The following is a 56,048-nucleotide window of genomic DNA, read 5'->3' on the forward strand; positions in this document are numbered from 1 at the left end:
GCGGAGGCGGGCGGCGAGGTCCCGCGCCACGCCGGCGATGGACAGGGCATCGGGGCGGTTGCCCTCGATCTCCAGGTTGAACACCACGTCGGGCTCGATGCCGAGGGCGTCGATCAGGGGTGTGCCAGGGTCGGCGCTCAACCGTGGGCCCAGCCCTTCGCCGCCCGGGCCATCGTCGTCGGGCCTCGACCCCAGCACGAGGATGCCGGCGGCGTCCTCGCTGAGCCCGAGCTCGCTTCCCGAGCACAGCATCCCGTTGGACTCGACACCTTTCATCTTCCGGCGACTGACGGCCATCCCTCCCGGCAGCACGGTGCCCACCGTGGCCAGCGGCACGAGGTCGCCAACCGAGAAGTTGGTCGCGCCGCAGACCACCTCGAGCGATCGCCCGTCGCCGGCGTCGACCGTGACCAGCCGGATGTGGTCGGCCGAGGGAATCGGATCGATGGCGAGCACCCGTGCGACCACCACTCCGTCCAGGCCCTCGCCGACGCGCTCGATGTCCTCGACCACCAGGCCCAGGTCGTCGAGGGTCTCGCCCACGTCGGCAGGATCTGCCTCGATGGGCGCGAAGTCACGGAGCCAGGACAGCGGAACACGCATGGTGAGCTTTCAGAACTGGGTGAGGAACCTGATGTCGTTGTCGAGCAGGACCCGCATGTCGGCGATGCCGTGGCGCATCTGGGCGCAGCGGTCGATGCCGAACCCGAAGGCGAAGCCCGACCACTCCTCGTCGTCGATGCCCACCGCAGCGAAGACCGCCGGATCCACCATCCCGGCCCCTCCGAGCTCGACCCACCCCGTGCCCGAGCACGTGCGACAGCCGGCCCCCTCGCAGATCATGCAGTTGATCTCGTACTCGGCCGAGGGCTCGGTGAAGGGGAAGTAGGACGGGCGGAGCCGGGAATGGATGGCCGGACCGAAGTAGGACGTGGTGAAGGCCTCGATGGTGCCAGCCAGGTCGGCGAAGGTGATGCCCTTGTCCACGACCAGCCCCTCGATCTGGTGGAACACGGGGAGGTGGCGGGCGTCTGGTGTGTCGCGGCGGTAGCAGCGGCCGGGAGCGACGATGAAGATCGGCGGTGGCTGCGACTGCATGACCCGTATCTGGACCGGTGACGTGTGGGTACGCAACAGGGTCGATCCCGGCGGCCCGAGCTGGAGATAGAAGGTGTCCCACATGCTGCGGGCGGGGTGATCGGGAGGGATGTTGAGGGCCTCGAAGTTGCGCCAGTCGGTCTCGGCCTCGGGCCCCTCGGCCACGGTGAAGCCCATGCCGACGAAGACGTCCTCCAGCTCGGCCTGGGTCTGAGTCACGAGGTGGAGGTGCCCGGGTCCGGGCCGGGGCAGTACCTCCGTCAGATCGAGGCGCTCAGCCTCGAGTCGGCGACGCCGCTCCGCCTCCTCCATCCCGGCCCGTCGGGCGTCGAGCGCGGCCTGCAGGCGTCCACGCGCCTCGTTGAGCTGACGCCCGCGGCTGCGGCGCTCCTCCGAAGGCAGACTGCCGAGTCGCTGCTGGAGAGCGGCCAGGCGGGAGCGCCGCCCCACTACCTCCGACTCGACTACCAGAAGGGCCTCCACCGATGGAGCAGCATCGATCCTCGCCTGGCCGTCCGATTCGGCCGCAGCGACGTCGGCGACGTCGGAGACGTCAGGCACTGGCCATCGGCTGCCGCAGGATCTCGGGCTCCACGCGCGGCAGCGTAAAGCGGAAGGTCGACCCCTGCCCCGAAATTGATCGCACCGACAGCCGCCCCCCGTGGGCTTCGACCAGACCGCGGCTGATCCACAGGCCCAGGCCCGAGCCCGTGGGCTTGCCCTCGGTGCGACGAAAGAACTTCGTGAACACCCGATCGAGGTCCTCGGAAGGGATTCCCGGTCCCTGGTCGGTCACCGACAGGGCGACCTCCTCCTCGGTGGCGTCACCTGTGACCTCCAGGCCCTGGGGCGACCCGTACTTGCACGCGTTCTCGACCAGGTTGGTGATCACCTGGAGCACCTTGTCCGGATCGGCGTACACGCTCGGGAACGGGTCATCGAAGTGTCGGGTCACGCCGAGCCCGGGGTACTCCATCGCCATCTGGTCGAGCACCGTGTCGGTGAGCGCGCTCAGGTCGATCATCTGGCGGCGCAACACCAGGCGGCCGGTCTCGAGGCGGCTGATGTCGAGCAGCTCGGTGATGAGCCGGGTGACCCGGTCCGCGTCGTGGTTGACCTGCGCCAGCATCATGCGCTTCTGGTCGTCGCCCAGGCGGTCCCAGCGGTTCATCAGCAAGCTCGTGTAGCCCTTCACCGAGGTGAGTGGGGAGCGGAGCTCGTGGCTCACCGTCGAGACGATCTCGATCCCGGTGACGGTGTGGTGCATCCGGCGCCGGGCGTCCCGCAGGACGAGGACGGCACCTACGATCTCGCCCGCCGGGTCCCGCTGGTACGAGCCGGTCACGAAGGCCCGCACGTCGATGCCGTCAGCCCCGCGCAGGACGACCTCCTGCTCGGGCAGCGTCCGCACGGACGGCAGGTGAGCCGACCGGTGCCAGCCACCCACCCACACCGGGCGACCTTCCCGGTCTCTCGTCTCCAGGGCGGCGGCGCAGTCCCGGCCGATCAGCTGTCCCGCGGCGAAGCCCGTCAGCTCGGTCGCGGCCCGGTTGGCGGCCACGATCCGCCGAGACCCGTCGACCCGGATGACGGCGTCGGGAAGCTGGTCCGTATCGTCGGGCACCTCAGGTCCTCCGGGCCTCGCAACCGGGCTGGTGGAGCTGGGGTCGCTGACGCTGCCGTCGCTGACGGGCAGCCTCGAAGCACAGGACGGCCGCCGCCATCCCGACGTTGAGCGAATCGGCCCGTCCCGCCATCGGGATGCTGACCGGCTCGTCGATCCAACCCTCGAGCCCGCTGGGCACGCCCGCAGCCTCGTTGCCGAGGACCAGCGCGACCGCGGCGGTCAGATCCGCCTCCGTGTACTCCCGCCCGTCGTGAGCGGCGGCCGCCAAACGTTGCATACCCCAGCTCCCAAGCCGTTCCAGCACCTGCACCACGTCTCCGCCCGCCACGACCGGCACGTGGAACAACGCCCCGGCCGACGCCCGCACCGTCTTGGGGTTGTAGACGTCGACCGACCCGTCACAGCAGATTACCCCGTCGGCGCCCGCGGCCTCGGCGCTGCGGAGCACCGTGCCCGCGTTGCCGGGGTCACGGACATTGGCGCACACCACGAGTAGGGACGCGTCGGCCAGGGCGTCGAGACCCACGTCGACGAAGGCGACCACGGCCAACAGGGGTTGGGGCGTCACCGTGTCCGCCACCCGCTCCATCACCCCCGCCCCCAGCTCATACACCCGCACCCCGGCTCCCAGCGCCTGGTCGATCACCGCGCCGGCCCGATCGTCGGTGCTCGCCTCGGGGGAGTAGAACAGCGCTTCGACCGGCGCGCCGACATCGAGGGCGACCGAGATCACCTTGGAACCCTCGGCCACGAAGGCCCGCTCGGCTTGGCGGAGGCTCCGCCGCCGTACGAGCCGACGCAAGCGCTGGACGCGTTGATGACGCCAGGCGAGCGCAGCCTGGCTCAGGAGGCGTCCTCCTCGACTCCGTCTCCGGACGCATCCTCGTCAGCAGCCGAGCTGTTCCCGGCCGCCACCCTGACGAGTGCGGCGAAGGCGGCCGGGTCGTTGATCGCGAGGTCGGCGAGCATCTTGCGATCCACCTCGACCTGCGCCCGACGCAAGCCGGCCACGAAGCGGCTGTAGCTCATCCCGTGGAGCCGGGCAGCGGCGTTGATCCGCTGGATCCAGAGCTGACGGAAGTCCCCCTTGCGAGCCCGACGGTCGCGATAGGCGTACTGCATCGACCGCATGACCTGCTCGTTGGCAGCGCGGAAGCTGCGGCTCTTGTTGCCGTAGTAGCCGTGGGCCTTCTCCAGGACGGCCTGGCGGTGCTTCTTGCTGTGCACGGCGCGCTTTACCCTGGCCATGAGGGGCTCCTTCTCTCGGGGGGCGTCGGACCACTGGTCCGATGATCAGAGGGTGACGGCCCTAGCGGCCGAGCAGCCGCTTGACCTGACGGGCGTCACCGCCGGAGGCCACGTCCACCTCGCGGCCCAGGCGACGGGTGCGGGTGCTGGACTTCTTCTCCAACAGATGCGACCGGAAGGCCTGGCGCCGGCGAAGCCTCCCCGTCCCCGTCACCTTGAAGCGCTTGGCGGCGCCCCTGTCTGTTCTCATCTTCGGCATCTCAGCTCTCCCGTCGATGCGCGTCGGGCCCCCGACCGGGATCACCTGCCGCGCCCGGGGGGCCTCCGTTGCCCGCGACCCCCGGCCCATCGTCTGCTCCGTCCGACCGCTCTGCTTCTGCTCGCGCCGCTGACGACCGCTGGGCGCGCCTGTCGGGCGCCAGCACCATGATCATGTTGCGGCCGTCGAGGCGCGGCGCGGCCTCGACCTTGGCCGAGCCGTCAACCTCCTCGGCGATCCGGTCGAGGATCTTCTTCCCCAGCTCGGGGTGGTAGATCTCCCTGCCTCTGAACATGATCGTGATCTTGACCTTGTGCCCTTCGCCCAGGAACCTGACGACCCGGCGTGTCTTGGTGTCGAAGTCCCCGATGCCGATCTTGGGCCGGTACTTCATCTCCTTGATCCCGACGTTGGTGGTCTTGCGGCGAGACTCCTTCGCCCGCTGTGCCGCATCGAACTTGAACTTGCCGTAGTCCATGATCCGACAGACCGGCGGGGAGGCCTGCGGGGCAACTTCCACAAGGTCCAGATCCAGCTCCCTGGCGATTTGAAGGGCCTCTGGAAGCGGCTTGATCCCTAGCTGGGTGCCCTCCGGATCGACCAGTCGTACCTCACGGGCTCGGATCCGATCGTTGATCCTGAGCTCGGTGGTGGCAGCTGCGGCAGTTATGCGGCATCACTCCTGTCGTGTTGGGCCCTTGAACGCGACAAGGGCAGGCGCCGGAAAGCGACGCCCGCCCCGAAGACGAGCAAGAACCCGACACGCTGACCGGATACCCCGGACGGCGGAAGGGTGGGGATCGTGCTGCCCTCCTCGGACTGCACGGCCCCGCTTTCCGTCTCGATTTGCCTTCTACGATATCAGTCATGAGCAGCCTCTGGACACCCGGTGGAGAGCGTCCGGTATCCCGTCCCGGCGAGGAGCAGCAAGGAGAACGACGGGAACGCCCACCGATCTCGGGAGCGCCACCAGCCGGCGCGGGAGGTCCGCCCGGAGGAGGACCGGAGGGCGGGGCGGACGAGCCGGACGACGCCGAGCTGCGGGAGCGGATGACCGAGCTGCGCCAGCAGCTGGCCGACACCCCCGCACGGACGGTCGTAGCCAACCACTGCTACGGCATGTTCGAGCTGGCCGCGCTCCATCTCTCGCTCGATCCTCCCAAGCTCGACCAGGCCCGGCTGGCCATCGACGCCCTCGCTCTGCTGGTCGAGGGGCTCGGCTCGCGCCTCGGCGAGGAACAGGACAACCTGCGCGAGGGGCTCACCCAGCTGCGGCTGGCCTTCGTGCGCATGGGCGGGACGACGACCGCCGAGGAGGCAGCCGACTCGAGCCCCGACGCCGGAGCGCCAGCATCAGGAGACTCAGGTGACTCAGGAGCGACTGGGGGGACAGGAAGCTAGGCCCGTCGCCTCCCAGCGCCCCAGGTGGCCGGCCACCACGCTGAGGGCAACTCTGGTGCCCACGGCGATGGTGCGGCTGCCGTCGGCGATGGCCGTGCAGTGGAAGGGAAAGAAGCGGCCGTCGTCGGTCACGACGCTCCCGAGGCCCCGCTCCTCGTCGAAGGTCGCCACGCGGCCCTCGGCCCGCTCACCGGGGCCCGGCGTCGCCCGCGCGGGCATCAGGGGACGATCTTGGACAGGGCCAGCTCGAGGATGTCGGTCGCGCCGCGATCGCGGAGGGCGGGGATGAGCACGTTGATCTCGGACTTGGGGACGACCGTCTCGACGGCGTAGCTGTCCTCTCCGAACAGCTTGGACACCGTCGGCGACCGCATCGACGGCAGCAGATCGATCACGACGTCGAGGTCGCTGGCGCCGACGTTGAGCTTGACCAACACCATTCCCCGCGCCTCCAGGGCGCCCTCGAGGAGGGTGTGGAGCTGGCCCATGGCGTGGGCTTTCTCAGGGTCGGCGACGGCGGCGGGGTTGGCCACCAGCTCGGTGTGGGACACGAGCAGGGTGTCGATGATGCGCAGCCCCGCCGCCCGCAGGGCCCTGCCCGTCTCGGTGATCTCCACGACGGCGTCGGCGATGTCGGGCACCTTCGCCTCGGTCGCTCCGTAGGAGAGGCGGACGTCGGCCTCGACACCCTGTTCGTGCAGGAACCGTCGGGTCAGCTCGGGGTACTCCGTCGAGACCCTGGACCCGGGGGCGAGCTCTTTGGCGCTCTGCACCGGCGAGTCCTCGTCGACGGCCAGGACCACCCGGACCGGGTTGCGGCTGGCCTTGGAGTAGGCGAGGCGACCAAGCGAGACCAGTTCGGCGCCGGTCTCCTCGATCCAGTCACGACCGGTCACCCCGAGGTCGAACAACCCGTCGGCGACGTAGCGGGGAATCTCCTGGGGGCGCAGGATGCGAACCTCGTCGATGCGGGGATCGTCGATCGAGCCCCGGTAGTCCACCTCCGAGCCTCGACCCACAGCCAGGTCGGCGGCGGCGAACAGCTCGAGCGTCGCCCGCTCGAGGGACCCCTTGGGAAGGACGAGGCGCAGCACTACCTGCTCGCCACCGGGCGGCTCCTCACGACGCGCCCCCGCCTTTCGGCAGCTGACGAAGGAGGTCGGCCATCTCGATGGCGGCGAGGGCGGCATCGAAGCCCTTGTTCCCCGCCTTGGTCCCGGCGCGCTCGATGGCCTGCTCGACCGTATCGGTCGTGAGCACGCCGAAGAGGACCGGCACGCCGGTGTCCAGCTGGGCCCGCTGCAGTCCGGCCGCGCACTGACCGGCCACGTGCTCGTAGTGGTCGGTGGCGCCCCGGATCACGGCGCCGAGACAGACCACGGCGTCGACCTCGCCCGACGCCGCGAGCCGACGGGCGACGAGCGGCAGCTCGAACGCCCCGGGCGCCCAGGCCACGGTGATCGACGATGCGTCCACCCCGTGGCGGACCAGGCCGTCGTAGGCGCCGTCGAGCAGCCGGTCGGTCACCAGACGGTTGAACCGGCTGCACGCGACCGCGACCCGCATCCCGTCGCCTCGGAGCCGCCCCACGTAGGCCCCGCGATCGTCGGAGCGCCCGGGTGGAGCGGTGTGCTCAGAGGACGTCATCGAGTCCCTCCAGCAGATGACCCATCCGCTCCCGCTTGGCCCGGAGGTACTGGATGTTCTCCGGGTTGGGAGACGACTCGAGCGGAACCCGCTCGACGATGTCGAGCCCGAACCCCTCCAGGCCGCCGTACTTGGCTGGGTTGTTGGTCATCAGGCGCATGGTCGTGATACCCAGGTCGACGAGGATCTGGGCTCCGATACCGTACTCGCGGCTGTCGACCGGCAGGCCCAATTCCACGTTGGCGTCGACCGTGTCCCGGCCCTGCTCCTGGAGCGTGTAGGCGCGCAGCTTGTGCTTGAGCCCGATGCCGCGGCCCTCGTGACCCCGCAGGTAGACGACCACACCGAGGTCCTCCTCGGCGATGAGGCGAATGGCGGCGTCGAGCTGCGGGCCGCAGTCGCAGCGGAACGACCCGAAGACGTCGCCGGTGAGGCACTCGCTGTGCACCCGCACGAGGACGTTGTCCTCACCCTGGACCGCGCCCCGCACCAGGGCCAGGTGCTGCTCCTCGTCCAGCACCGACTCGTAGGCGAAGCAGGTGAAATCGCCGTACGTGGTCGGGATCCGGGCCTCACTGACCCGGCGGACCAGCTTGTCCTTCTGCCGGCGGTAGTGGATGAGGTCGGCGATGGAGATCACCAGCAGGTCGTGCTCCTTGGCGAACCGCTCGAGCTCCACCAGGCGGGCCATGCCCGTCTTGTCGGCGTTGACGACCTCGCACAGCACTGCCGCCGGGTACAGGTGGGCGGCCCGCGCCAGGTCGACCGCCGCCTCGGTGTGACCGGCCCGCTTGAGCACGCCGCCCGGTCGGTATCGCAGCGGCAGGATGTGGCCCGGACGGGCCAGGTCACCGGGCCGGGTGCCAGGGTCGATCAGCGCCTTGATGGTGGCAGCCCGGTCGGCGGCGGAGATGCCCGTGGTGGTGCCGTGGCGGTAGTCGACGGTGACGGTGAAGGCGGTGCGCTGCGACTCGGTATTGGACGTCACCATCAGCGGCAGGTCCAGCTGGTCGAGACGGTCGCCCGTCATGGGGACGCAGATGAGGCCGGAGGTGTGGGCCAGGAAGAACGCGATCTTCTCCGGCGTGACCGCTTCTGCGGCCATGATGAGGTCGCCCTCGTTCTCCCGGTCCTCGTCGTCGACCGCGACCACCATGTCGCCGCGACCGATGGCGGCGATGGCGTCGTCGATCCGGGCCATCGGCATGTCAGGGACCTCCCTGGTCGTTGCGAGCCCCGCCACTGACCAGCAGGCGCTCGGTGTACTTGGCGATCACGTCGATCTCGAGGTTCACCGCGTCGCCGGGCCCCTTGTGCCCCAACGTGGTGGCTCGCGCGGTATGGGGCACGATGGCGGCGCTGAGGCTGTCCGCGGTCACGTCCACCACCGTGAGGCTGACCCCGTCCACGGTGATCGATCCTTTCTCGACCACGTAGCGGAGCACGGCCTCGGGAGCGCGTACGCGCAGCGCGGGCGCCGGCTCCACGATCGTCCCGACGGCATCCACGTGGCCCTGGACCAGGTGACCCCCCAGCCGGTCCGACAGCCGCACGGGCCGTTCGAGGTTCACCGGATCGCCGGGAGCGAGCCCGTCGAGGTTGGTCCGGGACAACGTCTCGTCGACGGCGTCTGCCGCCCAACACCCCTCGCCGGTCGCCGTCACGGTGAGGCAGCACCCGTTGACGGCGATCGAGTCACCCACCCGGGCGTCCTCGGACACAAGCGGAGCCTCGAACAACAGGCGACCGCCGTCGCTCGCTCGCACCCGCCCGAGCTCTTCCACGATGCCGGTGAACACGCGCTCCTACCTCCCCGCCTCGGTCCCGGCCAGGGCCGCCTCGGCCTGGGCGCCCGGTTGCTTGCCAGGGGGTGCGAGCTCGACGCGGAGATCCTCTCCGAGGCGCTCGATCGACCGCATGCGACCGCGCCACAACCCTCCGATCGTGGGGGCACCGGGACCCTCGAACACCGGGCGGCCGTCCGAACCGCCCAGGAGCGCCGGCGCGAGGTAGATGACATAGCGGTCCACCAGCCCTGAGGCGTGGAAGTCGTGCGCCACGGTCGGCCCTCCCTCGACCAGGACCTGGAGGATCTGTCGGCGCCCCAGGTCCTCCAGCACCTCGCCGAGATCGCCGATCAGCTCCACCGCCGGATGGATCTTGGCCCCGGCCGGCGCCCGCCCCAGGACCACCCGCAGGGGTTGGCGCTCAGGGGCGTCGCCGCCCGCAAGTCGCACGGTGAGCTCGGGGTCGTCGGCCCGCACCGTGCCGGCCCCCACGAGGACGGCGTCGCTCTCCGACCGGAGCCGGTGGGCGTCGGCGCGGGCCTCGGGGCCGGTGATCCACCGGCTGGTGCCGTCGGGGGCCGCTACCCGCCCGTCGAGGGTCGCGGCCAGCTTCAGCACCACCCAGGGCCGGCCCGTCCGGCGCTGCTTGAGGTAGGGGGCGAGCTGGTCCTCGACGGCGCCGGCCTCGATCCCGACCGAGACCTCGATCCCGGCCTGGCGCAGGCGCTCCAGCCCCCGCCCCGACACGCGGGGATCAGGGTCGAGGACACCCACGACCACCCTGGACACGCCGGCGGCGGCGATGGCATCGGCGCAGGGCCCGGTGCGACCGACGTGTGAGCATGGCTCCAGCGTGCAGTACAGGGTCGCTCCCCGCGCTCCCTCGCCCGCTTCGGCCAGGGCTGCGGCCTCGGCGTGGGCCTGGCCCGGGCCGGAGTGGGCGCCCTCGAACGTCGAGGCACCGGACACGATCACGCATCCGACCCAAGGGTTGGGCGAGGTCCGGGTGCGGACGGAAGCCGCCAGCTCGACCGCCCGCTGCATGGCTGCTTCGTCGCGCATGATGTGTCTCTTGACCGCTCAGTCTAGTGTTCGGTCGGACGCCCGGCTAGCAGGTCGAGGGCGTGCGGGAGGGTGTCGAGGACGGCATCCACGCACTCGACAGCCCCCGCCGGCGATCCGGGGGTGTTGAGCACGATGCACCGGCCCAGGGTGCCGGCGACACCCCTCGACAGCCGACCTCGGGGGCTCACCAGGCGCATGGCCTCGGCCAGGCCGGGAGCGTCACGGTCGAGCACGGCCCGGGTGCCTTCGGGGGTCAGGTCCCGCGCCCCGAAGCCAGTGCCCCCGGTGGTGACCACGAGGCCCTCGAAGTCCGTCGCCAGGCGGCGCAGGGCGTCGGAGACCGCCTCGGCCCCGTCGGCCACTGACTGCCGATCGGTCACGTCGAACCCTGCGGCAGCCAGACGCTCTCCGAGTGCCCGCCCCGATCGGTCTTCCCGGGTGCCAGCGACGACGCCGTCGGAGACCGTGAGCACCTTCGCCGTCAGCGGCGAGCTCACCGGCCGGCCCGCTCGTGCTCTCCCTCGGCGGCGCGCTGCAGGAGACGGGCCGCCTCCTGGGGATCGTCCTGGCCGAAGACCGCCGTTCCCGCGGCGAAGACCTCCGCCCCGGCACGGGCGGCCACCGGCAGGGTGTGCGACTCGATGCCGCCATCGACCTCGATGGCGACGGCCAACCCCCGGCGGTCGATCTCGGCCCGGGTGCGCTCGACCTTGGGCATCACCTCGGCCATGAAGGTCTGTCCCCCGAAGCCGGGGAAGACCGTCATCAGCAGGACGAGGTCGATCCGGTCCAGATACCCGGCGACGGCCTCGAACGGCGTGTCGGGGTTCACGGCCACGCCGACGCTGAGTCCGAGGCTGCGCATCTCGCCGATGAGGGACTCGGTGTCACCGGCCTCGACGTGCACGGTGCAGTGGTCGGCGCCCGCCCCCCGGAAGGCCTCGAGGAAGTCGCCCGGGTTGGTCATCATCAGATGGCAGTCGAAATAGAGCTTCGTGCGCCGACGCAGCGCGGCCACGACCGGGGGCCCGACGGTGATGTTGGGCACGAAATGCCCGTCCATCACGTCGACGTGGAGCCAGTCCACCTGATCGCCCAGCCTCGCGACATCATCGGCCAGGGCCGCGTAATCGGCGGCGAGGATGGATGGCGCGATCCGGATCATCGCCCGGGAGCCTACCGGTGACTAGGAGTCGCTCCAGCGAAGCCGGAGCACGTACATACCGTCGGTGCCCGCCGCCTGGGGCAGGAGCAGCGCGCCGCGCCCCCGCGCCGTCCAGGGCGCACCGGGGGCTTCGAGCGCCACGAGCTCGGGGTGCTGCTTCGCCAGCCAATCGTCGATGGCGACCGTCTCTGTGTTCGTCATGGTGCACGCGCTGTACACCAGGGTCCCGCCAGGGTGCAGATACCCTGCTGCGCTCTGGAGGAGCTCACGCTGCAGCACCGCCAAGCGCTCGACGTCATCCGGCGCAACGCGCCAGCGGGCGTCCGGGCGTCGACGCAGGGCGCCCAGGCCTGAGCACGGCGCATCGACCAGCACACGGTCGAAGACCGCGGAGCGCACCGGGGGCCGCCGTGCGTCGGCCACGATGGCGTTGACGTTGGGCAGCCCGAGCCGCCGGGCGTTGTCGTTGACGATGCGGGCCCTCGTCTCGCGCACATCGCCCGCAACCACAAGCGACGGACGACCGGTCGAGCCGGCCATGAACGTGGCCTTGCCACCGGGCGCCGCGCACAGGTCGGCGACCCTGTCGCCGGGACCCGCGCCGATCAGAGCCGCCACCCACTGCGACGCCTCGTCCTGGACGTAGCCGTCATCTCGCTCCGCGACCACAGCGGGACGGTTCATCTCGGCCAGCGCGGCCATGCTCGCCGACGCGCCGAGGTCCTCGGTGAGGCGCTCGACAACCCAGTCCGGGTAGCTCAGCCCGGTCGCCGCGTCTGGCCACTCCGGCGGCGTCGCTGCGGCCACCTTGCGCAACACGGCGTTGACGAGCCCCCGCGCGCGCAACGGTGCGGCGTCGACGGTCGCGGACACGGCGGCGTGCGGCGGCGTGCCGGCCACGGCCAGCTGGTAGGCACCGAGGCGCAAGGCGGCACGGACGTCGTCGTCGAGCGACCGGCGGACATGGGGTGCGAGGAGCCAGTCGCAGGCTCGCCGCATACGAGTCGTCCCGTAGACGAGCTCGGTCGTGAAGGCCCGGTCCCGGGTCGACAGCCCGCTCCTCCCGAGCAGGCCGGGGAGCACCAGGTTGGCGTAGGCGCCGTGCTCGATCTGCACCAACGCGTCCAGTGCCACGCCTCTCGATGTCTTGGGCCCGGCGGAAACACTCACGTGCCGAGCACCTCCCCCTCCGCCAGGCGGGCGCCCCGCAGCCACGAGTCAGCCGGGACGACGCCGCGGCCCTCCGGCTTCACCGCCACCAGCTCCAGGGCGCCGTCGCCCGTCGCCACTCCGAGGCCCTCGAGCTGCCCAGGCGATCCCGGCGACGGCGGGCGGGGCGCCACCCGGGCCCGGACCACCTCCAGTCGTCGGCCCCGCACGGTGGTCCAGGCCCGGCCGAGACGGACCAGTCGGTGGAGCTCGACGGCCGGCCGGGACCAGTCGAGGTGGAGCTCGGCGGGATCGAGCTTGGCCGCATAGGTCGGCTCGCCGGTCTGGGGGCGCGGTGTCGGCAGGCTCTCCCGGCCACGCTCGAGCGCCGTCACGAGGAGCTCGGTGCCGACGTCGGTCAGTCGTCGCCGCAGCTCCTCGGCGGTCTCCTCGGGCCCGATGACGACGCGCTCGCACGAGTAGACATCACCGGTGTCGAGTCCCTCCTCCAGCGCCATGAGGCACACGCCGGTCTCGGCGTCGCCGGCGAGGATGGCCCGCTCGACGGGCGCCGCCCCCCGCCATCGGGGAAGAAGCGAGAAGTGGACGTTGACCATGTCCAGTTCGGCCAGCACGTGCGGCTTCACGAGCCGGCCGAAGGCCACCACCACACCCAGCTCGGCCCCCACGGTCAGCACGTCGTCGACCTTGGCGCTCACCGGGAGGCCGAGCTCCACCGCCGCCGCCTTCACCGGGCTCGGGCTCAGCTGAGGTCCCCGACCGCGGCGGCGGTCCGGCCGGGTGACGACCAGGGCGACGTCGTGACCGGCGGCGACCAGGGCCCGGAGCGCCGGCACGGCGATCCCGGGGGTGCCGAGGAAGGCGAGGCGGGCCAGGGCGCCCCTTAACGGCCCGCCGGCCGCCCGTTGCCGGGCAGGCTCAGCGTGCGCTCCCGCAAGGTGCGCATGGCCTCCTTGCGTTGCTCGCTGTCGAGGCGCTCGAGGAGGAGCATGCCGTCGAGGTGGTCCACCTCGTGCTGGAACACCCGGGCCAACAGCTCGTCGGCCTCGATCGACAACTCCCGGCCGTCGAGGTCGCGGCCTCGCAGGTGCACCTGCCCGGGTCGGACGACTGGCCAGAACAGGCTCGGCACCGAGAGGCAGCCCTCCTCGTAGGTCCACTCGCCTCTGTGGTCGGAGATCACCGGGTTGATCACGACGCGGGGGCCGTCGCCCACGTCGTAGACGAACAGGCGCTTCTGCACGCCGACCTGGGGAGCGGCGAGCCCCACACCGGGGGCCGCCCGCATGGTCTCGATCATGTCGTCGACAAGGCGGACGATCGACTCGTCGACGGTCTCGACCTCGGGGGTGCGCTGCTTGAGCACCGGGTCGCCAAAGGTCCTGATCGGAAGAAGGGCCACCACGAGCACTCTAGGCCCGCCCGGGAGGCGGGCCAGCAGAGGCACCGCAGGCGCGAAGCGCCAAGGCCCGCCCGGGAGGCGGGCCAGCAGAGGCGCCGCAGGCGCGAAGCGCCAAGGCCCGCCCGGGAGGCGGGCCTGCTAGCTAGCCCGCCCGGGAGGCGGGCCAGCAGGTCACGCCCGCAGCGGATCGACCTCGATGCGAAGTCGCCCGGGCGGACGGGGCGCGGCGGCCAGCGCGTCGCACAGGACCCGATGATCGGGCGCCCGGATCAGCCAGCGTCCGTCGTCGGGACCGAGCACGTCGACCGCCCGGGTGTCGAGCCCGGCCGCGTAGCGCTCGCCGGACGAGCCGGAGACGAGAGCAAGGGCGGTGGCCGGGGGCAATCCGAGGGCCGATCGCCGCTCGCCGTCGACGGCGGCCAGGCGTCCCGGATCGGCGTGGAGGGAGGCGTCGATCACCTCGTTCCCCGGCAACCGGGTCTGCACGACGATCCGACCTCCCCCCCGGCCCCCTACCAGGCGCGAGGCCCGTGCCAGCAGGGCCAGGGCCTGCTCGCTGGCCCGAAACCGGGGAGCCAACAGCTCCTGATCGAAGTCGAGGAAGACGACGGTTCCCGCCCCCCGAATGCGGTGGAGCACGGCCTCGGTACCCACGAGAACGGGAGCGTCCAGGTTGACGTCGACGGTGCGCGAGCTCACCTCGCCGACGGGCATCCCCGCCAGCGCCTCCAGCTCGTCCCGGGCCTTCGCCACGCCGGGCCGGAGGGCCCGCCACCGCCGTGATCCGCACGACGCGCACACGTCCGGACGCTCCTCACCACAGCGCCGGCACCGGAAAGCGGCGGTGGTATCGGCCTGGGCCAGGGGGCCCTGGCAGCGCTCGCAGCGAGCCAGCTCACCGCAGGCTCCGCAGGCGAGGAGCCGAGCGCGACCGGTTCTGTTGAGCACGCACACCACGCGCTCGCTGGGCGTCGCGCCCGCCGCCCGGGCCACAGTGACCAGCCGTTCGGAGAACAGCCCCGACCTCGGATCCTCCTTCCGGCGGTCGACGACCTCGAGCGTTGCCCACCCCTGCCGCTCGGCCCGGCGCGATCCCGTGACGAGCCGACCCCAGTCCAGCTGCTCGAGAGTCGGGCAGGGGGAGACGAGCAGGCACGGGGCGCCGGACCGCGCTGCCCGCTCCGCGGCCACGACCCAGGCGTTCCATGTCGGGGCCCGCTCCTCGGTGTGCCCCTCGTCGTGGGCGTCGAGCACGACCGCGCGCGACAACTTCGGCACCCGAGCCCAGGCCGCCGATCTGGTGCCGACGGCCACCCGGCCGCCGGCCGCGGCCTCCGCCCAGCCGGCGGGCAGGAGCGCGACGGAGTGACCGCGGCGACCGAGGCGGTCGGCAGTGCGGGCCGCCCAGTCCTGGCTCGGCACCACGACCAGTGCCCCCTCGCCGGCCGCGCGGTCGGCGACCGCCCTCTCGACCAGGGGGAAGGGGTCCGCGGCCGGAGGCAGTCGGACGACGGACCGGCGGTGCGCCATGGCCTCGGCGACGACACCTTCCTCCAGATCACCCGCCGGGCCCGAGGTGGCGCGGGAGGCGTCGCTGCGGGCTGCCTGGGGTAGCTCCCGAACCGCTCTCGGCGGAGAGGCGGTGGCCAGGAACGCGCCGGTGCGCCCCGCCCAGCGCCACGCCGCCCAACCAGCCAGCTCCACGAGATCGGCCGCCGGGCCCAGGCCGGTCACTCCGGCGATCGGCCGCAGCACGACACCCTCCGGGGGCGTGACGCGGTCCGCCACCACCCAACCGCCGACGCGTCGTCCGTGGAGGCCGATCCTCACCCGGACGCCGACCGAGACGCGGTCGTCGAACTTCGGAGGAACCAGGTAGTCGAACGGCCGGTCGATGCCCGCCACGTCGGGCAGCACCCGGACGACCCGGCGGTCGGCCGACTGCCGGCGCCGGCCGTCCTCGCGAGCCGCCCTTCCGGGGCGGCCGTCCGGGTCGGCGGTCGGGACGCCGCCTAGAGACCCAACGACCGCTTCACGTCCTCGAGGCGCGGGGTGGCCTCCCAGGTGAACTCCTTGTCCGGCCGCCCGAAGTGGCCATAGGCGGCGGTGCGCCGGTAGATGGGGCGCAACAGGTCGAGGTCGCGGATGATGGCCGCCGGCCGGAGGTCGAAGACCTCCCTGACCGCGCCCACGATGGCCGCCGGGTCCACCGTCTCGGTCCCGAAGGTCTCGACCATGACCGAGACGGGCTGGGCCACGCCGATGGCGTAGGCCACCTGGATCTCGCATCGACGGGCCGCACCGGCGGCCACGATGTGCTTGGCCACCCATCGGGCGGCGTAGGCGGCCGAGCGGTCGACCTTGCTTGGGTCCTTGCCCGAGAAGGCGCCGCCGCCGTGGCGAGCTGCGCCACCATAGGTGTCCACGATGATCTTGCGCCCCGTGAGGCCCGTGTCGGCGTGCGGGCCGCCGAGCTCGAACAGGCCCGTCGGGTTGGCGAGCACGTTCATGGAGTCGACGTCGAGGTCGGTCGGAAGCAACGGGTGGATCACGTGCTCCCGCAGATCGGGCAGGAGCAGCGTGTCCAGATCGATCCCCGGCTGGTGCTGGGTGGAGATGAGGATGGTGTCGAGCCGGATGGGACGGTTGTCCTCGTACTCCACGGTCACCTGGGTCTTGCCGTCAGGCCGGAGGTAGGGCAGCACGCCCGCCCGGCGGACCTCCGACAGGCGGTGGGCCAACCGGTGCGCCAACCAGATGGGCATGGGCATGAGGTCGGGTGTCTCGTCCGAGGCGAAGCCGAAGACCATGCCCTGGTCCCCCGCGCCCTGGGCGTTGAGCTGGTCCTCGCCGCCCTTGCCGGACCGCAGCTCCCACGCCGAGGTCACACCCTGGCCGATGTCCGTGGACTGCTCGTCGATGGACACGACGACCCCGCAGGTGTGACCGTCGAAGCCGAACGACTCGCGGTCGTAGCCCACGCTGCACACGGTGTCCCGCACCAGGCGGGCGATGTCGACGTACCCGATGGTGGTGATCTCGCCGGCGACCACCACGAGCCCGGTGGTGAGGAGCGTCTCGCAGGCGACGCGGCCATTGGGGTCCTCGGTCAAGATGGCGTCGAGCACGGCGTCGGAGACCTGGTCCGCCATCTTGTCGGGGTGACCCTCGGTCACAGACTCGGACGTGAAGGTGTAACGGGTGCTCATGACGATCTCCTTGCCCAACGGGCGACCACGGTGTCCAGCACGGCGCGGGCCACCGTCTGCTTGTCTGTCAAGCCGACCTCGTGCTCGGTTCCGTCGGCGGCGATGATGACGACGGCGTTGGTGTCGTGCTCGAACCCGACGCCTGGAGCAGACACATCGTTCGCCACGATGAGGTCGATGCCCTTGTCGGCAAGCTTCGCCGCGGCCCGGGCGACGACCTCCCGGGTGTCCGCCGCGAAGCCGACGAGGGTCTGTCCGGGCCGCCGGCGGCGACCGAGGGCGGCCAGGATGTCAGGGGTCGGCTCGAGCACGATCTCGGGTACCCCGTCCGCTTTGCTGAGCTTGTCGTTGGCGACCGACTTGGGTCGGAAGTCCGCCACCGCGGCCGCCATCACGAGGATCTCGGCGTCGTCGCTGCGCTCGAGCAGGGCAGTCTCCATCTCCACGGCCGTCTCGACGGGCACGACATCGACGCCCGGCGCCGCAGGCCGCTGGGTCGTCGTCACCAACGTGACCAGCGCGCCGCGGCGCGCCGCCTCGTCGGCCACGGCATGACCCTGCTTGCCCGACGAGCGGTTCCCGATGAAGCGGACCGGATCGATGGGCTCCCGTGTTCCCCCCGCGCTGACCAACACGTGCAGCCCGTCCAGGTCGCCACCGACCCCGGCCAGCGCCGCAGTGACCGCGGCGAGCACCGTCTCGGGCTCGGCCAGGCGCCCGGCCCCCACGTCGCCGCCAGCCAGATGGCCGACGCCAGGCTCGACCACCCGCACCCCCCGGCGGCGCAGGATCGCCAGGTTGTCCTGCACCGCGGGGTGCTCCCACATCTCGGTGTGCATAGCCGGCGCCAGCACCACCTCGGCCCGGGTGGCCAGGAGGGTGGCGCTCAGCAGGTCGTCGGCCAACCCGTGCGCGTAGCGACCGATGAGCCTCGCCGTCGCCGGAACCACGAGCACCAGATCGGCCGACTGGCCAAGTCTGGTGTGGGGAATCGGGTCGTCGTCCTCCCACAGCGACGAGCGCACGCGCTCCGACGCCAGGGCCGAGAACGTCACCTCGCCCACGAACCGCCTGGCGTCCTCTGACAGCACCGGAATGACGTGGCACCCTTCGTCCACCAGCCGCCGGCACACCTCCACTGCTTTGTAGGCGGCGATGCCCCCGGTGACGCCGAGGACGATGCGCCGGCCCGAGAGCGCAGACGTCTTTCCGGGCCGGCCTCCCGGGCCGGCCGTGTTTCCGGGCCGGCCTCCCGGGCCGGGCGTGCGCCCGCCTGCCTCCCCAGCCATCACTCCGTCGGCCTCCCCGCCGGCCCGACGGCTACTTGACCGACTCCTCGACGTCCTCGGGCCGCACGTAGACGATCTTGCTGGCCGCCACCTCTTCCATGGCGATCGACAACGGCTTGCGCGACACCGAGGTCACCTGGGGGGGCACGATGGCGCCCAGCCCGTCGCCCAGCTGGTTGAAGTACGAGTTGATCTGACGGCCCCGCTTGGCAGCCAGGGTGACCAGGGTGAACTTCGAGTCGACCTTGTCGAGCAGGTCCTCGACGGCTGGTTCCATCATCGTGCTGCGGCGTTCGGCCATCTGACTCCTTCGGGGCGCGCTTCCTCAGGAACCGCGATGAGCAGCCAGTATACCGAGCAGCTCCCCCACGGCCTGATCGGCGGAGTCGTTCACGACCACGTGATCGGCGATCCGACGGCCCTCGGACTCCTCCCGGGCCGCCAGCTCCAGCCGGCGGGCTACGTGCTCCTCGTCGTCACCCCGGACCCGGAGCCGCTCGGCCTGGGCATCCGGCGTGGGTGCCACCAGCAGGACGACCACGGCGGTCGGGTCGGCCTCCCGGATCTGACGGGCTCCCTGCACGTCGATCTCCAGCAGCACATCGTGGCCCGGCGGGGCATCCGCCGTGGGCGTGCCGTACAGGTGCCCGAGGTAGGACGCGGACTCGAGGAAGCCCCCCTCCCGGAGCCGGGACTCGAAGGTGGCGCGGTCGACGAAGCAGTACGCGTTGGCGCCCTCTCCTGGGCGACGCGGTCGGGTGGTCCACGACCGGCTCAGCCACAGCGCCGGGTCGGCGCTGGCCAGTCGCTCGGCGACGGTGCTCTTGCCGACCCCTCCCGGACCGGAGATCACGACGATCAGGAGCGGGCAGTCTCCCGAAGCAGGGCCTCTCGCTGGTTGACGCCGAGTCCCTGCACGCGGCGGGACTCGCTGATCCCGATGTCCTCCATCATCCGGCGGGCTTTCACCTTGCCGAGACCGGGAAGCGACTCGAGGACGGAGATGACCTTCATCTTCCCGACGGTGTCGTTCTGCCCGCCCTGCTCGAGCAGCTCCTCGAGGCTGAGCGAGCCCATCTTGAGCTTCTCTTTCAGCTCCGCCCGCGCTCGACGGGCAGCGGCCGCCTTCTCCAGAGCGGCCTGGCGCTGATCCGGTGACAGAGAGGGGGGGCGAGGCATGACGCGCACCATAGCGCCACCAGACCGTGCCCGTCGTCCGAGCGGGGGGTTATACGGCCAGCGAGGAGGCCAACGCCTCGGCCGCCGCCTCGGGGTCATCGGCGGCCGTCACGGCCCGGCCGACGACCAGCAAGTCGGCTCCGGCGCTCAGGGCCGCGTGTGGCGTGGCCGCTCGAGACTGATCGTCGTGCGCCGTCCCCGCCGGTCGGATACCGGGGACAACGGCGAGCAGCGGCGGGGCGAGGCGCTTCGCCGTGCCGATGTCCTCGGCCGCACACACCACGCCACCGCACCCGGCCTCCGCAGCGACGAGGACGCGCCCGGCGACAACACCCTCACCCGGCTCTCGAACACTGGTGAGCACGGTCACGCCCAGCGCCGACGGCGGGCTTGCTCCGATCGACGCCGCGCCCTCGGCCAGGCCCTCCACCCCGGCCCGCAGCATGGCAGTGCCGCCCTCGGCATGGAGGGTGAGGTAGCGAGCGCCGCGTCGACCGAGCGCCCGGGCGGCTCGTCCCACGGTGGTGGGGATGTCGTGCAACTTGAGGTCGAGGAGGACGGGGAAGCCGAGCCGGGCGAGCTCGTCGACGGCGCGGGGACCCGCGGCCCCGAACAGCTCCAGGCCGACCTTGGCCACGGAGAACCAGGGTTCGAGACGACGGGCCAGCCCGACGGCGACGTCGAGGTCGTCGACATCGAGCGCCAGGGCGAGATGCTCGCGTGCGGGCTCAGCCATGGGCCGCTCCGATCAGCTCGGCGAGACGGGTGACGTCGTGGTCCTGGCACCACCGGGCCACCTCGGCGAGGACCCGAGACGGAGCCCGGGGGTTGGCGAAGGTGGCCGTGCCGACCTGGACGGCGGCGGCTCCCGCGAGCACCAGCTCGACGGCGTCAGTTCCCCTTGTCACCCCGCCGACGCCGACGATGGAAGCGGTGGGAAACGCGGCGCGACAGTCGTGCACGGCGCGCACCGCGATCGGATGAATGGCCGGTCCGGAGAGCCCCCCGCCACCGGCGCCCAGGCGCGGGACGCGGGTCTCGGGATCGATGGCCAGACCCAGCACGGTGTTGACCAGGGTGAGCGACTCGGCCCCGGCGTCCAGCGCGGCGCCGGCGATCTCGCACAGGTCGGCCACGTTGGGGCTGAGCTTGGCCCAGCAGGGCCGGCCTCCGGCTGCGCTGGCCGAGACGGCCTCGGCGGTGGCGGTCGGTGAGTGGGCGAACATCTGCCGGCGGTCCTCGAGGTTGGGACAGCTCACGTTGACCTCGATGGCCACGACCTCGGGCGGGGCATCGGACAGCATCGTCGCCGCCTTGGCGAAGTCGTCGACCCGCTGCCCCCAGATGCTGGCGACCACCCTGGCGCCCGTCTCGAGCAGCGGCGGAAGGTCGCGCTCCAGCCATGACTCGACTCCCGGCCCCTGGAGGCCGACGCTGTTGAGCATCCCGGCGCTGGTGCCGTGCACCCGGGGGGCCGGGTTGCCGGGGTAGGGCTCGGCCGACAGTGACTTGACTACCACGGCCCCGAGCGACCCGAGCTCTATGTAGGAAGCCAGCTCGGCGCCGTGACCGGACGTCCCCGAGGCCGTCATGATCGGGTTGGGAAGCGCCAGTGACCCGACCTGTGTGCGGAGATCGACCGGCGGGTGGGCCCGTCTCACGATGTCCGTCTCACAGGGGCAGCCGCAGCTGGTCGCCCTGGTGCAGCTCCTGCAGCGACCGCACCGTCAACGGGTGGCCGGCCCAGTCGGCGATCCCGGCGGCCGCGGCGCGCGCCGCCGCCACCGTGGTCAGGCAGGGCACGCCGTGCACGCTGGCCGCGGTACGGATGTGAGCGCCGTCGGCGCGTGGTCCGCGACCGCGAGGGGTGTTCACCACCAGCTTGACCTTGCCGCTGGCGATGAGCTCGATGGCATCGACGCCCTCGTCATCGCCTCTGCGCCTCGCCTCCCCCACCTTGGCCACCACTGTCTCCACGGGCACGCCGTGCTCCTCGAGGTACGCTGCCGTCCCGCCGGTGGCAGCGAGCGAGAAGCCGAGCTCGACGAAGCGGACGGCGGCGCCGAGGCCGGTCGACTTGTCGCGATCGGCCAGTGAGAGGAACACGGCGCCGGCGTCCGGGAGGCGCGCTCCGGCCGCCATCTGGCTCTTGGCGAAGGCGAGGCCGAAGGTCCGGTCGACGCCCATCACCTCTCCGGTCGAGCGCATCTCTGGTCCCAGCAGCGTGTCGACGTCCGGGAACCGTCCGAAGGGCAGCACCGCTTCCTTCACGCTGACGCGATCGCCGCCGCCCGGCGATCCCAGCATTCCCTCTGCCCGCAGCTCGGCAAGCGTGGCCCCCAGGATCACCCGGGCGGCAACCTTGGCGAGGGGCACGCCGGTGGCCTTGGCCACGAACGGCACTGTCCGGCTGGCCCGCGGGTTCGCCTCGATAACGAACACCTGCCCCTGCTTGACCGCGTACTGGACGTTGATCGGCCCCCGAACATCGAGAGCGTCAGCGATGGCCCGGGTGTAACTCTCGATCACCTCCAAGGTGGACGCGGGCAAGGTTGGCGGCGGGATCACACACGCCGAGTCGCCGGAGTGCACGCCCGCCTCCTCGACGTGCTCCATCACGGCGCCGATCACGGTCTCGCCAACGCGGTCGCGCACGGCGTCGACGTCCACCTCGATGGCATCTTCGAGGAACCGATCCACGAGCACAGGCCGCTCGGCCGACAGGCCGCCCTCGCGCCCGAGGGAGCCGGCGGCGCCCGTACCCCCGAACGGGGCCAGGGCAGCCATCGCCTGCCGCAGGCCCGGCTCGTCGTAGACGATCTCCATGGCCCGGCCCCCGAGCACGTAGCTGGGGCGCAGCAGGGCCGGGTAGCCGATCCGCCCGAGCACGGCCAGGGCCTCGTCGACCGACGTCGCGGTCGCCCCCGCCGGCTGGGGGATCTCCAGGCGGGCGCACAGCGCGCTCCACCGCTCCCGGTCCTCGGCCAGGTCGATGGCGTCCGGGCTCGTGCCCAGCACCAGATGACGGGGGAGCCGACCAGCCAGCTTGAGAGGGGTCTGCCCGCCAAGGCCCACGATCACCCCGACGACGCGGCCGCCCGCCTCGGCGGCCGAGTGCTCGGCGTCGATGACGTTGCGCACCTCCTCCTCTCCCACAGGCTCGAAGTAGAGGCGATCGCTGGTGTCGTAGTCCGTCGAGACGGTCTCGGGGTTGGAGTTGACCATGACGGTCTCGTAGCCCGCCTGGCGCAGGGCGAAGCTCGCCTGCACGCAGCAGTAGTCGAACTCGATCCCCTGGCCGATGCGGTTGGGTCCCGACCCGAGCACGATCACCGTCGGTCGGCGACTGGGTCGGACCTCGTCCTCGTCCTCGTAGGTCGAGTAGTGGTACGGCGTCGCCGCCTCGAACTCGGCGCCACAGGTGTCGACGGTCTTGAAGGTGGGTCGCACGCCGGCGGCGAGGCGGGCTCGGCGGACGGCATCTTCCGTCGAGACGAGCAGGCGCGCCAGCTGCGCGTCCCCGAACCCCAGGCGCTTGGCCCGCCGCCAGTCGCTCCGGCTCATGTCCCGGACGTTGCCGCCAGCCAGGCGCTCCCGCTCGTCCACGATGCGCCCGATCTGGCCGAGGAACCAGTGGTCGACCCCGGTAGCCGAGGCCAGGCGATCGCCGCCGATCCCGCGGCGCAGGGCCGCCTCCAGTTGGAAGGGCCGATCCGGAGTCGCCACCGACGCCCGCCGCACGAGCTCGTCGTCAGACAGCGAGTCGAGGGCAGTCTCGCCTGGGTCGCAGTTCAGGCCCCAACGGCCGTGCTCGAGGGAACGGAGGGCCTTCTGCAGGGACTCGGGGAAGGTGCGGCCGATGGCCATGGCCTCGCCCACCGACTGCATGCTGGCCCCCAGGGCGTCGGGGATCCCGGGGAACTTCTCGAACGCCCAGCGCGGGACCTTTGTCACGACGTAGTCGATGGTGGGCTCGAAGCTGGCGGGTGTCTCGCGCGTGATGTCGTTGGCGATCTCGTCCAGCGTGTAGCCGACGGCCAACCGGGCCGCGATCTTTGCGATGGGAAACCCGGTCGCCTTGGAGGCCAACGCGCTCGAGCGGGACACGCGCGGGTTCATCTCGATCACCACCATGTCGCCGCGCTCGGGATCGACGGCGAACTGGATGTTGGAGCCGCCGGTCTCGACCCCGATGCGACGGATGCACGCGAAGGCTGCGTCGCGCATCCGCTGGTACTCGACGTCGGCCAGCGTCTGGATCGGCGCCACCGTGATCGAGTCCCCGGTGTGGACGCCCATGGGATCGAGGTTCTCGATCGAGCACACGACCACGCAGTTGTCGACTCTGTCGCGCATGACCTCGAGCTCGTACTCCTTCCAACCGGCGATGGAGCGCTCGATGAGGATCTCCGAGATGGGGCTGGTGGCGAGGGCGGTGCGGGCCAGGGCGCGGAAGCTGTCCGGGTCGTGGGCGATGCCCGTGCCGGCTCCCCCCAGGATGAACGAGGGGCGCACGATGAGCGGGAAGCCGATCTCCTGGGCCACACCGAGCGCTTCCTCGAAGTTGTAGGCGAATCCCGATGGCGGGACGGACAGGCCGATCTCGGTCATCGCCGCCTTGAAGCGCTCACGGTCCTCGGCGGTGTGGATGGCCTCGGCGCTGGCGCCGATCAGCTCGACACCGAAGCGCTCGAGCACCCCCCGTTCGACGAGGCCCACGGCCAGGTTGAGCGCCGTCTGGCCACCCAGGGTGCCGAGGACGGCGTCGGGGCGCTCGCGCTCGATGATCGCGGCCAGCACGTCGACGTCCAGCGGCTCCACGTACGTGCGGTCGGCGAACTCCGGATCGGTCATGATCGTGGCCGGGTTCGAATTGGCCAGCACGACCCGGTAGCCCTCTTCGACAAGGACGCGACAGGCCTGGGTGCCCGAGTAGTCGAACTCGCACGCCTGGCCGATGACGATGGGACCCGACCCGATGACGAGGATGGACGACAGATCGTCGCGACGGGGCATCAGCGCGCCCCCTCCATGAGGAGGCGGAACTCCTCGAACAGGTAACCGGCGTCGTGCGGCCCCGGACCTGCCTCTGGGTGGTACTGCACTCCGAAGGCGGCCACGTCCCGGCTGCGCAGTCCCTCGACGACCCCGTCGTTGAGGTTGACGTGGGTGACGTCGGCACCCGAGACGGAGCCGTCGGCCACCGCGTAGTTGTGGTTCTGGCTCGTGATCTCGACCGCCTCGGACTCGATGCGGCGCACGGGGTGGTTGCCGCCGTGATGCCCGAAGGCCATCTTGTACGTCTTCCCGCCCAGGGCGGTGGCAAGCAGCTGATGACCGAGGCAGATGCCGAACACCGGTACCTGCCCGAGGAGCGCGGCGATGGTGTCGACCGCGTAGCCGAGCGCCGCCGGATCCCCCGGCCCGTTCGAGACCAGGACGCCGTCGGGCCGGTCGGCCAGCACCTCCTCGGCCGGGGTCGTGGCCGGGACCACGTCCACGCGGGCCATGGTCCCGAGGCGGCGGAGCATGGCCCGCTTGACGCCGAAGTCGTAGGCCACGACGCGCAGCGGCCCGTCACCGACGCGATAGGGCCGGGGGGTGCTCACCGCAGTCGCCAGATCGACGCCCTCGGTGCCGGGCTCGGCCTTCGCCGCCGCCAACAGCGTCTGCTCGTCGGCCGGGCCGAAGGCGCACGGCAGCGCGCCGGCCTCTCGGATGTGGCGCGTGAGCCGCCGGGTGTCGACGCCGGCGATCCCGGGGACGCCGTGCCGCTGCAGGAAGTCGCCCAGGCTTTCGACGGAGCGCCAGCTGCTGGGCCGGGATGCCAGGTCGCGCACGACGATGCCTCGGCACCACGGCCGCCGGCTCTCGTCGTCGTCGGGAGTCACGCCGTAGTTGCCGATGTGGGGATAGGTGAAGGCGATCACCTGACCGGCGTACGAAGGGTCTGTGATGACCTCCTGGTAGCCGCTCATGACGGTGTTGAACACCACCTCGCCGGTCGCCACGCCGTCCGGCAGGGCAGCGCCGATGGCCTCGCCCTCGAACACGGCGCCGTCGGCCAGCACGAGAAGGGCGTCGCTCACCGCTGGGCCTCCCCATCCATGACCACGGGCTCGCCGTGGTACACGGTGTGGCGCACGCGCCCGGTAAGGCGGCGCCCGGCGAACGGCGTGTTGCGGCTCCGGCTGGCCATCGCGGCGGGGTCCACGACCCAGGTGGCGCGCGGGTCGATCACACACAGGTTGGCCGACGCCCCCGTCACCACGGGGCCGCCGTGCTCGGTCGAGAGTCCGGCGATCCGGGCCGGCCGCCAGGACAGCAGGGCGAGGATGGCCCCGATGGGCATGCAGTCCTCGAGCTCGGTCAGGGCCACCGCCAGGGCCGTCTCCAGGCCGATCATGCCCGGCGGGGCGGCGTCGAAGGGAGCCTCCTTGGCCTCCTGGGGGTGGGGGGCGTGGTCGGTGGCGATGGCGTCGAGGGCGCCACTGGCGAGCCCGGCGCGCACCGCGGCCACGTCCGAAGGGCCGCGCAGCGGCGGGTTCACCTTGAACAACGGGTCGTAGCCGGCCAGCTCGGCGTCGGTCAGGCAGAGGTGGTGAGGGGCCGCCTCGGCCGAGACGGGCAGGCCCTCCGCCTTGGCCGCCTCCACCATCGCCACCGAGGCGGCAGTGGACAGATGGAGGAAATGCATGCGGCCACCGGTGAGCCGGGCCAGGCTGATGTCGCGATGGACCATGAGCTCCTCGGCGGCGGCGGGGATGCCGGGCACGCCAAGGCGGCTGGACCATTCGCCCTCGTGCATCTGTCCGCCGGCAGCCAGCCTGGCCTCCTCGCAGTGCTGGGCCAGCACGACGTCGAGCGCCGAGGCGTACTCGAGGGCCCGCCGCATGAGCCGGGCGTCCTGCACGCCCGTACCGTCGTCGGTGAAGAGGCGCACGCCGAGGGCGGCCATCTCCGCCAACGGGGCGAGCCGCTCGCCGTCGCGGCCCACGGTGATGGCGCCGGCCACGGCGACGTCGGCCGCCGCCGTCGCCCCGAGATCGAGGACCTGACGAACCACGGCGACGGAGTCGATCGGCGGCTCGGTGTTGGGCATGGCGACCACGGCTGTGTAGCCGCCCAGGGCGGCGGCGCGGGCGCCGCTCTCGACCCGCTCGGCTTCCTCCCGGCCGGGCTCGCGCAGGTGGGTGTGGAGGTCCACCAGCCCCGGCGCCACGACGCAGCCGCCGGCGTCGAGCACCACGGCATCCGATGACGGCTCGAGCTGGGGTTCGACAGCCACGACGGCGCCGTCGGCCACGGCAACATCGACCCGCCGCTGGCCGGTCGCGTCGACCACCAGGCCCCCGCGGACCACGAGCTCACGCCCCAAGGTCCGCCCCCGAGCCCAGGAGCAGGAACAGCACCGCCATGCGGACGGCGACGCCATTGGCGACCTGGCGAGTGACAAGGGAGTTGGGCAGGGCGGCCAGCTCGGCGGCGATCTCGACGCCGCGGTTCATCGGTCCGGGGTGCATGACGAGGGCCCGCTCGGTGAGCAGGCGGCCCCGCGCCCTGGTCAGCCCGTAGCCGGCGGTGTACTCCCGCACCGACGGAAGGAGCGACTCGGTGGCCCGCTCGGTCTGGAGCCGCAGCAGGTACACCACGTCGGACTTGGGCAGCACGGTGTCCAGATCGTGGCTCGCCACGACCGGCCATCCGGAGAGCGACGGGGGCAGCAGCGTCGGGGGTGCCACGACCGTGACCTCGGCGCCGAGCGCCGAGAAGGCGATGATGTTCGAGCGCGCCACCCGGCTGTGCTTCACGTCACCGACGATGGCGACGCGGAGGCCCTCGAAGGCCCGGTCGGACCCGAGGCTCTGACGGATCGTGTAACAGTCCAGGAGGGCTTGCGTGGGGTGCTCGTGCCACCCGTCCCCGGCGTTGATCACCGCTGCCGATGCCCACGAGGCCACCTGCCAGGGCACGCCGGCGGAGGCGTGGCGGACCACGAGCGCATGCACGCCCATGGCGTCGATCGTCTCGACCGTGTCGCGGAGGGACTCGCCCTTGCTCAACGAGGACGACGACGCCGAGAAGTTCATGATGTCGGCCGAGAGCCGCCGGGCTGCGGTCTCGAACGACAGCCGGGTCCGGGTCGAGTCCTCGCAGAAGAGCGACACGACCGTCTTGCCCCGCAGCGCCGGCACCTTGGGGATGGCGCGCTGGCCGACCTCGACGAACGAGTCGGTGACCCGCATCACCTCCTCGATCCCGTCCCGGCCGAGATCGGCGACCGAGAGGAGATGGCGGGCGGTCGTCACCGGCCCAGTCACCGGCCCACCAGGTCCCCGATGACCACGCCCTCGTCGCTCACGTCGACGAGCTCGTCACGACGGGTGGGAAGGTTCTTGCCGACGTAGTCGGGGCGGATGGGCAGCTCGCGATGGCCCCGGTCGACCATCACTGCCAGCTGCACGGCCCGAGCCCGGCCGTAGTCGTTCAGCGCGTTCAGCGCGGCCCGGACGGTGCGCCCCGTGAAGAGGACGTCGTCGACCATCACGACGACCCGGCCCGACACCTCGAAGTCGATGCTCGTCACCGCCTCGGGCAGCACCGGGCGCAGCCCGATGTCGTCGCGGTAGAAGGCCACGTCGAGACTGCCCATCGGCACCGCGGTCCCCTGGATCTCCTCGAGGATGGCAGCCAGCCGGCGGGCCAGCGGCGCCCCACCGGTCTGGAGCCCGATGAGGGCAACGCGCTCGAGGCCCCGGTTGCGCTCGATGACCTCGTGGGCGATGCGCGTCAGCGCCCGATGCACGTCGGCCGCCGTCATCACCTGGGCCCGGGCAACAAAAACGCCCCTCCTGGGGGGCGTCAGATGCCGCTCTCGCTCGGCCAAGGGCCTTCCTCCACTGTCCGTGCGGGCCTCACGGGACCCACTTCACGGTCAGAACGGGAGCTTATCAGTCGGAGGTTGTCGACGGACGAGTCTCGGCGGCGATGCTCGCCAGCATGCCGTTGACGAACCGCCCCGACTCGTCGGTGGAGTACCGCTTGGCCAACTCGACCGCCTCGGAGATCACCGCTCCCAGTGGCACGTCGGGCCGCTCGAGCAGCTCGTAGGCTCCGAGGCGCAGGATGTTGCGATCGACGGCGGGCATCCGCTCGAGCGTCCAGTCGATGGCGTGCCGGCTGATGAGCTCGTCGATGCGGTCGCGGTTGCCGTCCACACCGGTCACCAGGTCCACGACGAACGGCTCGGGAGACACGGGGAGCTGGGCCAGGAGCGCGGGGGCGCGCAGGTCCTTGGCCTCGGCCTCGTAGAGGAGCGACAAGGCCCGCTCGCGCTCCGCGCGGCGGGTGCCGACACTCATTGCACGGCTACTGGGCTCGGGTGAGGTACTCGCCGGAGCGGGTGTCGACCTTGACACGGTCGCCGGGGTTGACGAACAGGGGCACCGAGATGACGATCCCCGTCTCGAGCGTCGCCGGCTTGCGCGCTCCCGAGACCCGGTCACCCTGCAGGCCCGGGTCGGTCTCGGACACCGTCAGCTCGACCGCCGCCGGCAGGTCGACCCCGACGATCTCGCCGTCGTAGAGCGAGAGGACCGCCGAGTCCCCCTCCTTGATGAAGCGGGCCGAGTCACCCAGGGCAGGCGCCTCCACATGGAGCTGATCGTAGGAGGCGGTGTCCATGAACACGTACTGCTCGCCGTCGCGGTACAGGTACTGCATCTCGCGCTTGTCGATGACCGCCTGCTCGACCTTCTCGTCGGCGCGGAAGCTCCGCTCCAGCACCGCCCCGGTGCGAACGTTCTTCAGCTTGGTCCGCACGAACGCGCCGCCTTTCCCCGGCTTCACGTGCTGGAACTCGACCACAGAGAACAGCCCCTCGGAGAGGTCGAGGGTCATGCCGTTCTTGAGGTCGTTGGTCGATACGGTCATGTGGCGATGAGATCCTTGGGCGCCTTGGTCAGTGCTCGGCACCCATCGGGGGTGACGACGACGGTGTCCTCGATGCGGACCCCGCCCGTCTCGGGCAGGTACACGCCGGGCTCGACGGTGACGACCGAGGACGCTTCGAGGGTATCAGTGGACGTCGACGCGACCCACGGAGCCTCGTGGATGTCGAGCCCGACGCCGTGGCCGGTCGAGTGCAGGAAGGCATCGGCCCAACCGGCCTCGGCGATCACGTCCCGACAGGCCTCGTCGACCTCGGCGCACGACGCGCCCGCCCGCACCGCCTGCACCCCCGCGGCCTGGCTGGCGGCCACGACCTCGACCATGCGGCCGGCGACGCCTGACCCGAGGTCCCCCACCCACAGCGTCCTCGTCATGTCCGAGCAGTAGCCGTCGACGATGGCGCCGAAGTCGATCACCACCAGCTCGCCCTCGTCGATCGGCCGGGGCGAGGGCCGGGCGTGCGGCTTGGCGCCGTTGGGCCCGGCGGCCACGATCGTGTCGAAGGAGCTGCCGGCAGCGCCGAGACGGCGCATGGCGAAGTCGAGCTCCAGCGCCAGGTCGGCCTCGGTCACCCGCTCCGGCAGCAGGCGCCTCACCTCCGCCAGGGCGGCGTCGGCGATGTCGGCCGCCGCCTCCATGCGGGCCAGCTCTCCGGGGTCCTTCACCCGGCGGAAGCCCTCCACCACGCCCTCGGTCGGCACCAGCTCGGCCTCGGTGAACACCTCGGCGCCGAACCGGCGCTGCCGGGACCAGGTGACGTCGGTCGCCTCGAGTCCCACCCGCCCCAGCCCCCGAGCGCCGGAGGCGAGGGCCTCCAGCTGGCCCGCCACCCCCCCGATCTCGATGCGGGCGTCCACTGCCGCGGCGGCCAGCTGCTCGTGGGACTGGGTCTGGTACCGGCCGTCGGTGACCAGGACGGCGTCTCCCGGCGTGACGAGGAGGATGCCGGCCGAGCCGGTGAAGCCGGTCAGGTACCCGAGGTTGGAAAGGTTCGTGACGACCAGCGCGTCGCAACCGGCGTCGACGAGCCGCTCCCGCAGCCGGGGAAGGCGGGCGGCCACGTCCATCGCAGGCATGGCGGCGGTATCGGTCGTCACGCGCTTCCACCTCTCGTCGAACACGACTCCGACTCTAGGCGCGGCCCCGTCATCCGGCACCGGCATGGGAACGGGCGGCCAGGATCCGGGCCACGGCGTCGACCGCGAGCTCGTAGCCGAGCCCGCCGAAACCGACGATGGAGCCGTCGGCGACAGGCGCCACGACCGAGACGTGGCGCCAGGACTCCCGGGCGTTGGGATTCGACAGGTGCAGCTCGACGACCACCCCGTCGAAGCTGGCCAGCGCGTCGTGCAACGACCAGGCGTAGTGGGTCAGGGCGCCGGCGTTGATGACGATCGCCTCAGCCCGGCCTCGCGCCTCGTGGACGGCGTCGACGAGCACACCCTCGTGGTTGGACTGGGTGTGCTCCAGGACCAGTCCGTGGCGCTTCGCCGCGGCCTCGGCTGTGCCGACGTGCTCGGCCAGTGTGGCCGATCCGTAGACCTCGGGTTGGCGCTGACCGAGCAGGTCGAGGTTGGGCCCCGACAGCAAGACGACAAGGGGCGTCGTCATCGCGCCCCGCCCCCCACCTTGTCCATGCCGGCCAGGGCCGCACGCACATCGGAGCGCTCCACGCCCCGGACGACCTCGAGGCCGCGTACGCCGTCGAGGACGAAGGTCAAGCCGCTGGTGGCCTTCTTGTCCCTCGCCATGAGGTCGATCAGCCGGCTCGCGTCAGCCCCGGCGGGGAGCTCGGCCGGGAGGCCGTACCCCTCCACCACCCGCCGGTGGTCGGCCACCCGCTCGTCGTCGATCCTCCCCAGCCGGCGCGCCAGCAGGGCGGCGAAGACCAGTCCTATGCCGACGGCCTCACCGTGGCGGAGATCCGCCCCGATGTCGAGGGCGAGCGCCTCGAGCGCATGGGCCAGGGTGTGGCCGTAGTTGAGCACGGCTCGGCCGCCCGCTTCCTTCTCGTCTGCTGCGACGACCTCGGCCTTGATCTCCACGCAGCGGGCCACGCGCTCGGCGAGGGGCAGGTCGGCGAGCCCCTCGGCGCCGAGGAACGAGTACTTGGCCATCTCACCGAGCCCGCTCTGGTATTCACGCGGGGGAAGCGACTCGAGCACCTCGGTGTCGCACAGGACGGCGGCGGGCTGCCAGAAGGCGCCGACCAGGTTCTTGCCCTCGGGGATGTTCACACCGGTCTTGCCGCCGATGGCGGCGTCCACCTGAGCCAGCAGGGTCGTGGCCACGTGCACCACGGGGACGCCGCGGTGGTAGGTCGCGGCGGCGAAGCCGGCCACGTCGGTGACCACCCCGCCGCCGACGGCCACGACGACATCGGCGCGCGTGAGCCCCCAACGGGCGAAGCCCCGACACAGCTCCTCGACGGTGGCGAGGCTCTTGGCCCGCTCCCCCTCTCCGATCAGGAACGACCGCCACTCCACACCAGGATCGACGGCCACGTCGACGTCCGCCTGGGTGACCACCGCAGCCCGGGCGACACCGGCAGGGAGGACCTCGAGCAGTCGGTGACGCGCGCCGTGACCGACCAGCACCTCGTAGGACCGGTCCCCGAGGGCGACCGGGATGCGGATCACGGACGCGTGTCCAGCGACAGGGCGGCCAGCACCCGCTCGGCCACGGTCCGGGCGTCGACGCCATCGACGTCCACGACGACGTCGGCCAGCTCCTGGTAGACGGGGCGCCGCTCGGCGTACAAGCGGCGGATCGCGTCGGCGGGGTCGTCGCCGAGCAACGGTCGCCCGGCACCGTCGCCGACCCGCTTGGCCAGCGTCTCCACCCGGGCCCGCAGCCAGACGACCACACCACCGCGGCGCAGCACCTGGCGGTTGTCGGGATCGAGGACGGCGCCGCCCGCCACCGACACCACCGTCGGCGTGTCCGCGGCAGCGGCGGCGGCCAGGGCGTGCGCCTCGGCCGCTCGAAAGGCAGGCTCGCCCCGCCGGGCGAAGATCTCGGGAACGGTCTGCCCGGTGTCCCTGCCGACCTGCTCGTCGCTGTCGAGATGACGCCATCCCAACCGCTCTGCGAGGAGCCGACCGATCGTCGTCTTCCCGGATCCCATCATCCCCACGACGAAGACGTGCTCAGCCATCCCCGGCACCGACCTCCGACACTGACTCCCCCAGGCTGGCCACGTAGGCGTCCCGGTTGCGCCGCACCTCGTCCAGCGAGTCGCCGCCGAACTTCCGCAGGGCCTCCGCCGCCAAGGTCAGCGCCACCATGGTCTCGGCCACCACGCCCATGGCGGGCACCGCGGTGACGTCGGTGCGCTCCTTGAACGACAGCGTCTCTTCCTTCGAGACGACGTCGACGGTCTTGAGCACGGGCCGGTTGAGCGTGGCCAGCGGCTTCATGGCCACCCTGGCCACGAGGAGACCGCCGGTGGACATGCCGCCTTCCACTCCGCCGGCCCGGGTGGTCTCGCGTCTATAGGCGCCCGCATCGGCATCCCAGGAGATGGCGTCGTGCGCCTCCGAGCCGCGGCGGCCCGCCAGGTCGGCGCCGTCCCCGAGGCCGACGGACTTGACCGCCTGGATGCTCATGAGCGCCTGAGCCAGGAGACCGTCGAGCTTGCGGTCCCAGTGGACATGGCTCCCGAGCCCGACGGGGACGCCGTACGCGAGGATCTCGGCCTCACCCCCCAGCGAGTCGCCGACTTTGGCCGCCGCCTTGACCTCGGCCACCATGGCCTGCTCGACCTCGGGATCGAAGCACCGCAGCGGTGAGGCGTCGATGCGTGGAAGATCACCGGGCTCGGGGCGGGCGCCGGCTCCCGCCTCCACCGACCCGACGGCCACCACGTGGCTGAGGACCTCGACGCCGAGCTGGGCCAGCAACGCCTTGGCGCAGGTGCCGGCGGCGACACGGGCGGCCGTCTCGCGCGCCGACGCTCGTTCGAGGACATCGCGGGCGTCGTCGAAGCCGTACTTCTGCATGCCGGCCAGGTCGGCATGGCCGGGCCTGGGTTGGGTCAGCACCCTCGACGGCGCGCCCGGTGCAGGCGACATCTCCTCCGACCACTTCGGCCACTCCGTGTTGGCGATCACGATGGCCACGGGCGACCCCAGCGTCCGACCGTGGCGGATGCCCCCGAGCAGGGTCACCTCGTCCGCCTCGAACCGCATCCGGGGGCCCCGGCCGTACCCGAGCCGTCGCCGGGCCAGCTCGCCCTGCACCTCTTCCACGGTGATGGGCAAGCCGGCCGGAAGCCCCTCGACGACGACGACGAGCGCCTGTCCATGGGACTCACCAGCGGTGAGGAAGCGCAGCACGAAGTCCAATGTACCGGCGGGTCCCCACGATCGGCCGTGCTGCTGTGCGGCTTTGGCGCCCCGGGCTGGGCCGTGCTGGGCCGTGCTGGGCCGTGCTGGGCCGTGGCGGTCAGCCCGACCAGGCGCGGACGAGCGGACCGCCCCAGAGCACGGCGAGCACGGCGCCGGCACCGAGAAACGGCGCGAACGGCAGCCGCGCCCTGAAGCCGCCGCCCGTTGCCACCATCAGGACCAACCCGGCGACCGTCGCCAGCACGAAGCCGAGCACCAATCCCACGGCGACGTGGGAGAGGCCGAGCCAGCCCAGGTAGATGCCGATGAAACCGGCCAGCCGGACGTCGCCGAACCCCAGGCCCCGGGGCTGGACCAGATGCACAACGAGCAGGGCGATGAAGGCCAGGGCGCCGCCGGCGACGGCGTCGAGCGCCGCCCGACCGGCGCCGTCGACGATCGCCGCCCCGCCGAGCAGCACCACCGTCAGGACCAGGCCGGGCCGCAGGACGCGGTTCGGGATCATCCGGTGCTCCACGTCGACTGCGGCCACGGTCACCAGGACCGCGAAGAAAAGGCAGTAGGCGGGCAGGACTGGAGTGAGACCGAACCGCACGGCTGCCGCCGCGAACAGGGCCGCCGTCGACAGCTCGGTGTACGGACGGCCGCGGCGCACGAGCGACCCGGCGCCCAGCCCGCTCGCGGCACAAGCGCCCACCAGCAACGCGGCCACCGACGCAGGTTAGTAGCGGCGCCTCGTCAGCGACCCGAAGCGGGACCGGCGCCGGCGGACGGCCCGACGGCGGAGCACCACGGCGACGGTGCCCAGCACGAGAAGGGTCGCGGCCACCCCGACAGCAGTGCCGCGAAGCCACCCGCCGAGCAGCCCGACATCCTGGCCCGGAGCCGCGGCGAGCCCGCTCGTCCGGCGGGCGACCGGCTGAGGCGTCGTGACGTTGACGGGCGCGGGGACCGACGTCGACGCGGCGGGCAGGTGGTCGACCTTCGACTCGCTGGCGACCGGTGTGGCAAAGCCCTGGTCGAGGAGGGCGCTCGCCGAACGGTAGATGTCCGGCGACTGGAGGACGACTGCCACCATCGTTCGCCCGTTGCGGGTCGCAGCGGCCATGAATGTGTTCCCCGCCGCCTTCGTGTAGCCGGTCTTGACGCCGATCGCACCCGGGTACCGGGCCAGGCCCTCATCGACATTGCGGATCACGTGGACCACCCCGTCGGGCGCGGTGAACCGATACTCGGGCAGGTCCACGATCTGGCTGATGGCGGGGATCGCCAGGGCGGTCCGGGCGATGATGGCCAGGTCGTAGGCGGAGACGAGGTTCCCCCCGCCGACGGAGAACTGGTCGTCGAGCCCGGCGGGGTCGCGCATGACGGGGTGGTCGACGAGGTGCAGGGCGGCTGCGGTGCGGTCCATCTCGACCGCGAACGCCTCCCGTGACCCGCTGACCCGCTCGGCCAGCGCCGTGGCCGCGTCGTTGGCCGACAGCATGAGCATGGCGTGGAGGGTGTCGGTGAACGTCCAGACCTGACCCACCTTCATGCCCAGGTTCACCGACTCGGTTCCTGCCGCCACGGGGCTCACCGGCACCACGGCGTTCGGGGGCAGCTGCCGGGCCGCGATGATGGCGGTCAGCACCTTGCTGATGCTGGCGGGCCGCATGGGCGTGTGGTCGTCGGCGGCGTTCACCACGTTGCCCGTGTCGGCGTCGACCACGACCCAGGCTCTCGGCCCGAGCGGAGGGGCCAGGCCGGGAGTGCCCGGCGGGGGCAGCGCAGCCGGCGGAGGGGCGGGAGCCGCCGGGGTCGGGGCCGGAGCAGCCGCAGACGCGAACTGCGCCCCCGGCAGCGCAGCCGAGACGATGGCGAGCAGGAGCCCTAGCAGGGTGACGACGGGGTGGCGTCTGACCGCCGACAGATCCACCGGCAAAGAGTAGGACCCCGGCACGTACCGCGTACTGCGCGGCGACCGGCGTGCTTCGTTTTGACCCTCTTGTTACTTCTTGGCCGGCTCGAAGTACGGGTTGTCGCCGCTGGCGTGGTCCGTGACGTCGACCACCGATGCCACCTCGGGAATGGCGTCAATGATCGCCACCTCGATGCCCTGGCTGAGCGTCACCTTGGCGAGACCGCATCCCTGGCAGCCGCCGCTCAGGCGGAGGTAGGCAGTGGCATCCTCGACGGCCACCAGATCGGCCCGGCCCCCGTGGGCGGCGATGCTGGGATTGATCTGGCTGTCGAGGACGGCGACCACCCGCTGCGCCACGTCGCCGCTCAGGTCGGCCGGCGGCCGGTCACCCATGGCCGGGCTACCCGTCGGAGGCGGGGAGTTGGGGTTGATGATCACCATCCCCGCGTCCTCGCCGGCGCCACTCACGTCGAGGGTGGCCCCGCGGACCTTCTCCACGCTGGCCTCGGGAATCACGACCGTGAGATCGTCGTCGTGTTGCACCAGATCGTCCGGACCGGCGTCCGCCGCCGCCTCGAAGTACATGTCGTAGGTGTAGTTGGAGCCCGTGACCCCGTTGACCTCCAGCCAGAGAGCGAGGCGATCGCCGTCGGTCTCCGACGACCGGACGTCGAGCACCATCCCACGAGCCCGATCGCTCACCTTCAGCACGGGCTGGAACTCAGGAGTCTGCTGCGAGCTCATATCCTCCATGATAGGTCCGTGGCTCGTCTTCTCCTGATCCTTCCCACAGCCACCTACCGGGCGACCGACTTTCTCGACGCTGCCGCCGAGGTCGGCGCCGAGGTGGTCGTGGCCTCGGAACGCCGCCAGGTGCTGGCCGAGACGATGAAGGACCGGTTCCTCCAGATCGACCTGCGGCGCCCGGAAGCGGCCGCGGCATCCATCGTCGCCGCCTCCCGCACACGCCGGATCGACGGCATCGTGGCCGTCGACGACCAGGGGGTCCTGGCCGCGGCGCTGGCTGCCGGCCAGCTGGACCTCCCTCACAACCCTCCGACGGCGGTCATGGCTACGAGGAACAAGCTGGCCATGCGGGACACCCTGGCTGAGGCCGGCGTGCCGCAGCCTCGGTACACCAGCGTCGGCCCCAACGACGACGTCGGCGACGCGGCCGCAACGGTGGGCTTTCCGTGCGTGATCAAGCCGACGTCCCTGTCTGCAAGCCGCGGCGTCATCAGGGCGGACGACCCGCCGGGAGCCAAGCTCGCCGGTGACCGGGTGAGGGCCATCGCGGCCGCCGCCGGCGAGGACCCCGCCGGTCCGCTCCTGGTGGAGGCCTACGTGGCCGGTGCCGAGGTGGCTGTCGAGGGCCTGCTCAGGGACGGAGTGCTGGAGACGCTGGCCGTGTTCGACAAGCCGGATCCGCTCGAGGGGCCCTACTTCGAGGAGACGATCTACGTCACGCCGTCCCGGCTGCCGGCGGCGGCCACGGCGGCCGTGGAGCGGACGGCGGCCGCCGCCTGCGCCGCCATGGGCCTGGTCGAGGGTCCGGTCCACGTCGAGCTGCGGACCGATGGAACGGCGACCTGGCTGATCGAGGTGGCGGCCCGCTCGATCGGGGGCCTGTGCTCACGCTCGCTGTCCTTCGGGGTCGGCCTCAGCCTCGAGCGGCTGATCGTGGCCCACGCCCTGCGCGAGCCCCTCGAGGGCCTCGCCCGGGAGCGTCGGGCGGCGGGGGTGATGATGCTCCCGATCCCCGCCCGAGGCCGCCTCGAGACGGTGACCGGTCAGAACGAGGCCCGCCAGGTACAGGGCATCACCGAGCTGGACATCTCGATCGCGCCGGGCCGACTGGTTCGTCCGCTTCCCGAAGGCGACCGGTACCTCGGCTTCCTGTTCGCCAAGGGCGATACGCCCGAAGAGGTCGAGGCCAGCCTGCGCCGGGCCCACGCCCACCTCGACGTACGGGTCGTCGAAGACGACCAGGACGACGATTAGCGTGGCCAGAGTGAGAGTGCTGGTCATGTCGACCTACGAGCTTGGTCATCAGCCTCTCCACGTCGCCTCCCCCGCGGCAGCGCTGGCGGGGGCCGGCCACGAGGTGCGCTGTCTGGATCTGTCGGTGCAGCGGTGGGACGAGCTGGGGCCCGAGGCGGTGGACTGGGCCGACGCGGTGGCCTTCTCGGTGCCCATGCACACCGCCATGCGGCTGGCTCTGGCCGCCGCCACCGCGATGCGACAGCGCCGTCCCGAGCTGCCTCTGTGCTTCTACGGCCTCTACGCCCCCATGGCCGGCGACCCCGATGTCGCCGCCCTCGTTGACCGGGCGATCGCCGGCGAGTACGAGCCGGCCCTCCTCGCCTGGGTCGCTCAGGTTGGTGATGAAGGCCGCCCCGGCGCCAGCCCGGTCACCGTGGAGCTGGGGAGGGGCCGGTTCTCGGCGCCCGCCCGTCATCTACTCCCCCCGCTCGATCGCTACGCCCGCCTGGCCGTCGACGGTGAGGAGCGCCAGGTCGGGTACGTGGAGGCCAGCCACGGCTGCGCGCACCGTTGTCGCCACTGCCCCGTGCCGGTCGTCTATGACGGCCGCACCCGCCTCGTCGGGGAGGACGTGATCGTCGCCGACGTCGCCGACCTGGTGGACATGGGCGCGCGGCACATCACATTCGGCGACCCCGACTTCCTGAACGGCCCGCATCACTCGCTCAGGGTGGTGCGGGCGATCCACGACCGCTTCCCGCAGCTCACTTTCGACTGCACGACCAAGGTGGAGCACATCCTTGCGCACCACCAGATCTGGGAGGAGATGGCGGCCGCCGGGTGCCTGTTCGTGGTGTCGGCGTTCGAGTCTGTGAACGACGAGATCCTGGCCCGCCTGGACAAAGGCCACACGGCCGCCGACTCCTCCGCCGCCATCCAGATCGTGCGGGCTCACGGGATCGAGCCCCGTCCGTCGTGGCTGCCCTTCACGCCTTGGACATCGGTGCAGGACGTGGCGGACATCGTGGACTTCGTCGCCCGCCACGACCTCGTGCCCAACGTCGACCCGGTCCAGTACAGCATCCGGCTCCTCGTACCCCAGGGCTCCCTGATCCTGCGTGACGCCGAGTTGCCACTCGGCCCCTACGACCCCGATCTCCTGAGTTACACGTGGCGATCTCCCGACGCCGGGGTGGACGCGCTCCAGGCCGAGCTGGCGTCCATCGCCGAGCGGGCGGCTGCCGACGGCGAGGCAGCGGGGACCACGTATCTGCGCATCCGGCGCGCTGTCAACGAGGCCGTGAACGGTCGAAGTCACGGCGAGCGCACGGGCGACACCGACAACGGCGCCGACGACATGACGGCGCTCGTTGGCGCCCGATCGGGAGCGGAACGACCCCGCCTGACCGAGCCGTGGTTCTGCTGTGCAGAGCCGACCGCCGGCCAGCTCGGCTCACTCGGCCAGCTGTCCGACTGACCGTCGCGGAAAACCGCGGTAGATACCGCCCCGGCGGCCACGGGCACGACTACCGTTGCCGTGATGGCGCGGTCGCGACGCAACGGCAAGCAGCCCGATGACGTGCACGAGTGGGTGAGCTTCGAGGATCCCGACGAGGACCGGACGTGGGTGTTCGACGTCACGTTCCTCCTGAGCTCGTGGAGCTGCATCTTCGGTCGCGGCTGCCAGGGCGTCCTCACAGCGGCCGCTCCCGAGCTGGGCCAAGGCTGCTGCTCCTACGGCGCCCACTTCACCGACGACGAGGACGCAGCCCGCGTGGAGCGGGTGGCGGCCACGCTTGGACCAGACCAGTGGCAGCTCGCCCATCGAGCGCGGTCTGGTCCGCTCAAGCGCACCAGGTCGGGCGACCTGGCGACGAGGATCGTCGACGGGGCCTGCATCTTCTTGAACCGGCCCGAGTTCGCAGGGGGCGCCGGCTGTGCCCTCCACCTCGCCGCCCTGGAGCAGCACCGGTCCCCGATGGACCTGAAACCCAACGTGTGCTGGCAGCTGCCATTGCGACTCGAGGACGACGCCAGCGACGACGGGCACGTGACGACGACCGTCGGGCAGTGGGAGCGCCGGCACTGGGGCGCCGGCGGGGCCGAGTTCCACTGGTGGTGCACCGAGGCTCCGGATGCCTTCGTCGGCGCCGAGCCAGTGTTCCGCACGCTGCGCGACGAGCTCATCGCCCTCGTCGGGCGGGATCCCTACGATCGCGTGAGCCGCTACCTCACTGACCGCTACTTCAACGGCAGCGCCTACCCGGCTGTACCGGTGCCCCACCCCGCCGTTCGCCGCCGCTGAGCATCGGATGTGCCGGCCGCGGGGCGCGGACCGACGGAGTCAGCCTTCCTCGTCGAGCTCCTCGGCCTCGGCCAGACACCACGACGCGTGGCCCTGCCGAGGGTCGGCTCCGCACTCCGGGCACTGCTCTGCAGCGCCATCCGCGTCACGCACCGTGAGTTGACCCTGCTGTCCGAGCTTCAACGTGCGTGCCTCTTCGAAGCGCCGGTGACGTCCCTTCTTCACGAGCCGCTCCCAAGTGTCGACAGGTGCTGTGGCGACAGTGTACCCCGCCACCCTTGCGATCAAGCTCCCCCGGAGCCGCCCAGGAAACTCGCTAGGGTCTGGCGCGATGCCCGAGGAGCTTGACGTTGGAGCCATGATAGAGCGTTTTCGGCAGCGGGCCGCGGCAGTGCGCAGCCGGGGCCTTCCGCCCGTCGAGGGCGCCGAGCGCCGACGCTTCGCCGAGCAGGCCCAACGCGACTTCATGGACTTCGCCATGATCGGCGACGCCGACGGGACGCTCGACGACGGGATCCTTACGCTGCGCATCGATCTGCGCCCCCCGGACGGCGAGGGAGCCCGGGGCTAGAGGCGCACGGTCGGTCGGGTGGCGGGCGGGCGCCGTCGTGGCGGCCGTCCCGGGTCCCCCGTGCGGGGGAGCTCGATCGGGGCGACTTCCGCTCCCGAGGCTACGGTCGGACGATCTCGTCGACGATGCCGTAGCTGCACGCGTCCTCCGCAGACAGGTGTCGAGCGAGGCGCACGTCCGCCTCGACGTGCTCGAAGGGCTGGCCGGTCGCCTCGGCCAGGCGGTGCAGATAGCTCCTCACCCGGGTCTCGAGATCGGTCGCCCGCCGGTGGAGGTCGGTCGCCGCCCCCGAGAGCTCGGCGGTCGGCTCTCGCAGGTGGATGCGCCCGAGGGCGCCGATGCGCCGGTGGGCGCAGACGGCGAGCACGCCCGCGATGGTGCCGCCGACGGTGCTGGCGACCGTGGCGTTGACCTCGACGCCGAGGACATCGATGGTGTCGATGAGGATGAAGGCGACGTCCAGCGAGTCGGACTCGGCGTTCAGGCGCAGCTCGACCGGGTCGTCGCCGAGGGCGTCCAAGGTCATGACGGTGGCCGCTGCGTCGCTGGCCCGTGCCGCGTCGATTGTGCCGCTGAGGAGGATGATCCTCCGGTCGAGCAGCGCCCGCTCGGCCGACAGGTGAGACCCCTCGGAGGGAGACGGCCCCGTCACGGCTCGCCTGCTCGGCCCGATGCGGGACCGTCGCCCCGACCGGCGCCGTGCTCGTCGGGCGCGCCGAGACGCCAGTCGATGACCTGGTCGACGGCGGCGGCGTAGCGCTCGAGGCTCGAGAGGCGGACGTCACCCTGGCCCGACTCGAGGCGGGCCACGGCCGATTGTGATGTGCCCATGCGGGCCGCAACCTCGGTCTGGGACATCCCCACCTCCTGCCGCCTCGCCACCAGCGACTCGGCCAGCGCCCGCCGACGACGGGCCATCTCGCCGAAGCCGGGCAGGTAGCGATCGTGGCGCCGCTCAGCCAAGGGTGCCCTCGCCAACGGTGCGCTCGCCAACGGTCGATCCGTACGCCGCCGGACGACGTCCTTCCATGTCAAAGATGATAACTCTCCTTTGATATCGCATGTATGGTATCAACCGTCGGTGAAACCGCCGGCAGGCCCGAGAGCGACGCCGGCCCGGGAGGTCGGCCCAGGACGTGAGGTGATCATGGCGTCGTACCACTCCCTGATACCGACTGTCGTCGACAGCGGACCACGCGGCGAGCGAGCGTTCGACATCTACTCGCTTCTGCTCCGGGAACGGATCGTCTTCCTCGGTCAGGAGGTGGACGACCAGATCGCCAACCTCCTGATCGCCGAGATCCTCTACCTCGACGCCGAGAACCCCGACAAGGACATCTATCTGTACATCAACTCGCCCGGCGGTCTCGCCTACGCCGGGATGGCGATCTACGACGTGATGCAGCACGTCCACTGCGACGTGGCAACCATCTGCGTCGGCATGGGCATGTCGGCGGCGGCGATGATCCTCGCCGGCGGTGCCGTCGGCAAGCGCTCTGCCCTGCCGAACTCCAAGGTCATGATCCACCAGGGGTCGGCCGGGGCCCGAGGAGCGCCGCGCGACATGGAGATCCAGCTCCAGGAGGCGCTGGCCACCACCAAGCGCATGGCCGAGATCCTCGCCCACCACACCCACCAGCCGATCGAGCGGGTCGAACGCGACATCGACCGGGACTTCTACATGACGGCGGAGGAAGCTCGGGCCTACGGCATCATCGACGACATCATCGCCCCCCGCCGGGGCGTGAGCGCGTTGACGGCGGCAGCTGCGTCGTGACGGGGCGACCCGCCCGGTGCGACGTGTGCGGGGATGTCGTGGACTCCCTCCACCCGTGGGACGTACAGACGTGTTCGTGTGGTCGGCTCACGCTGAGCCGTGGACCTAAGCATCGTCGGGTCCAGTGGCGGGCGGAACCGGGGGCGGGGTGGACGGATCTCTGTGGCGAGCTCGACCCGGCCGGTGGAGCCGAGGGCACGGACAGGTTGCGTCAAGTCCTGCTGATCTCCGGGAGTCTGCGCAATGGCTCGACCAACACGGCACTGCTCCGCACCAGTAAGGCTGTCGCACCTCCGCGCCTCGCGACCGTGCTCTACGACGGCCTCGACGAGCTTCCTCATTTCAATCCGGACCACGACGTCTCGCTGCTACACCCCGCCGTGGCCGACCTTCGGGCCCGGATCGCGAGTGCGGATGCGGTCCTGCTCTCGACTCCGGAGTACGCGGGAGGGCTTCCCGGGTCGTTCAAGAACCTGTTGGACTGGACCGTCGGAGGCGGCGAGATCTATGGCAAGCCAGTGGCGTGGGTCAACGCCTCCGCCTCCCCCACGGGTGCGGCCGACGCCTACGAGTCGCTTCGCAAAGTGCTCGGCTACGTCGGTGCTGTCGTCGTCGAGCCCGCCTGCGCCCACATCCCCGTGACCAGGAATGCCATCGGCGCGGATGGCCACGTCGCCGATCCGTCGATTCGCGCCCGCCTGGGCGACGTCCTGGGGGCGCTCCTTGCCCACCTCGAGCACGGTCGAGCCGTGGGCGTCGCCGGGCAACCGCCGACGACGGCCTAGCCCTCAGCTCATCCGGTGCTGACGCGAGCCGGCCGAGGTCCGGTCGCAGCCACGGCCGCCTCGACTGCGCTCCCGTCGATCGTCTCCTTCTCGAGCAGTAGATCGACGACGTGGTCGAGCGCCGGGCGGTGCTCGGTCAGCAGCCTGGTGGCCCGCTGCTCGGCTTCGCGCAGTAGCCGGGCGACCTCCTCGTCGATGAGCTGCTGAGTGCCCTCCGCGTACGGCCGACCCCGACCGTCGGCGCTCAGGTAGTTCGGAGTCCCCGAGGCGAAGCCGACCGGCCCCAGCCGATCGCTCATGCCGAAGTCACGGATCATTCGGGTCGCCAGCTCGGTGGCACCGGCGAGGTCGTTGCTCGCCCCGCTGGAGGCCTCGCCCAGCACGAGGAGCTCGGCGGCCCGACCACCGAGGCGGACGGCCAGGGAGTCGAGCAGGTAGCTCTCGGGGTACAGATGGCGCTCGTCGACCGGTAGCTGCTCGGTGATCCCGAGGGCCATGCCCGAGGGGAGAATGGTTACCTTGGCGACCGGGTCGGCGTGCTCCGACAGCACCGCCACCAGAGCATGTCCGCTCTCGTGCACCGCGACGGATCGCTTCTCGTCTGGGAGCAGGGCGTTGGACGCGTCGCGGCGCCCGAGCAGGATGCGATCACGGGCGTCGGAGAAGTCGGCGGCGGTGATCACCTCTCGATCGGCCCTCACGGCGACGATTGCCGCCTCGTTCACCAGATTGGCGAGGTCGGCACCGGAGAACCCGGGCGTCAGGCCGGCTACCACGTCGAGGTCGACATCCGGCGCCAGCCGACGCGCCTTGATGTGCACCGCCAGGATCTTGGCCCGCTCGGCCCGGTTGGGCAGGGGGATCTCCACGGTTCGGTCGAAGCGCCCGGGGCGAAGCAGGGCGGGATCGAGGGTCTCGGGTCGGTTCGTCGCCGCCATCACGACGACCCCCGTAGCCGGGTCGAACCCGTCCATCTCGGCCAGGAGCTGGTTCAGGGTCTGCTCCCGCTCGTCGTTGGACGCGAACAGCGCCGCGCCACGTTTGCCGCCGATGGCATCGATCTCGTCGATGAAGATGATCGACGGCGCCCGCTTGCGGGCTGCGGCGAACAGATCCCGGACCCGGGACGCCCCCACCCCCACGAACAGCTCGACGAAGCTCGAGCCGGTGATGGCGAAGAACGGCACCTCGGCCTCGCCCGCCACCGCCCGGGCGAGGAGGGTCTTGCCCGTGCCAGGGGGCCCGACCATGAGCACGCCGCGGGGTCCGATGGCGCCGGCCCGGGTGTACCGGTCGGGGTGGGTGAGGAAGTCGACGACCTCGCTCACCTCCTGCTTGACCCCTTCGTAGCCCGCCACATCGGCGAACCGGGTCGGAGGGCGCTCCTCGTCGTAGAGCTTGGCGCGGGAGCTGCCGATGCCCATGATCCCGCCCGCCGCCCGGGCCGTGCGCCGGCCCAGCAGCAGAAACAGACCGAGGAAGAGCACGAACGGCAGGAACGACAGGATCGTGGGCAGCACCGAGCTGCTGGGGCCCACGCCGGTGATGGCTACACCGTGGGCTTGGAGGGTCGGGGCGAGCTGATTGTTGCCGAGGGCCAGGGGGATCTGGGAGCTGTAGTGCTGTCCGGCCTTCCCCTTCAACGTGCCCGTGACCTTGCCGTTGGGGTCGATGGTGGCCGTGGACACCTGATTGGCATTGACCTTGTTGACGAAGGAGGAGTAGTTCAGGTTGGTGACCGGCGCGGCGCTGCCCATCGTCGGTATGAACAGCAGGCCGACGGTGGCGACGATCCCGACCACGAGGAACCAGATCCGCCAGCGGGGAGGCGGCGGTGGGGTCGGTCGCTTCGGCGGGTCGTTCGGCGGGCCCGGCTTCGGTGGGTTGGAGTGGTGGCGGGTCACCAAGAGAGGTCCCCTATCGGGCGGATGGTCCAACCTACCCGGCAAAGGTCATCAGCACCGCGCCGAGTCACCAGTGGAGGTGGTAGCGACCGGAGCGGTGGTCGGCGACCTCGAGCCGGTCCATGCGTGGCATCCAGGACCCTCTTGGGCTCCGACGCTTCCGGCTACCGTGCCGGATCGTGCTCCCTGGGCAGGTCCATGACCAACCGTGGTGGAAGTCCGCCGTCGTCTACCAGGTCTATCCGCGTTCGTTCCAGGACTCCGACGGTGACGGTGTCGGAGACCTCGAAGGTATCCGTCGTCGCCTCGACCACCTGGCGTGGCTGGGCGTCGACGCCGTCTGGTTGTCGCCGTTCTTTCGTTCGCCGATGGCCGATTTTGGTTACGACGTCGCCGACCACTGCGCCGTGGACCCGCTGTTCGGGACGCTGGCCGACTTCGACAACCTTGTCGCCCGGGCGCACGAGCTCGGCATCCGGGTCCTGATCGACTGGGTTCCCAACCACACCAGCGACCGCCACCCCTGGTTCATCGAGTCGCGGTCGTCCAGATCGTCATCGCGACGCGACTGGTACGTCTGGCGGGACGGGCGCCCCGACCAGCCGCCGAACAACTGGCAGGCCGCCTTCTCCGAGGGCCCCACGTGGAGCTGGGACGAGACGACCCAGCAGTGGTACCTCCACCTGTTCCTGCCCGAACAGCCGGACCTCAACTGGGCCAACCCACGGGTGGTCGAGGCCATGCAGACGGTGCTGCGATTCTGGCTCGACCGCGGGGTGGACGGCTTCCGGGCCGACGCGGTGCACGCCATCGGGAAGGATCCGGCCCTTCCCGACGCCCCCGTGAAGTGGAGGGGCATGCCCTGGTCAGCCCTCAACGACCAGCAGAGCACGCACGACATCCTGCGGCAGCTGCGGCGGCTGATCGACTCCTATCCGGGAGATCGGGTCATGGTCGGCGAGGTCTTTCTCCTGTCGACGGGGGCGGTGGCCCGCTATTACGGCCGCGGTGACGAGCTGCACCTCGCTTTCAACTTTCCTCCTCTCTTCGCCCCGTGGGAGGCGGACGCGTGGCGCCATCGGATCGACCGCGTCGTCGAGGAGCTCGATCCGCGGGGAGCGTGGCCCACATGGGTGCTGTCGAACCACGACAATCCGCGTCACCGCACGCGCTATGGCGGCTCGGAGCAGCGCGCCCGTGCCGCCGCCGTGCTGCTGCTCACGTTGAGGGGTACGCCGTTCATCTACGCAGGCGAGGAGCTCGGCCTCGAGAACGCCGCGATCCCCGCTGAGCGGCGTCTCGATCCTGGAGGACGCGACGGCTCGCGGGCCCCGTTGCCGTGGGACGGCTCACCCGACCACGGGTGGCCCTCGGGCGACCGGCGCCCGGGAGCCGCTCCTTGGTTGCCGTGGCCGCCGGAGGCCGAGGTCCGCAACGTGGCTGCCCTGCAGGACGATCCGACGTCCATCCTCAACCTCTACCGCCGGCTCGTGGCCACTCGTCGACGGTCGCCCGCCCTGTCCACCGGGTCCTGGTCGCCGCTCCCGAGCCCGCCCGACGTGCTCGCCTACCGGCGGGCTGCGGACAACGATCGGCGGCTGGTCATCGTCAACTTCGGCGACGGTGATGCGTCCGTCCCCGCGCCGGATGCGGCCTGGCGGGTAGAGGTGTCCACCGAGGCGGGGACCGACGGGGAGCCGTACATGGGCATGGTTCCCGGGCCGGGCGCCGTTGTCCTCACCGACGAACCCTCCTGACGGCGCCCGCTGCTCAGCCGGCGATCGGCCGGTGTGAGCGAGCCTCGAGCACGAGCTCGCCCCGACCCCCGACCGCAAGCGCCCCCTCCCCTGCCAGCAGCTGGCGCAGCGGCTCGCCCACGAGCGTCCGCCGCCAGCCGCTGGCCAGACGGGACTCGCCACCGCCCCGCAGCAGCGCGTGCAGGTCGGCCCTGGTGGCGAGAAGGGGACCGTCGATCCGCAGCTCGGCGGCCCGCTGTGCCAGCCAGGCTCCGGCCAGCGTCGCCACTGGACGCAGGCGGCGCTCGACCTGATCGATCGGCGGCTGCCGGAGGGCGCCATCACTGAGCTCGAAGCCGGCCCGCACCGCGTCGAGGAGCCCGGCCTCGGCCGCCCCCCTGGCCCGGCGCGGGTCGAGACCCCGGACCGCGGCCAGCTCGGCCGCGGTGGTAGGCGGCCGCTGGGCGATCGCCACCACCGCCAGGTCGGGGAGGACGAACCGCGCCGGTCGATCGGTCGCCGCGGCACGGCGCTCCCGCCAGGCGGCCACGGTCTGAGCCACGGCTCGTGACTCACCCTTGAGCTGGCGGGCCTCCTTCAGTCGCCACCACGCTTCGTTGGGCTCGACCCGCCGGCTGGGGCGGGACAACAGGATCTGGCACTCGCCCTCGGCCCAGGTCAACCGGTCGAGGCCATCGAGCTCGGTGACCAGCGCTCCATGCAGGTCCAGCAGGTGGGCGGCGTCCGACGCCGCGTACTCGCGTTGGGCGGCGCTCAGGGGGCGTCGGGTCCAGTCGGTGAGGCGGTCCCCCTTCGCCAGCCGCTGGCCGAGCAGGTGCTCGACCAGGGTCGTCAGCGACGGAGCCGAGAGGCCGAGGAAGCCCGCCGCCAGCTGGGTGTCGAACAAGCGACGGGGCTTGGTCCCGCACGCCAGCTCGAGCACTTCGAGATCCTGGTCGGCGGCGTGGGCCACGGCGAGCCCGGGCCCGTCGAGCACCTGGCGCAATCCGGTGAGGTCGACCCGGTACGGATCGACCAGGGCCACTCCCCCGGGCCAGACCAGCTGAACCAGGGCCAAGTGAGGGAAGTACGAACGTTCACGATGGAACTCGGTGTCGAAGCCGTACACCGACGCGGCTCCGATCTGGCCCACCACCTCGTCCATGGCGGGCTGCGTGTCGACCCAGCTCGGTTCGGCCAGATCGCTCAAGCCTTCACGAACCCGCGTCGACACTGGTGGCCACCACCGACTCGACGTCCCAGGCGTCGCTGTCGAGCCGATGTCGGATCATGGCGCCCGACGCTACCGTACGCCGAGGCGGCCCTCGCTAGGCCTCGATGGCGGGGGTCGGCTCAACCGCCGTAGCTCATGCGGGTGTCCTCCATCCGGAGCGGCAGGGAATCCTCGTCCCGCTGGAAGCCGGCCTCGACGACCTCGCCCACGAAAAGCACGTGGCCTCCCACGGGCACGCGCTCACGTACCTCGCAGTCCAGGTAGGCCAGGGCCTGGTCGAGGATCGGCGCGCCGGTGGTGGCATCGTGGAACGAGAACCCGTTCAGCGTCCCGGCCCCCTCGTCGTGCTCGACTGGCCTGACGAACTTGCGGACGATGGCGCGGTCGTCGCGGTCGACGATGGAGACGCTGAACACTCCGCCATCGCCGATCAGGGCGGCGGTGAGGGCCTCGCGCTCGACGCTGACCGCCACGAGCTTGGGATCGAAGGCGACCTGGGTGACCCAGTTGGCGGTCATGAGATTGCGCCGCCCGCCGGCTCGGCTCCCGATGACGTAGAGCCCGCTGGGCATGGTCCACAGCACCCGACGGCGGAGCTTGTCGTACTCCTCGGGGTCCGTGCCTGGTGGAAAGGGGCCGATCAACCCGCTCGTCGTTCCGGGCATGCCCTCGAACATAGCGCCGGATCACGCCTGGCCCGGGCATGCCGACCGACGGTCCGGCCGCGCGCACCCTCTGAGCGAACACGAGATCCGAGGCCTGCCGTCTCTTGACGACGCATCGCGGGCGAAGAATAATGCATGCGTCACACATGTAACTAGAGAGAAAGGACGGCGATCGTGTCCACCCATCTGGAAGGCGTCTTCGATGTCACCTCGTGGTCCGAAGAGCAGGTTGGCGGGCTGGAGGGCGCAGCCAAAGTGACGACGGCAGGGATCGGGCAGCGATTCACCGGAGGCATCGAAGCGGAGACCAAGTGGGACATGGTGATGACGTACCGCGACGACGGCACCGCTGACTTCGTCGGCTATCAGCGACTCCAGGGCCGAATCGGTGACAGGGAGGGGACGTTTGTCCTGCAAGGGCTGGGCCAATTCGATGGCAAAGAGGCGCGGACGCTCCTCGAGGTGGTGCCGGGCGCCTCGACGGGCGCGCTGACGGGTCTGCGGGGCACCGGCCTTGCGGTCGCCCCCATGGGTTCCACCGGCACGTTCAGCCTCGACTACGACCTCTGAGATGAGCGCGGCTCCGGCAGGTCACGGCGCCAACCTGCTCGGCGCGCTGGCCCTCGCCGTGTCCGACCGCGTAGCGGAGGCGGGCGCCGATCGATCGGGCCGCTCCGAGAGCGCGGCGGCAGCCCTGTCCGCCCTCGATCAGTTCCTCGGTCATCCGTCGATCGACCAGCTGGCCCAGGTCCTCGGGCTCAGCCAGTCGGGCACGGTCCGTCTGGTCGACCGGCTGGAGGGCGACGGGCTCGTGCAGCGCGGGGCGGGTGAGGACGGTCGCATCACGACGGTGTCGCTGACGCCCGCGGGCCACCGAGCGGCGCACCGGCTCGAGGCCGCCCGCCTCGAGGTCCTCGACGGCGTGCTCGAGCCGCTGACCGTCACCGAGCGACGGAGCTTCTCTGCGCTCCTCGGCCGCATTCTCGTCGGCATGATGCGCGAGCCGGGCGCCACCCGCTGGATCTGCCGTTTGTGCGATCTCTCGGCCTGCGGCCGGCCCGCCGGCCACTGCCCGCTCGAGCGCGAGGCGCGCCTCCGCTACGGGTGAGCTGCGGCTGTGACGCCGAGACCCGGCGCCGGGGGCGGCTCGGCACACTCCGCGTCCACATATGGACAAGACAACGACCCTGAGCGGAGCGCGAGGCCGGGCGACGAACAAGAGGGCAACTGCTCAGGAGTGGGCGAGCGTCGCGGCGCGCGTGCGCGCCGCCTGCAAGGCCTGCTGCGCCGCATCCGCCTGGCGGATGACAGCAGCCAGACCGGCCGCCCGGTCGGACCCCACGCCCTTGTCCAGGTCGTGGTTGGCCAGCTGGTACGCGGTCTGGTACGCCGTGTTCAGCTCGTCGGTCAGACGCTGATCGGGGCTCGGCAGCTGGGCGTGAGCGATGGTGGCGTCGTCCTGGAGCTGGACGCTCACCGCTTGCAGGCCTCCCAGATCGCCGGCCTGGGCCGTCTTCGTCACCTGATCGAGCTCGGACCCGATCTTGGCGCTGGACGCAGTGAGCGCTACTCCCTGCGACCAGCCGTTGACTCGCTGCGACAACGTTCCGGAGACATCGGGCCCGGCCGAGCAGGCGGACACCGTGACGGCGGCGATGACCACGGCGGCCGATGCGATCGCCCTCGGATGTTTCATCGCCGGTCGGGTCCGTCCGGCGCGAACCCCCGGCGCAGCGTGTTCTCCGTCACCACCCTCGGGTCCACGAACTGCAAGAGATAGTCGGGACCGCCCGACTTGGAACCCACGCCTGACAATCCGCGACCGCCGAAAGGTTGGCGGCCTACCACCGCTCCCGTGGTCCCCCGGTTGACGTAGACGTTGCCCGCCCGCAGCTCGTTCGAGGCGAGCGCGATGTGCGCCGGGGAGCGCGAGAAGACGCCGGCGGTCAGCGCGTAGTCGGTGTCGTTGGCCAGCGCCACGGCTTCGGCAAAGGAGGCGGCGCGCAGCACCGCCAGCACCGGGCCGAAGATCTCCTCCCTGGCCAGTGGTGCGTCCGGCGCCACGTCGGCGACGACCAAAGGACCGGCGAAGTAGCCCGATCGGGGGAGGTCTGCCCGCGACAGCACGACCCTGCCCTGAGTGTGTGCCGCTTCGGTGTAGCCGCGCACGCGGGCGTGCGCGTCGGCGTCGATGAGCGGCCCGACCTCGGTGGCCATGTGTCGCGGATGACCGATCGACAGCTCGAGGGCGGCACCGCTCAGCCTCGTGACCACCTCGTCGAAGACGGGATCCAGCAGGATCAGGCGCGAGGCGGCCGAGCACTTCTGCCCGGCGTAGGAGAACGCCGAGTGCACCACGGCGGGAACGGCCTGGTCCAGGTCGGCGTCGGCGTCGACAACGATGGCGTTCTTGCCGCCCATCTCGGCGACGACGCGCTTGACCTGGCGCTGGCCGGGACGGTGCTCGGCGGCCGCGGCATTGACCTGCAGGCCCACCGCCTTCGAGCCGGTGAAGACGACGAAGCTGACGCCGGGATGGGCCACCAGGTGCGCCCCGACGACCTCCCCGACCCCGGGCAGGAAGCCCACAACCCCCGAAGGCAGGCCGGCCGCGGCCAAGCCTTCGATCAACATGGATGCGACCGCCGGGGTCTGCTCAGCCGGCTTCAGGATCACGGCGTTTCCGGTCACCAGCCCAGCCGTCACCATGCCGGTGGGGATGGCGAGGGGAAAGTTCCACGGTGGGATCACCACGCCGACGCCCTTGGGCTCGTAGGTCAGGCGGTTGGTCTCCCCCGGTGGCGACTCGACGGCACCACCGAGGTCCAGGCGCAGCATCTCCCTGCCGTAGTACTCGCAGAAGTCGATGGCCTCGCACACGTCGGCGTCGGCCTCGGCCCAGGGCTTTCCCGCCTCGAAGATCTCGAGGCTGGTCAGGTCGGTCCGGCGGGCGCGCAGCCATTCCGCCAGACGGAAGAGGACCGCCGCCCGCTCACGCGTCGGCGTCCGCCTCCACTGCTCCCAGGCCCGGGCTGCAACCTCGACGGCCCGGTCGGCCTCGACCGGCCCGCAGGACGCCGAAGTCGCCACCACCGTCCCGGGCGCCGCCGGATCGACCGAGACGATGGTCGATCCGGTCTGGAACTTCTCGCCGTCGATCACCGCCGGTACGTCGAGGCCGCGATCTCCGGGCGCAAAGGAGCTCCCGGTGCGTTCGACGACCGCCGCGAACTCCGAACGAACACCGGCACGCCGCCACTCGGCCACGGGCTCGCGATGGTAGGGCCCCGGCTTGTCCGGGTCGGTGGCGGGACGACTGGCGGGAAGCGTGGGACCCGGAAGCTCGCTCGCCTGCGGCGCGACCAGGAGGTCGTCGAGACTTCGGCGCTGGGCGAACTGGCGACGGACGAAGCTCTCGTTCGACGTGTTCTCGAGCAGGCGCCGGACGAGGTAGGACATCCCAGGCACCAGCTCGCCCATGGGGGCATAGACGCGTAGGCGCAGTCCCAGTCGGCGGATGGCGGCGTGCACCGGCTCCGCCATCCCGTACAGCATCTGGAGCTCGTAGCCCGAGTCGGGGATGCCGAGCTGGCGGGCATAGACGATGGCGTAGGCGAGCGACCGGAGGTTGTGCGAGCCGAATGCAGCCCGGACCTCGCCGTGGTGATCGTGCAGCAGCCGGGCGCAGCGCTCGTAGTTGGCGTCGGTCTGGGACTTCTCCTCGAACACCGGGACCGGCCAGCCCTCGGCTCGGGCCTGCACGGTCTCGGCATCCCAGTAGGCCCCCTTCACCAGACGCACCCCGATGGGACGGGCGCCGGGGACGGTGGCGGTTCGCCGAGTCGACCAGGCGACGAGGTCGGCGACGTCGGCGACGGCGTCCTTCAGGTAGGCCTGGACGACCACGCCCGCCTCGAGACCGGCCAGGTCCGGCTCCTCGAGCAGGCTGCGGAACAGCTCGAAGGTCAGCTCCTTGGCGTCGTAGTCCTCGGTGTCCAGCCACACGAAGGCGCCGTGGTCGACGGCCAGCTTGAGCAGGGGGCGGAGACGGTCGGCGGCCTGGTCGACGGCCTCGGCACCTGTGAGCGGCCCGAACCTCGGCGCCAGGGCGGTCGGCTTGATGCTGACGCTGACCCGGGGCAGCGGTCCGAGATCGTCCCGCTCCAGGTGATCGTCGGGGGCCCAGCCGGCGCTGGCGTCGAGTAGGACCCGCAGGACCTCGTCCACCCGCGCTGCATAGTGGTCGGCTTCGGCTCCGGTGAGCGTCTTCTCGCCCAGCAGGTCGACGGTGAAGGCCGTCCCCGTGCGCCACAGCCGCTCCAGCCGATCCGCCACCTCGGCCGGGGTGGTTCCGACGATGAACTGCTGGGCCATGCGGGCGATGTTGCGGCGGGCCACCGCAGCTGACAGCCGCTCGCCGCGCGGGAGGTGCTCGGCCACCCCGACGCCCAGATCGAGCAGCCGGGGGGCGTCGGCACCGGCGAAGTACTCGTGGAGATGGCGGAGCGCGTCGGCGTCACCCGTCGTGGCCGGGAACACGTCGACCAGGCGGAACAGCTGGGTCTTGAACGAGGGGTTCGCCATCGCCCAGGCGAGCATCCGCTCGCTCCACCACGACAGCCGGTAGACCCGGGCCCGCTCACCCGAGCCGAGCTCGGCGATGCGCCGAGCCAGGTCGGTGACTTCCGCCTCGAGCGGTGGGGCCACAACGGCCAACGTACCCGCCGCCCACGGCAATCAGCCGTCGGGTGTGCTCGGGCGCCAACCGGGGTCGAGCTGGCGGAGGAACTGGCGACAGCGCTCGGCCTCGTCCGTCTCGCCGATCGAGGCGGCGACCCGGGCGAGGCCGTCCAGGCAGCGCAGGAATCCTCGGTTCGGCTCGTGGGCCGAGCGCACGTACCCCGACCCACGCCAGCCGGCCGCCCGCAAGGCGTCGAGCCCGCGGTGGTACCCGACGCGAAAGTAGGCGTAGGCCTCGATGTCGTCCCGGGCCGCGTCGCCGAGTGACGCCCAGGCCTCGAGGTAGCGGGGGTAGGCGGCAGCCACCTCGGCCACGGCGCGGTGACGATCCGGGGGCGGTGCCTCGAGCGCGGCCTGGAGCTGCTCTCGGGCGGCATCCGGGGCCGCTGGGAGCTCCGTCTCGGGCGGGCTGCCGGACAGCGAGATTCGGGAGTCGTCGGCCACGACGAATCGTCGCACATAGGCTCGCCCGCCGATGACCGCGTCGCCCGGAGACCGGCTCCCCGGCTGCAAGTTCTGCGAGATCGTGGCCTACGAGGTGCCCACAGACCTGGTCCTCGACGAAGAGCAGGTGATGGCGTTCCTCGACCAGCGCCCCGTGTTCCCGGGCCACGTGCTGGTCGTGCCGCGAGCCCATTTCGAGACGCTCGTCGACCTACCGCCACCGCTGGTCGAGCCGCTCTTCGCCACGACCCGGCGAGTCGCCGCCGCCGTGACCCGGGCCATGGAGGCCGACGGCACCCTCGTGCTCATGAACAATCGGGTGAGCCAGAGCGTGCCCCACCTCCACATCCACATCGTGCCGCGGCGCTTCAAGGATGGTCTCCGGGGCTTCCTGTGGCCCCGCCAGCGCTACCCGGACGAAGCCACCGAGGCCAAGGTGGCGGCCGCGATCCGCGCCGCTCTCGTCACCGAGCCGCTCAGCGACAGCTGAGGCCGCCTGTGACGCCGGCCCATCGACGACACCGACCGAGGACAGCGGTCGTCCGTTAGCCGAAGCGGACCAGGTGCTGGTCCCGTCTCCCCCGCCGCAGGAGCAGGTAGCGATCCCGCAGCAGGTCGTCGGGGCCCAGCTGGCGGGCCCGGTCGAGCTCGCGGTGATTGTTCACGTAGGCGCCGCCCTGCTCGATCGTCGTCCGCGCCGCGGAGCGAGACGGTGCGAGCCCCGTCTCGACCATCGCCTCCACGAGAGAGAGCCCGCCGTCAGCAAGACGTTCCCTCGACCAGGTGCTGGACGGCGCATCGGCGAGCACGTCCACGAGGACCTCCTCGTCGAGCTTGGCGATCTCCTCAGAGAACAGCGCCGCCGCGGCGCGCTCGGCGTTGGCCGTCGCCGCCTCGCCGTGGACCAGCGTGGTCACCTCGCGCGCCAGAGTCCGTTGGGCCTCGCGGGCCTGGGGGCGCGTGGCGACGGCGGCGTCGAGCTCCTCGATCCGCTCGTAATCGAGCCAGGTGTAGTAACGGAGGTAGGTGCCGACGACGCTGTCTTCGCTGCGCAGGAAGAACTGGAAGAGCTGGTACGGGCTGGTGCGCCGCTCGTCCAGCCAGACGGTGCCGGCTTCGGTCTTGCCGAACTTCGTCCCGTCGGGCCGCACGACGAGAGGCCAGGTCAACCCCCACGCTTCGGCGCCCCCTAGGCGCCGGATCAGCTCGATGCCCATGGTGATGTTGCCCCACTGGTCGCTGCCCCCGAGCTGCAGCCGACACCCGTAGGTGTCGAACAGTCGGAAAAAGTCGTAGGCCTGGAGCAACATGTAGCTGAACTCGGTGAACGACATGCCCTGCTCGGGCGTGTCCAGCCGGGCTCGCACGGTCTCCTTGGCGATCATCTGGCCCACACCGAAGTGCTTGCCAACGTCGCGGAGGAACTCCAGGAGTCCCAGCGGACCGAGCCATTCGGCGTTGTCCACCAGCAGCGCCTGCCTGGCGCCGGCCGATGGCGTGAAGTCGAGGAAGCGACCGAGCTGGCCGCGAATGCCGGCGAGGTTGGCCTCGAGCGTCTCGGCTCCGAGCAGCTGACGCTCCTCGCTCTTGCCGCTCGGGTCGCCGATCATCCCCGTACCTCCGCCCGCCAGGGCGATCGGCCGGTGGCCGGCCTCCTGCAGTCGGCGGAGGTTGAAGATCCCGAGCAGGTGGCCGACATGGAGGCTGTCGGCGCTGGGATCGAAGCCGGCGTAGGCGGTCAGCGGCTCCCGGTCGAGCATCGGGGCCAGCCTGGCGTCACTCATCTGTTGGACGAGACCACGGAACTGGAGGTCGGCAACGAGTCCGCGCACGCGGGCCAGCCTGCCACGGCTGGCCCGGACCAGACACGACGTTGCACCGGGCCGCTGTCGCCCGCCCGGAGTCGACCCAGTCGTGTCACGACGACGTTGCTACGGCGAAACGACGCTGATGGTGCGACCCTGGAGTATGGGTGCTCGTCTCTCCCGCCAGGCGATCATCGAGACGGCCCGCACCCTGCTGGCGGCGGAAGGGATCGAGGCGGTGTCCCTGCGCCGGGTTGCGGGCGCTCTGGGCGTCACCGCTCCGGCCCTCTATGCCCACGTGAAGGACAAACACGACCTTCTCCAGGGTCTCGCTGACCAAGAAGGCCGGC

63 protein-coding genes (1 of these 63 running past the window's edge) are annotated in these 56,048 nt (G+C 71.3%); 12 read left to right on the plus strand and 51 right to left on the minus strand.

Translation table 11 applies throughout. The annotated features are described in order from the left end of the window. The 7 genes from VGF64_04325 to infC all read right to left on the minus strand — a co-directional run. A partial coding sequence (locus tag VGF64_04325) for a hypothetical protein (protein HEY1633960.1) occupies positions 1-603 on the minus strand: 603 nt, incomplete at its 3' end. A gap of 9 nt (positions 604-612) precedes the next feature. Beyond that, positions 613-1,659 carry a phenylalanine--tRNA ligase subunit alpha gene (locus VGF64_04330; protein HEY1633961.1) on the minus strand — a complete coding sequence of 349 codons (1,047 nt, stop codon included), beginning with the start codon at positions 1,657-1,659 and terminating at the stop codon, positions 613-615. Continuing rightward, on the minus strand, positions 1,652-2,722 hold the full coding sequence (locus tag VGF64_04335) for an ATP-binding protein (GenBank protein ID HEY1633962.1): 1,071 nt from the start codon (positions 2,720-2,722) through the stop codon (positions 1,652-1,654). Before VGF64_04335 ends, VGF64_04330 begins: the two co-directional genes overlap by 8 nt. 1 nt (position 2,723) lies before the next feature. After that, complete coding sequence (locus VGF64_04340; GenBank protein ID HEY1633963.1) at positions 2,724-3,527, minus strand: RNA methyltransferase; 804 nt, start codon at positions 3,525-3,527, stop codon at positions 2,724-2,726. A 41-nt stretch (positions 3,528-3,568) separates the two neighbouring features. Next, entirely contained in the window at positions 3,569-3,973 is a 405-nt protein-coding gene (gene rplT, locus VGF64_04345) for a 50S ribosomal protein L20 (protein HEY1633964.1), read from the minus strand. Positions 3,974-4,034: 61 nt separating this feature from the next. Then, positions 4,035-4,232, minus strand: coding sequence for a 50S ribosomal protein L35 (gene rpmI, locus VGF64_04350; protein ID HEY1633965.1), 198 nt, complete (start codon positions 4,230-4,232; stop codon positions 4,035-4,037). A 1-nt stretch (position 4,233) separates the two neighbouring features. Then, positions 4,234-4,902 carry a translation initiation factor IF-3 gene (infC, locus tag VGF64_04355; GenBank protein ID HEY1633966.1) on the minus strand — a complete coding sequence of 223 codons (669 nt, stop codon included), beginning with the start codon at positions 4,900-4,902 and terminating at the stop codon, positions 4,234-4,236. 197 nt (positions 4,903-5,099) lie between these two features. Here infC and VGF64_04360 point away from each other — a divergent pair, with 197 nt between their 5' ends. Beyond that, positions 5,100-5,633: a hypothetical protein gene (locus VGF64_04360; GenBank protein HEY1633967.1), complete on the plus strand. Its 534-nt coding sequence runs from the start codon at positions 5,100-5,102 to the stop codon at positions 5,631-5,633. On the opposite strand, the gene VGF64_04365 is transcribed toward VGF64_04360, so the two are convergent. From VGF64_04365 to VGF64_04530, 34 genes are all read right to left on the minus strand, one after another. Then, on the minus strand, positions 5,604-5,852 hold the full coding sequence (locus tag VGF64_04365; protein ID HEY1633968.1) for a hypothetical protein: 249 nt from the start codon (positions 5,850-5,852) through the stop codon (positions 5,604-5,606). The genes VGF64_04360 and VGF64_04365 overlap by 30 nt on opposite strands. Then, on the minus strand, positions 5,852-6,727 hold the full coding sequence (gene hisG, locus VGF64_04370; GenBank protein ID HEY1633969.1) for an ATP phosphoribosyltransferase: 876 nt from the start codon (positions 6,725-6,727) through the stop codon (positions 5,852-5,854). Before hisG ends, VGF64_04365 begins: the two co-directional genes overlap by 1 nt. A 25-nt stretch (positions 6,728-6,752) precedes the next feature. Next, on the minus strand, positions 6,753-7,280 hold the full coding sequence (gene ribE / locus VGF64_04375) for a 6,7-dimethyl-8-ribityllumazine synthase (protein HEY1633970.1): 528 nt from the start codon (positions 7,278-7,280) through the stop codon (positions 6,753-6,755). Further along, complete coding sequence (locus tag VGF64_04380) at positions 7,267-8,487, minus strand: bifunctional 3,4-dihydroxy-2-butanone-4-phosphate synthase/GTP cyclohydrolase II (GenBank protein HEY1633971.1); 1,221 nt, start codon at positions 8,485-8,487, stop codon at positions 7,267-7,269. The genes ribE and VGF64_04380 overlap by 14 nt, the downstream gene beginning before the upstream one ends. Position 8,488: 1 nt before the next feature. Continuing rightward, positions 8,489-9,079 carry a riboflavin synthase gene (locus VGF64_04385; protein ID HEY1633972.1) on the minus strand — a complete coding sequence of 197 codons (591 nt, stop codon included), beginning with the start codon at positions 9,077-9,079 and terminating at the stop codon, positions 8,489-8,491. A gap of 6 nt (positions 9,080-9,085) precedes the next feature. Then, the gene (ribD, locus tag VGF64_04390) at positions 9,086-10,129 is read right to left on the minus strand and encodes a bifunctional diaminohydroxyphosphoribosylaminopyrimidine deaminase/5-amino-6-(5-phosphoribosylamino)uracil reductase RibD (protein HEY1633973.1); all 1,044 of its coding nucleotides are present in this window, start codon (positions 10,127-10,129) and stop codon (positions 9,086-9,088) included. 23 nt (positions 10,130-10,152) lie between these two features. Further along, the gene (locus tag VGF64_04395; GenBank protein HEY1633974.1) at positions 10,153-10,629 is read right to left on the minus strand and encodes a MogA/MoaB family molybdenum cofactor biosynthesis protein; all 477 of its coding nucleotides are present in this window, start codon (positions 10,627-10,629) and stop codon (positions 10,153-10,155) included. After that, on the minus strand, positions 10,626-11,297 hold the full coding sequence (rpe, locus tag VGF64_04400) for a ribulose-phosphate 3-epimerase (GenBank protein ID HEY1633975.1): 672 nt from the start codon (positions 11,295-11,297) through the stop codon (positions 10,626-10,628). The genes VGF64_04395 and rpe overlap by 4 nt, the downstream gene beginning before the upstream one ends. A 21-nt stretch (positions 11,298-11,318) precedes the next feature. Continuing rightward, entirely contained in the window at positions 11,319-12,467 is a 1,149-nt protein-coding gene (locus tag VGF64_04405; protein HEY1633976.1) for a transcription antitermination factor NusB, read from the minus strand. Further along, positions 12,464-13,342 (minus strand): methionyl-tRNA formyltransferase, encoded by an 879-nt coding sequence (locus VGF64_04410; protein HEY1633977.1) that lies wholly within the window; start codon positions 13,340-13,342, stop codon positions 12,464-12,466. The genes VGF64_04405 and VGF64_04410 overlap by 4 nt, the downstream gene beginning before the upstream one ends. A gap of 8 nt (positions 13,343-13,350) precedes the next feature. Next, entirely contained in the window at positions 13,351-13,869 is a 519-nt protein-coding gene (gene def / locus VGF64_04415; GenBank protein HEY1633978.1) for a peptide deformylase, read from the minus strand. A gap of 171 nt (positions 13,870-14,040) precedes the next feature. Continuing rightward, entirely contained in the window at positions 14,041-15,786 is a 1,746-nt protein-coding gene (locus VGF64_04420; protein HEY1633979.1) for a hypothetical protein, read from the minus strand. Positions 15,787-15,881: 95 nt separating this feature from the next. Beyond that, the gene (gene metK / locus VGF64_04425; GenBank protein ID HEY1633980.1) at positions 15,882-17,078 is read right to left on the minus strand and encodes a methionine adenosyltransferase; all 1,197 of its coding nucleotides are present in this window, start codon (positions 17,076-17,078) and stop codon (positions 15,882-15,884) included. Then, entirely contained in the window at positions 17,075-18,367 is a 1,293-nt protein-coding gene (gene coaBC / locus VGF64_04430; GenBank protein ID HEY1633981.1) for a bifunctional phosphopantothenoylcysteine decarboxylase/phosphopantothenate--cysteine ligase CoaBC, read from the minus strand. Before coaBC ends, metK begins: the two co-directional genes overlap by 4 nt. Before the next feature lie 31 nt (positions 18,368-18,398). Then, a complete protein-coding gene (rpoZ, locus tag VGF64_04435) occupies positions 18,399-18,668 on the minus strand; it encodes a DNA-directed RNA polymerase subunit omega (protein ID HEY1633982.1) in 270 nt (89 codons plus the stop codon). A gap of 24 nt (positions 18,669-18,692) precedes the next feature. Continuing rightward, entirely contained in the window at positions 18,693-19,220 is a 528-nt protein-coding gene (locus VGF64_04440; GenBank protein HEY1633983.1) for a guanylate kinase, read from the minus strand. 5 nt (positions 19,221-19,225) lie between these two features. Continuing rightward, the gene (mihF, locus tag VGF64_04445) at positions 19,226-19,546 is read right to left on the minus strand and encodes an integration host factor, actinobacterial type (GenBank protein ID HEY1633984.1); all 321 of its coding nucleotides are present in this window, start codon (positions 19,544-19,546) and stop codon (positions 19,226-19,228) included. Positions 19,547-19,595: 49 nt separating this feature from the next. Beyond that, positions 19,596-20,282 carry an orotidine-5'-phosphate decarboxylase gene (pyrF, locus tag VGF64_04450; GenBank protein ID HEY1633985.1) on the minus strand — a complete coding sequence of 229 codons (687 nt, stop codon included), beginning with the start codon at positions 20,280-20,282 and terminating at the stop codon, positions 19,596-19,598. Then, positions 20,275-21,207, minus strand: a complete 933-nt coding sequence (locus tag VGF64_04455; GenBank protein HEY1633986.1) for a dihydroorotate dehydrogenase — start codon at positions 21,205-21,207, stop codon at positions 20,275-20,277. Before VGF64_04455 ends, pyrF begins: the two co-directional genes overlap by 8 nt. Positions 21,208-21,217: 10 nt before the next feature. Beyond that, on the minus strand, positions 21,218-24,562 hold the full coding sequence (carB, locus tag VGF64_04460; protein ID HEY1633987.1) for a carbamoyl-phosphate synthase large subunit: 3,345 nt from the start codon (positions 24,560-24,562) through the stop codon (positions 21,218-21,220). Next, positions 24,562-25,635 (minus strand): glutamine-hydrolyzing carbamoyl-phosphate synthase small subunit, encoded by a 1,074-nt coding sequence (gene carA / locus VGF64_04465; GenBank protein HEY1633988.1) that lies wholly within the window; start codon positions 25,633-25,635, stop codon positions 24,562-24,564. The genes carB and carA overlap by 1 nt, the downstream gene beginning before the upstream one ends. After that, positions 25,632-26,924, minus strand: coding sequence for a dihydroorotase (pyrC, locus tag VGF64_04470; protein ID HEY1633989.1), 1,293 nt, complete (start codon positions 26,922-26,924; stop codon positions 25,632-25,634). The genes carA and pyrC overlap by 4 nt, the downstream gene beginning before the upstream one ends. Further along, positions 26,914-27,867 carry an aspartate carbamoyltransferase catalytic subunit gene (locus VGF64_04475; GenBank protein ID HEY1633990.1) on the minus strand — a complete coding sequence of 318 codons (954 nt, stop codon included), beginning with the start codon at positions 27,865-27,867 and terminating at the stop codon, positions 26,914-26,916. The genes pyrC and VGF64_04475 overlap by 11 nt, the downstream gene beginning before the upstream one ends. Then, a complete protein-coding gene (pyrR, locus tag VGF64_04480) occupies positions 27,864-28,367 on the minus strand; it encodes a bifunctional pyr operon transcriptional regulator/uracil phosphoribosyltransferase PyrR (protein ID HEY1633991.1) in 504 nt (167 codons plus the stop codon). The genes VGF64_04475 and pyrR overlap by 4 nt, the downstream gene beginning before the upstream one ends. A 130-nt stretch (positions 28,368-28,497) precedes the next feature. Next, positions 28,498-28,908 (minus strand): transcription antitermination factor NusB, encoded by a 411-nt coding sequence (gene nusB / locus VGF64_04485; protein HEY1633992.1) that lies wholly within the window; start codon positions 28,906-28,908, stop codon positions 28,498-28,500. A gap of 7 nt (positions 28,909-28,915) precedes the next feature. Then, the gene (efp, locus tag VGF64_04490) at positions 28,916-29,479 is read right to left on the minus strand and encodes an elongation factor P (protein ID HEY1633993.1); all 564 of its coding nucleotides are present in this window, start codon (positions 29,477-29,479) and stop codon (positions 28,916-28,918) included. After that, positions 29,476-30,618: a Xaa-Pro peptidase family protein gene (locus VGF64_04495; GenBank protein ID HEY1633994.1), complete on the minus strand. Its 1,143-nt coding sequence runs from the start codon at positions 30,616-30,618 to the stop codon at positions 29,476-29,478. Before VGF64_04495 ends, efp begins: the two co-directional genes overlap by 4 nt. 25 nt (positions 30,619-30,643) lie before the next feature. Next, the gene (locus VGF64_04500; protein HEY1633995.1) at positions 30,644-31,108 is read right to left on the minus strand and encodes a type II 3-dehydroquinate dehydratase; all 465 of its coding nucleotides are present in this window, start codon (positions 31,106-31,108) and stop codon (positions 30,644-30,646) included. Then, a complete protein-coding gene (locus VGF64_04505) occupies positions 31,105-32,136 on the minus strand; it encodes a 3-dehydroquinate synthase family protein (GenBank protein ID HEY1633996.1) in 1,032 nt (343 codons plus the stop codon). Before VGF64_04505 ends, VGF64_04500 begins: the two co-directional genes overlap by 4 nt. After that, positions 32,133-32,654: a shikimate kinase gene (locus tag VGF64_04510; GenBank protein HEY1633997.1), complete on the minus strand. Its 522-nt coding sequence runs from the start codon at positions 32,652-32,654 to the stop codon at positions 32,133-32,135. The genes VGF64_04505 and VGF64_04510 overlap by 4 nt, the downstream gene beginning before the upstream one ends. After that, positions 32,647-33,834, minus strand: coding sequence for a chorismate synthase (gene aroC / locus VGF64_04515; protein HEY1633998.1), 1,188 nt, complete (start codon positions 33,832-33,834; stop codon positions 32,647-32,649). Before aroC ends, VGF64_04510 begins: the two co-directional genes overlap by 8 nt. A 109-nt stretch (positions 33,835-33,943) precedes the next feature. Next, a complete protein-coding gene (locus VGF64_04520) occupies positions 33,944-34,558 on the minus strand; it encodes an A24 family peptidase (protein HEY1633999.1) in 615 nt (204 codons plus the stop codon). Positions 34,559-34,567: 9 nt separating this feature from the next. Then, positions 34,568-35,764, minus strand: a complete 1,197-nt coding sequence (locus VGF64_04525) for a serine hydrolase (protein ID HEY1634000.1) — start codon at positions 35,762-35,764, stop codon at positions 34,568-34,570. A 72-nt stretch (positions 35,765-35,836) separates the two neighbouring features. Continuing rightward, on the minus strand, positions 35,837-36,493 hold the full coding sequence (locus VGF64_04530) for a NifU family protein (protein ID HEY1634001.1): 657 nt from the start codon (positions 36,491-36,493) through the stop codon (positions 35,837-35,839). An 18-nt stretch (positions 36,494-36,511) separates the two neighbouring features. Between VGF64_04530 and VGF64_04535 the strand changes: the two genes are divergently transcribed. The 3 genes from VGF64_04535 (at position 36,512) to VGF64_04545 (ending at position 40,037) form a co-directional block, all read left to right on the plus strand. After that, the gene (locus VGF64_04535) at positions 36,512-37,750 is read left to right on the plus strand and encodes an ATP-grasp domain-containing protein (GenBank protein HEY1634002.1); all 1,239 of its coding nucleotides are present in this window, start codon (positions 36,512-36,514) and stop codon (positions 37,748-37,750) included. Between the two features lie 10 nt (positions 37,751-37,760). Next, positions 37,761-39,209, plus strand: coding sequence for a CUAEP/CCAEP-tail radical SAM protein (locus tag VGF64_04540; GenBank protein HEY1634003.1), 1,449 nt, complete (start codon positions 37,761-37,763; stop codon positions 39,207-39,209). Between the two features lie 63 nt (positions 39,210-39,272). Beyond that, positions 39,273-40,037, plus strand: coding sequence for a hypothetical protein (locus VGF64_04545; GenBank protein HEY1634004.1), 765 nt, complete (start codon positions 39,273-39,275; stop codon positions 40,035-40,037). Between the two features lie 39 nt (positions 40,038-40,076). Here the strand turns inward: VGF64_04545 and VGF64_04550 are convergent, their stop codons facing one another. Further along, positions 40,077-40,262, minus strand: coding sequence for a hypothetical protein (locus VGF64_04550; GenBank protein ID HEY1634005.1), 186 nt, complete (start codon positions 40,260-40,262; stop codon positions 40,077-40,079). Between the two features lie 106 nt (positions 40,263-40,368). On the opposite strand from VGF64_04550, the gene VGF64_04555 reads away from it, so the two are divergent. Then, entirely contained in the window at positions 40,369-40,608 is a 240-nt protein-coding gene (locus VGF64_04555; protein ID HEY1634006.1) for a hypothetical protein, read from the plus strand. Between the two features lie 100 nt (positions 40,609-40,708). Here the strand turns inward: VGF64_04555 and VGF64_04560 are convergent, their stop codons facing one another. After that, positions 40,709-41,260: an ATP-dependent Clp protease proteolytic subunit gene (locus VGF64_04560; protein ID HEY1634007.1), complete on the minus strand. Its 552-nt coding sequence runs from the start codon at positions 41,258-41,260 to the stop codon at positions 40,709-40,711. Beyond that, positions 41,257-41,643, minus strand: coding sequence for a helix-turn-helix domain-containing protein (locus tag VGF64_04565; protein HEY1634008.1), 387 nt, complete (start codon positions 41,641-41,643; stop codon positions 41,257-41,259). The genes VGF64_04560 and VGF64_04565 overlap by 4 nt, the downstream gene beginning before the upstream one ends. Before the next feature lie 112 nt (positions 41,644-41,755). Here VGF64_04565 and VGF64_04570 point away from each other — a divergent pair, with 112 nt between their 5' ends. After that, a complete protein-coding gene (locus tag VGF64_04570) occupies positions 41,756-42,385 on the plus strand; it encodes an ATP-dependent Clp protease proteolytic subunit (protein HEY1634009.1) in 630 nt (209 codons plus the stop codon). A 38-nt stretch (positions 42,386-42,423) separates the two neighbouring features. Next, a complete protein-coding gene (locus VGF64_04575) occupies positions 42,424-43,170 on the plus strand; it encodes an NADPH-dependent FMN reductase (protein ID HEY1634010.1) in 747 nt (248 codons plus the stop codon). A gap of 8 nt (positions 43,171-43,178) precedes the next feature. On the opposite strand, the gene ftsH is transcribed toward VGF64_04575, so the two are convergent. Beyond that, positions 43,179-45,074: an ATP-dependent zinc metalloprotease FtsH gene (ftsH, locus tag VGF64_04580; GenBank protein HEY1634011.1), complete on the minus strand. Its 1,896-nt coding sequence runs from the start codon at positions 45,072-45,074 to the stop codon at positions 43,179-43,181. A 179-nt stretch (positions 45,075-45,253) separates the two neighbouring features. On the opposite strand from ftsH, the gene VGF64_04585 reads away from it, so the two are divergent. Beyond that, on the plus strand, positions 45,254-46,831 hold the full coding sequence (locus VGF64_04585) for an alpha-amylase family glycosyl hydrolase (protein ID HEY1634012.1): 1,578 nt from the start codon (positions 45,254-45,256) through the stop codon (positions 46,829-46,831). A 13-nt stretch (positions 46,832-46,844) separates the two neighbouring features. On the opposite strand, the gene VGF64_04590 is transcribed toward VGF64_04585, so the two are convergent. Further along, complete coding sequence (locus VGF64_04590) at positions 46,845-48,044, minus strand: HRDC domain-containing protein (GenBank protein HEY1634013.1); 1,200 nt, start codon at positions 48,042-48,044, stop codon at positions 46,845-46,847. Positions 48,045-48,163: 119 nt separating this feature from the next. After that, a complete protein-coding gene (locus tag VGF64_04595) occupies positions 48,164-48,709 on the minus strand; it encodes a flavin reductase family protein (GenBank protein HEY1634014.1) in 546 nt (181 codons plus the stop codon). A gap of 174 nt (positions 48,710-48,883) precedes the next feature. Between VGF64_04595 and VGF64_04600 the strand changes: the two genes are divergently transcribed. Together VGF64_04600 and VGF64_04605 are read left to right on the plus strand one after the other, a co-directional pair. Continuing rightward, on the plus strand, positions 48,884-49,279 hold the full coding sequence (locus VGF64_04600) for a DUF3224 domain-containing protein (protein HEY1634015.1): 396 nt from the start codon (positions 48,884-48,886) through the stop codon (positions 49,277-49,279). 1 nt (position 49,280) lies between these two features. Beyond that, positions 49,281-49,817, plus strand: a complete 537-nt coding sequence (locus tag VGF64_04605) for a MarR family transcriptional regulator (GenBank protein HEY1634016.1) — start codon at positions 49,281-49,283, stop codon at positions 49,815-49,817. Positions 49,818-49,940: 123 nt separating this feature from the next. Here VGF64_04605 and VGF64_04610 read toward each other — a convergent pair whose 3' ends face one another. The 3 genes from VGF64_04610 to VGF64_04620 are packed head-to-tail and all read right to left on the minus strand — an operon-like array spanning position 49,941 to position 53,908. Then, positions 49,941-50,405 carry a hypothetical protein gene (locus VGF64_04610; protein ID HEY1634017.1) on the minus strand — a complete coding sequence of 155 codons (465 nt, stop codon included), beginning with the start codon at positions 50,403-50,405 and terminating at the stop codon, positions 49,941-49,943. Further along, on the minus strand, positions 50,402-53,416 hold the full coding sequence (locus tag VGF64_04615; GenBank protein ID HEY1634018.1) for a proline dehydrogenase family protein: 3,015 nt from the start codon (positions 53,414-53,416) through the stop codon (positions 50,402-50,404). The genes VGF64_04610 and VGF64_04615 overlap by 4 nt, the downstream gene beginning before the upstream one ends. A 30-nt stretch (positions 53,417-53,446) precedes the next feature. Then, positions 53,447-53,908, minus strand: coding sequence for a DUF3151 domain-containing protein (locus VGF64_04620; protein ID HEY1634019.1), 462 nt, complete (start codon positions 53,906-53,908; stop codon positions 53,447-53,449). Between the two features lie 16 nt (positions 53,909-53,924). On the opposite strand from VGF64_04620, the gene VGF64_04625 reads away from it, so the two are divergent. Beyond that, a complete protein-coding gene (locus tag VGF64_04625; GenBank protein ID HEY1634020.1) occupies positions 53,925-54,383 on the plus strand; it encodes an HIT family protein in 459 nt (152 codons plus the stop codon). 55 nt (positions 54,384-54,438) lie between these two features. Here the strand turns inward: VGF64_04625 and tyrS are convergent, their stop codons facing one another. Further along, positions 54,439-55,725 carry a tyrosine--tRNA ligase gene (tyrS, locus tag VGF64_04630; protein ID HEY1634021.1) on the minus strand — a complete coding sequence of 429 codons (1,287 nt, stop codon included), beginning with the start codon at positions 55,723-55,725 and terminating at the stop codon, positions 54,439-54,441. 136 nt (positions 55,726-55,861) lie between these two features. On the opposite strand from tyrS, the gene VGF64_04635 reads away from it, so the two are divergent. Further along, positions 55,862-56,048, plus strand: the 5' end (the start) of a protein-coding gene (locus VGF64_04635; protein ID HEY1634022.1) for a TetR/AcrR family transcriptional regulator. The gene runs 404 nt beyond the window's last position; 187 of the gene's 591 nt are visible here — the first part of the coding sequence; its start codon is at positions 55,862-55,864; the stop codon falls past the right edge of the window.

This window comes from Acidimicrobiales bacterium, assembly GCA_036491125.1.
GTDB lineage: Bacteria > Actinomycetota > Acidimicrobiia > Acidimicrobiales > AC-9 > AC-9.

Coding starts and splice junctions, on each gene's coding strand:
- carB (HEY1633987.1), bottom strand. CDS start 24,562: ATGCCCCGTCGCGACGATCTGTCGTCCATCCTCGTCATCGGGTCGGGT.
- rpe (HEY1633975.1), bottom strand. CDS start 11,297: ATGATCCGGATCGCGCCATCCATCCTCGCCGCCGATTACGCGGCCCTG.
- VGF64_04530 (HEY1634001.1), bottom strand. CDS start 36,493: ATGAGCTCGCAGCAGACTCCTGAGTTCCAGCCCGTGCTGAAGGTGAGC.
- rpmI (HEY1633965.1), bottom strand. CDS start 4,232: ATGCCGAAGATGAGAACAGACAGGGGCGCCGCCAAGCGCTTCAAGGTG.
- efp (HEY1633993.1), bottom strand. CDS start 29,479: ATGACCGTATCGACCAACGACCTCAAGAACGGCATGACCCTCGACCTC.
- VGF64_04605 (HEY1634016.1), top strand. CDS start 49,281: ATGAGCGCGGCTCCGGCAGGTCACGGCGCCAACCTGCTCGGCGCGCTG.
- VGF64_04500 (HEY1633995.1), bottom strand. CDS start 31,108: ATGACGACGCCCCTTGTCGTCTTGCTGTCGGGGCCCAACCTCGACCTG.
- VGF64_04555 (HEY1634006.1), top strand. CDS start 40,369: ATGCCCGAGGAGCTTGACGTTGGAGCCATGATAGAGCGTTTTCGGCAG.
- rpoZ (HEY1633982.1), bottom strand. CDS start 18,668: ATGGCCGAACGCCGCAGCACGATGATGGAACCAGCCGTCGAGGACCTG.
- VGF64_04510 (HEY1633997.1), bottom strand. CDS start 32,654: ATGGCTGAGCACGTCTTCGTCGTGGGGATGATGGGATCCGGGAAGACG.
- nusB (HEY1633992.1), bottom strand. CDS start 28,908: ATGAGTGTCGGCACCCGCCGCGCGGAGCGCGAGCGGGCCTTGTCGCTC.
- ribE (HEY1633970.1), bottom strand. CDS start 7,280: ATGACGTCCTCTGAGCACACCGCTCCACCCGGGCGCTCCGACGATCGC.
- VGF64_04595 (HEY1634014.1), bottom strand. CDS start 48,709: ATGCCCGGAACGACGAGCGGGTTGATCGGCCCCTTTCCACCAGGCACG.
- VGF64_04360 (HEY1633967.1), top strand. CDS start 5,100: ATGAGCAGCCTCTGGACACCCGGTGGAGAGCGTCCGGTATCCCGTCCC.
- coaBC (HEY1633981.1), bottom strand. CDS start 18,367: ATGGCTGGGGAGGCAGGCGGGCGCACGCCCGGCCCGGGAGGCCGGCCC.
- rplT (HEY1633964.1), bottom strand. CDS start 3,973: ATGGCCAGGGTAAAGCGCGCCGTGCACAGCAAGAAGCACCGCCAGGCC.
- metK (HEY1633980.1), bottom strand. CDS start 17,078: ATGAGCACCCGTTACACCTTCACGTCCGAGTCTGTGACCGAGGGTCAC.
- pyrR (HEY1633991.1), bottom strand. CDS start 28,367: ATGACGGCGGCCGACGTGCATCGGGCGCTGACGCGCATCGCCCACGAG.
- VGF64_04570 (HEY1634009.1), top strand. CDS start 41,756: ATGGCGTCGTACCACTCCCTGATACCGACTGTCGTCGACAGCGGACCA.
- VGF64_04365 (HEY1633968.1), bottom strand. CDS start 5,852: ATGCCCGCGCGGGCGACGCCGGGCCCCGGTGAGCGGGCCGAGGGCCGC.
- pyrF (HEY1633985.1), bottom strand. CDS start 20,282: ATGGCTGAGCCCGCACGCGAGCATCTCGCCCTGGCGCTCGATGTCGAC.
- VGF64_04380 (HEY1633971.1), bottom strand. CDS start 8,487: ATGCCGATGGCCCGGATCGACGACGCCATCGCCGCCATCGGTCGCGGC.
- VGF64_04625 (HEY1634020.1), top strand. CDS start 53,925: ATGACCGCGTCGCCCGGAGACCGGCTCCCCGGCTGCAAGTTCTGCGAG.
- mihF (HEY1633984.1), bottom strand. CDS start 19,546: ATGCCTCGCCCCCCCTCTCTGTCACCGGATCAGCGCCAGGCCGCTCTG.
- ribD (HEY1633973.1), bottom strand. CDS start 10,129: ATGCGCGACGAAGCAGCCATGCAGCGGGCGGTCGAGCTGGCGGCTTCC.
- VGF64_04610 (HEY1634017.1), bottom strand. CDS start 50,405: ATGAAACATCCGAGGGCGATCGCATCGGCCGCCGTGGTCATCGCCGCC.
- VGF64_04545 (HEY1634004.1), top strand. CDS start 39,273: ATGGCGCGGTCGCGACGCAACGGCAAGCAGCCCGATGACGTGCACGAG.